Origin of the sequence: Streptomyces sp. NPDC002265 (assembly GCF_040296125.1) — a bacterium.
Classification (GTDB): Bacteria; Actinomycetota; Actinomycetes; order Streptomycetales; family Streptomycetaceae; genus Streptomyces.
In genome coordinates this window covers 1-57,671 of record NZ_JBEOWS010000015.1, presented here as the reverse complement: position 1 = coordinate 57,671, position 57,671 = coordinate 1, and the positions used below count along the sequence as shown (strand labels likewise).

At 72.5% G+C, this 57,671-nt stretch carries 50 protein-coding genes (1 of these 50 running past the window's edge); 33 read left to right on the top strand and 17 right to left on the bottom strand.

Annotation, left to right across the window (positions count from 1 at the left end):
* A protein-coding gene (locus ABT085_RS04840) for an isocitrate lyase/PEP mutase family protein (RefSeq protein ID WP_351602142.1) crosses the window boundary here: on the bottom strand, nt 1–507 show its 5' portion. Its footprint begins 357 nt before the window's first position; the window shows 507 of its 864 coding nt (coding positions 1–507); the start codon lies at nt 505–507; its stop codon lies beyond the left edge, outside the window.
* 301 nt (nt 508–808) lie between these two features.
* On the opposite strand from ABT085_RS04840, the gene ABT085_RS04835 reads away from it, so the two are divergent.
* Together ABT085_RS04835 and ABT085_RS04830 are read left to right on the top strand one after the other, a co-directional pair.
* Entirely contained in the window at nt 809–1,444 is a 636-nt protein-coding gene (locus ABT085_RS04835; RefSeq protein WP_351602140.1) for a VOC family protein, read from the top strand.
* A 100-nt stretch (nt 1,445–1,544) separates the two neighbouring features.
* Complete coding sequence (locus ABT085_RS04830; RefSeq protein WP_351602137.1) at nt 1,545–1,943, top strand: VOC family protein; 399 nt, start codon at nt 1,545–1,547, stop codon at nt 1,941–1,943.
* Between the two features lie 46 nt (nt 1,944–1,989).
* Here ABT085_RS04830 and ABT085_RS04825 read toward each other — a convergent pair whose 3' ends face one another.
* Entirely contained in the window at nt 1,990–2,673 is a 684-nt protein-coding gene (locus tag ABT085_RS04825) for a helix-turn-helix domain-containing protein (RefSeq protein ID WP_351602134.1), read from the bottom strand.
* A gap of 288 nt (nt 2,674–2,961) precedes the next feature.
* Entirely contained in the window at nt 2,962–4,206 is a 1,245-nt protein-coding gene (locus ABT085_RS04820) for a YihY/virulence factor BrkB family protein (protein WP_351602131.1), read from the bottom strand.
* Between the two features lie 892 nt (nt 4,207–5,098).
* Between ABT085_RS04820 and ABT085_RS04815 the strand changes: the two genes are divergently transcribed.
* The 21 genes from ABT085_RS04815 (at nt 5,099) to ABT085_RS04715 (ending at nt 28,307) form a co-directional block, all read left to right on the top strand.
* On the top strand, nt 5,099–5,278 hold the full coding sequence (locus ABT085_RS04815) for a hypothetical protein (RefSeq protein ID WP_351602128.1): 180 nt from the start codon (nt 5,099–5,101) through the stop codon (nt 5,276–5,278).
* 38 nt (nt 5,279–5,316) lie between these two features.
* Nucleotides 5,317–7,776, top strand: a complete 2,460-nt coding sequence (locus tag ABT085_RS04810) for a Pls/PosA family non-ribosomal peptide synthetase (protein ID WP_351602155.1) — start codon at nt 5,317–5,319, stop codon at nt 7,774–7,776.
* 23 nt (nt 7,777–7,799) lie between these two features.
* The gene (locus ABT085_RS04805; RefSeq protein WP_351602125.1) at nt 7,800–10,136 is read left to right on the top strand and encodes a non-ribosomal peptide synthetase; all 2,337 of its coding nucleotides are present in this window, start codon (nt 7,800–7,802) and stop codon (nt 10,134–10,136) included.
* A 78-nt stretch (nt 10,137–10,214) separates the two neighbouring features.
* Entirely contained in the window at nt 10,215–11,228 is a 1,014-nt protein-coding gene (locus tag ABT085_RS04800) for a TauD/TfdA family dioxygenase (RefSeq protein ID WP_351602122.1), read from the top strand.
* A complete protein-coding gene (sbnB, locus tag ABT085_RS04795) occupies nt 11,225–12,268 on the top strand; it encodes a 2,3-diaminopropionate biosynthesis protein SbnB (RefSeq protein WP_351602119.1) in 1,044 nt (347 codons plus the stop codon). The genes ABT085_RS04800 and sbnB overlap by 4 nt, the downstream gene beginning before the upstream one ends.
* A 34-nt stretch (nt 12,269–12,302) precedes the next feature.
* Entirely contained in the window at nt 12,303–13,277 is a 975-nt protein-coding gene (gene sbnA, locus ABT085_RS04790) for a 2,3-diaminopropionate biosynthesis protein SbnA (RefSeq protein WP_351602116.1), read from the top strand.
* Nucleotides 13,278–13,370: 93 nt separating this feature from the next.
* Nucleotides 13,371–15,005, top strand: coding sequence for an acyl-CoA dehydrogenase family protein (locus ABT085_RS04785; protein WP_351602113.1), 1,635 nt, complete (start codon nt 13,371–13,373; stop codon nt 15,003–15,005).
* A 331-nt stretch (nt 15,006–15,336) separates the two neighbouring features.
* The gene (locus ABT085_RS04780) at nt 15,337–16,605 is read left to right on the top strand and encodes a GAF domain-containing protein (protein ID WP_502982629.1); all 1,269 of its coding nucleotides are present in this window, start codon (nt 15,337–15,339) and stop codon (nt 16,603–16,605) included.
* A 210-nt stretch (nt 16,606–16,815) separates the two neighbouring features.
* Nucleotides 16,816–18,108, top strand: a complete 1,293-nt coding sequence (locus tag ABT085_RS04775; RefSeq protein WP_351602107.1) for a hypothetical protein — start codon at nt 16,816–16,818, stop codon at nt 18,106–18,108.
* A 17-nt stretch (nt 18,109–18,125) separates the two neighbouring features.
* On the top strand, nt 18,126–18,698 hold the full coding sequence (locus ABT085_RS04770; RefSeq protein ID WP_351602104.1) for a GNAT family N-acetyltransferase: 573 nt from the start codon (nt 18,126–18,128) through the stop codon (nt 18,696–18,698).
* Between the two features lie 127 nt (nt 18,699–18,825).
* Nucleotides 18,826–18,909 carry a putative leader peptide gene (locus ABT085_RS04765; protein WP_316248393.1) on the top strand — a complete coding sequence of 28 codons (84 nt, stop codon included), beginning with the start codon at nt 18,826–18,828 and terminating at the stop codon, nt 18,907–18,909.
* A 125-nt stretch (nt 18,910–19,034) separates the two neighbouring features.
* The gene (locus tag ABT085_RS04760; protein WP_351602101.1) at nt 19,035–20,732 is read left to right on the top strand and encodes a nitrite/sulfite reductase; all 1,698 of its coding nucleotides are present in this window, start codon (nt 19,035–19,037) and stop codon (nt 20,730–20,732) included.
* A gap of 28 nt (nt 20,733–20,760) precedes the next feature.
* On the top strand, nt 20,761–20,943 hold the full coding sequence (locus ABT085_RS04755) for a hypothetical protein (RefSeq protein WP_351602098.1): 183 nt from the start codon (nt 20,761–20,763) through the stop codon (nt 20,941–20,943).
* Nucleotides 20,940–21,650: a phosphoadenylyl-sulfate reductase gene (locus tag ABT085_RS04750; RefSeq protein WP_351602095.1), complete on the top strand. Its 711-nt coding sequence runs from the start codon at nt 20,940–20,942 to the stop codon at nt 21,648–21,650. The genes ABT085_RS04755 and ABT085_RS04750 overlap by 4 nt, the downstream gene beginning before the upstream one ends.
* Before the next feature lie 2 nt (nt 21,651–21,652).
* Nucleotides 21,653–22,213, top strand: coding sequence for an adenylyl-sulfate kinase (cysC, locus tag ABT085_RS04745; protein ID WP_351602092.1), 561 nt, complete (start codon nt 21,653–21,655; stop codon nt 22,211–22,213).
* Nucleotides 22,210–23,154: a sulfate adenylyltransferase subunit CysD gene (gene cysD, locus ABT085_RS04740; protein WP_351602089.1), complete on the top strand. Its 945-nt coding sequence runs from the start codon at nt 22,210–22,212 to the stop codon at nt 23,152–23,154. The genes cysC and cysD overlap by 4 nt, the downstream gene beginning before the upstream one ends.
* A gap of 2 nt (nt 23,155–23,156) precedes the next feature.
* Nucleotides 23,157–24,491 carry a sulfate adenylyltransferase subunit 1 gene (locus tag ABT085_RS04735; RefSeq protein WP_351602086.1) on the top strand — a complete coding sequence of 445 codons (1,335 nt, stop codon included), beginning with the start codon at nt 23,157–23,159 and terminating at the stop codon, nt 24,489–24,491.
* Nucleotides 24,492–24,725: 234 nt separating this feature from the next.
* A complete protein-coding gene (locus tag ABT085_RS04730) occupies nt 24,726–25,874 on the top strand; it encodes an aliphatic sulfonate ABC transporter substrate-binding protein (RefSeq protein WP_351602083.1) in 1,149 nt (382 codons plus the stop codon).
* Between the two features lie 36 nt (nt 25,875–25,910).
* Nucleotides 25,911–26,690: an ABC transporter ATP-binding protein gene (locus tag ABT085_RS04725; RefSeq protein WP_351602080.1), complete on the top strand. Its 780-nt coding sequence runs from the start codon at nt 25,911–25,913 to the stop codon at nt 26,688–26,690.
* A complete protein-coding gene (locus ABT085_RS04720) occupies nt 26,677–27,561 on the top strand; it encodes an ABC transporter permease (RefSeq protein WP_351602077.1) in 885 nt (294 codons plus the stop codon). Before ABT085_RS04725 ends, ABT085_RS04720 begins: the two co-directional genes overlap by 14 nt.
* Nucleotides 27,562–27,566: 5 nt before the next feature.
* Complete coding sequence (locus ABT085_RS04715; RefSeq protein ID WP_351602074.1) at nt 27,567–28,307, top strand: sirohydrochlorin chelatase; 741 nt, start codon at nt 27,567–27,569, stop codon at nt 28,305–28,307.
* Nucleotides 28,308–28,461: 154 nt separating this feature from the next.
* Here ABT085_RS04715 and ABT085_RS04710 read toward each other — a convergent pair whose 3' ends face one another.
* Nucleotides 28,462–29,445: an ArsR/SmtB family transcription factor gene (locus ABT085_RS04710; protein WP_351602071.1), complete on the bottom strand. Its 984-nt coding sequence runs from the start codon at nt 29,443–29,445 to the stop codon at nt 28,462–28,464.
* Nucleotides 29,446–29,501: 56 nt separating this feature from the next.
* Here ABT085_RS04710 and ABT085_RS04705 point away from each other — a divergent pair, with 56 nt between their 5' ends.
* Nucleotides 29,502–30,884, top strand: coding sequence for an MFS transporter (locus tag ABT085_RS04705; protein ID WP_351602068.1), 1,383 nt, complete (start codon nt 29,502–29,504; stop codon nt 30,882–30,884).
* 64 nt (nt 30,885–30,948) lie between these two features.
* Here ABT085_RS04705 and ABT085_RS04700 read toward each other — a convergent pair whose 3' ends face one another.
* The gene (locus ABT085_RS04700) at nt 30,949–31,491 is read right to left on the bottom strand and encodes a DUF1697 domain-containing protein (protein WP_351602065.1); all 543 of its coding nucleotides are present in this window, start codon (nt 31,489–31,491) and stop codon (nt 30,949–30,951) included.
* A 229-nt stretch (nt 31,492–31,720) separates the two neighbouring features.
* Between ABT085_RS04700 and ABT085_RS04695 the strand changes: the two genes are divergently transcribed.
* Nucleotides 31,721–33,967, top strand: a complete 2,247-nt coding sequence (locus tag ABT085_RS04695; RefSeq protein ID WP_351602062.1) for an MMPL family transporter — start codon at nt 31,721–31,723, stop codon at nt 33,965–33,967.
* Nucleotides 33,968–34,206: 239 nt separating this feature from the next.
* Nucleotides 34,207–35,070: a phosphotransferase enzyme family protein gene (locus tag ABT085_RS04690; RefSeq protein WP_351602059.1), complete on the top strand. Its 864-nt coding sequence runs from the start codon at nt 34,207–34,209 to the stop codon at nt 35,068–35,070.
* A 140-nt stretch (nt 35,071–35,210) separates the two neighbouring features.
* Here ABT085_RS04690 and ABT085_RS04685 read toward each other — a convergent pair whose 3' ends face one another.
* On the bottom strand, nt 35,211–36,131 hold the full coding sequence (locus ABT085_RS04685) for a LysR family transcriptional regulator (protein ID WP_351602056.1): 921 nt from the start codon (nt 36,129–36,131) through the stop codon (nt 35,211–35,213).
* Between the two features lie 94 nt (nt 36,132–36,225).
* Between ABT085_RS04685 and ABT085_RS04680 the strand changes: the two genes are divergently transcribed.
* Entirely contained in the window at nt 36,226–37,266 is a 1,041-nt protein-coding gene (locus tag ABT085_RS04680) for a DMT family transporter (RefSeq protein ID WP_351602053.1), read from the top strand.
* Entirely contained in the window at nt 37,227–37,727 is a 501-nt protein-coding gene (locus ABT085_RS04675; protein ID WP_351602050.1) for a YbaK/EbsC family protein, read from the top strand. The genes ABT085_RS04680 and ABT085_RS04675 overlap by 40 nt, the downstream gene beginning before the upstream one ends.
* A 13-nt stretch (nt 37,728–37,740) precedes the next feature.
* On the opposite strand, the gene ABT085_RS04670 is transcribed toward ABT085_RS04675, so the two are convergent.
* The 4 genes from ABT085_RS04670 to ABT085_RS04655 form a co-directional block, all read right to left on the bottom strand.
* Nucleotides 37,741–38,463 carry a 3'-5' exonuclease gene (locus ABT085_RS04670; RefSeq protein WP_351602047.1) on the bottom strand — a complete coding sequence of 241 codons (723 nt, stop codon included), beginning with the start codon at nt 38,461–38,463 and terminating at the stop codon, nt 37,741–37,743.
* A 121-nt stretch (nt 38,464–38,584) separates the two neighbouring features.
* On the bottom strand, nt 38,585–39,853 hold the full coding sequence (locus ABT085_RS04665; RefSeq protein ID WP_351602151.1) for a DUF5919 domain-containing protein: 1,269 nt from the start codon (nt 39,851–39,853) through the stop codon (nt 38,585–38,587).
* 72 nt (nt 39,854–39,925) lie between these two features.
* The gene (locus ABT085_RS04660; protein ID WP_351602044.1) at nt 39,926–41,245 is read right to left on the bottom strand and encodes a copper amine oxidase; all 1,320 of its coding nucleotides are present in this window, start codon (nt 41,243–41,245) and stop codon (nt 39,926–39,928) included.
* Nucleotides 41,246–41,297: 52 nt separating this feature from the next.
* A complete protein-coding gene (locus ABT085_RS04655; RefSeq protein WP_351602041.1) occupies nt 41,298–42,110 on the bottom strand; it encodes a Tat pathway signal sequence domain protein in 813 nt (270 codons plus the stop codon).
* 180 nt (nt 42,111–42,290) lie between these two features.
* On the opposite strand from ABT085_RS04655, the gene glgX reads away from it, so the two are divergent.
* From glgX to ABT085_RS04640, 3 genes are all read left to right on the top strand, one after another.
* Entirely contained in the window at nt 42,291–44,426 is a 2,136-nt protein-coding gene (gene glgX / locus ABT085_RS04650) for a glycogen debranching protein GlgX (protein ID WP_351602038.1), read from the top strand.
* A gap of 91 nt (nt 44,427–44,517) precedes the next feature.
* Nucleotides 44,518–47,067 carry a malto-oligosyltrehalose synthase gene (treY, locus tag ABT085_RS04645; protein ID WP_351602035.1) on the top strand — a complete coding sequence of 850 codons (2,550 nt, stop codon included), beginning with the start codon at nt 44,518–44,520 and terminating at the stop codon, nt 47,065–47,067.
* Nucleotides 47,068–47,268: 201 nt separating this feature from the next.
* A complete protein-coding gene (locus tag ABT085_RS04640; protein WP_351602029.1) occupies nt 47,269–48,519 on the top strand; it encodes a M14 family zinc carboxypeptidase in 1,251 nt (416 codons plus the stop codon).
* 41 nt (nt 48,520–48,560) lie between these two features.
* Here the strand turns inward: ABT085_RS04640 and ABT085_RS04635 are convergent, their stop codons facing one another.
* The 3 genes from ABT085_RS04635 to ABT085_RS04625 all read right to left on the bottom strand — a co-directional run bounded on the left by ABT085_RS04635 (nt 48,561) and on the right by ABT085_RS04625 (nt 51,106).
* Nucleotides 48,561–49,007, bottom strand: a complete 447-nt coding sequence (locus ABT085_RS04635; RefSeq protein WP_351602148.1) for an SSI family serine proteinase inhibitor — start codon at nt 49,005–49,007, stop codon at nt 48,561–48,563.
* 50 nt (nt 49,008–49,057) lie between these two features.
* The gene (locus ABT085_RS04630; protein WP_502982626.1) at nt 49,058–50,377 is read right to left on the bottom strand and encodes a M14 family zinc carboxypeptidase; all 1,320 of its coding nucleotides are present in this window, start codon (nt 50,375–50,377) and stop codon (nt 49,058–49,060) included.
* A gap of 177 nt (nt 50,378–50,554) precedes the next feature.
* Nucleotides 50,555–51,106 (bottom strand): FHA domain-containing protein, encoded by a 552-nt coding sequence (locus ABT085_RS04625; RefSeq protein ID WP_351602023.1) that lies wholly within the window; start codon nt 51,104–51,106, stop codon nt 50,555–50,557.
* Nucleotides 51,107–51,280: 174 nt separating this feature from the next.
* Here ABT085_RS04625 and treZ point away from each other — a divergent pair, with 174 nt between their 5' ends.
* Complete coding sequence (gene treZ, locus ABT085_RS04620; RefSeq protein WP_351602020.1) at nt 51,281–53,026, top strand: malto-oligosyltrehalose trehalohydrolase; 1,746 nt, start codon at nt 51,281–51,283, stop codon at nt 53,024–53,026.
* Nucleotides 53,027–53,194: 168 nt separating this feature from the next.
* Here the strand turns inward: treZ and ABT085_RS04615 are convergent, their stop codons facing one another.
* From ABT085_RS04615 to ABT085_RS04600, 4 genes are all read right to left on the bottom strand, one after another.
* Nucleotides 53,195–54,175, bottom strand: a complete 981-nt coding sequence (locus tag ABT085_RS04615) for an aminoglycoside phosphotransferase family protein (RefSeq protein ID WP_351602017.1) — start codon at nt 54,173–54,175, stop codon at nt 53,195–53,197.
* Between the two features lie 64 nt (nt 54,176–54,239).
* Nucleotides 54,240–55,367 carry an aminopeptidase P family protein gene (locus ABT085_RS04610; RefSeq protein ID WP_351602008.1) on the bottom strand — a complete coding sequence of 376 codons (1,128 nt, stop codon included), beginning with the start codon at nt 55,365–55,367 and terminating at the stop codon, nt 54,240–54,242.
* Between the two features lie 350 nt (nt 55,368–55,717).
* Nucleotides 55,718–56,323: a PDZ domain-containing protein gene (locus tag ABT085_RS04605; protein ID WP_351602005.1), complete on the bottom strand. Its 606-nt coding sequence runs from the start codon at nt 56,321–56,323 to the stop codon at nt 55,718–55,720.
* Between the two features lie 137 nt (nt 56,324–56,460).
* Complete coding sequence (locus tag ABT085_RS04600) at nt 56,461–56,871, bottom strand: Fur family transcriptional regulator (RefSeq protein WP_351602002.1); 411 nt, start codon at nt 56,869–56,871, stop codon at nt 56,461–56,463.
* Nucleotides 56,872–57,164: 293 nt separating this feature from the next.
* Between ABT085_RS04600 and ABT085_RS04595 the strand changes: the two genes are divergently transcribed.
* The coding region (locus ABT085_RS04595; RefSeq protein ID WP_351601999.1) for a peroxidase family protein at nt 57,165–57,671 on the top strand (507 nt) is incomplete at its 3' end.

The following is a 57,671-nucleotide window of genomic DNA, read 5'->3' as shown; positions in this document are numbered from 1 at the left end:
CGCCAGGGTCTTGGCCCGGTTCAGGATGTCGTGCTCGTCCGTGGCGTCGGTACGGGCCACCACGACCAGGTCGCGGCGGGTCGCCAGCACCATCTCCAGCTTGGCGAGGTACTCGTGCAGCGGCAGGACCTGCTTGCCGTCGGCGTGTCCGCAGCGGCGCGGCCGCTTCTGGTCCTCCAGGATCACCCCCGAGGCGCCGATCCGCTCCAGACCCTCCACCACATGGCAGGCGACCTCGGGATCGACGTACCCGTCGTCGATATCCACCAGGAGGTGGTGCCGCGGGAACGCGCCGCGCAGCCGCTGGACGAACGCCATCATGTCCGGCCAGGCGATGAATCCGATGTCGGGCAGCCCGTAGTGCGAGGCCGCGAAGCCGAAGCCCGAGACGAACATCCCGTCGTAGTGGTCGGCGGCGATCGACGCCGAGTACATGTCGTACACGCCGATCAGCGGAGTTGTTCCGGGCCCGGCGATCTGTTCGCGCAACTTCTTGCCGTACGTCAAGGTCCGATTCCTCTCGGGAGTTGGGCACGCTGCCGCGTGCGGGCCGTCGCCGACACGACGCCCTTTGCCAGGACGAGAGGATCTCTAGGGCGGTCCCGAACTCTTCCCTTGGACGGGCTTTACTCACTCCATCGGCGCAGACGGTTCACCGGAGAAACGTCACTCGTACGCCGACTCGCCGACGCCGGCCGGGAGCGGAGCGGACGGCCGCGCCCGGCGCGGTGCGTGAGGCCCGCCCGGCCGCACGGGCCTCGCGCCTACGGGGTTGCCGGGCGGAACGGGAAGCGTAGTCTCGGGCGGGATGAACGCCGACGCCCTCGTACCGCTGCTGGACCATCTCGTCCTCGCGACCCCCGATCTGGCGGCGACCGTGGCCGACTTCACCCGGCGCACCGGTGTGACGCCCGCGCCCGGCGGTGTCCATGTCGGGCTCGGCACCCGCAACCACCTCGTCGGGCTGGGCGGCACGAGCTATCTGGAGATCATCGGGCCGGACCCGGAGCAGCCCGACGTCCCGGGTCCGCGCCCGTTCGGCGTGGACGCTCTGGCCGCCCCGCGGACGGTCACCTGGGCGATCAGCCCGCCCGACCTGGACGCGACGGTCGCGGCCGCGCGGGCCCATGGCCACGACCCCGGCCCGGTACGGGCGATGAGCCGCCGCCGTCCCGACGGGGCGCTGCTGGAGTGGCGCCTGACCGACGGGACCGCACACCCCTCGGGCCTGGTGCCGTTCCTCATCGACTGGGGCGCCTCGGCCCACCCCTCGGCGTCGGGTCTGCCGGTGACCCCCTTGCTCGCCCTGTCCGCGACCGCCCCCGAGCCGGACGCGATCAGACCGCTGCTGGCCCTCCTCGGCACGGAACTCGCCGTCGCGCAGGGCCCGGTGGGGATCTCGTTCACGGTGGGGACACCCAGGGGGCCGGTCACCTTCGGCTGAGGCGGTGAGCCGACGGGACGGACGGGGTGCGGGTGTCCGAGGCGTGCGGGTGTCCGATTCGTTCAAGACCGGCGTCCGGGCCGCCGCCTACGGTTGCCCCATGAGTCCACGATTCGATGCCATCGGGCTGGTCGTCTCCGACATGGCCGCCTCCGTCGCCTTCTACCGCCGGCTCGGCTTCACCATCCCCGAGGGGGCCGAGCGTGAACCGCACGTCGAGATCGGACTGCCCGGCGGGCTGCGGCTGTTGCTGGACACGGAGGACACCGTCCGGTCCTTCCGTCCGCAGTGGCGGGCGCCGTCCGGCGAGGGCCGGGCCGCGCTGGCCCTGCGGTGCGAGGGGCCGGACGAGGTCGACTCCGTGTACGAGGAGCTGGTGGACGCCGGGTACCACGGCGAGCTGAAGCCGTGGAACGCCTTCTGGGGACAGCGGTACGCCGTGGTGCTCGACCCCGACGGCAACGGCGTCGACCTGTTCGCTCCGCTGGAGGCGGGGTGAGCGGGGTGAGCGGGGTGAGCGGGCCGGACGGGCCACGGGGACGCGCTCAGCGCAGCAGTGCGCCCAGCGTCGTACCGGTCAGCTGCCGCACGTCGCGGGCCAGGTGGGCCTGGTCGGCGTAGCCCGCCCGGACCGCCGTCTCGGCTCCGGGGACGCCGTCGCGGGCCAGGGCGAGGGCGCGTTGCAGCCGCAGGATGCGCGCCAGCGTCTTGGGGCCGTAGCCGAAGGCGGCCAGCGAGCGGCGGTGCAGCAGCCGGACCCCCAGACCCAGTTCGTCGGCGGTCGCGGCGACCGCACGGCCCGCGGCCAGGGCGGCCACCAGACTCGCCGTGACGGGGTCGGGCGGGTCCGTGGCCTCGGCCCGCTCCCGCGCGATCTCCTCCAGCGCGGCCCCGGGGTCGGCCGCCGCGTCGACCCGCTCGCACAGTCGCCGTACCGGCGCGGTGGGCCACAGGTCGTCGAGCGCCACCCGCCGGTCGCGCAGTTCGTACGCCGGTACGCCGAGGAGCGCGGGCGCGGTGCCGGGGAAGAAGCGGATGCCCGCCCAGCGCGCGGGCGCGCCCCCGGGGCGGTGAGGCCGGGTGTCGGGACCGGCCACCAGCAGCCGGCCCTCGGTCCACAGCAGGTCCATGCAGCCGTCGGGCAGCACCGGGCGGGCTTCCGCCGCCGAGGGGGTGAGGGTCCACACCACCGCGCCGCTCAGCGAGGAGGACCGCCGCTCCACGTACACGGGGGTCAGGCTACGCCGCTCGGTGGGCGCGGGGCGGGAGTCGGGCGCGGCGGGCGCACCGACCAGACACTTGTGCGCGCCGGGCGCACAAACGGTCGTACAGAGCGCACCAGGCACGCCGGGCGCACACTTGTACGCGCGAGGCGCTGCCGCCGCGCCCGAATCGGTGGGCCGCGCCAGGCGCGCGGGGTATGCGGCCGGGCGTACGGGCGCGTGCGAACAGCGCGCGATCAGGTCCGCGCCCCGGCTCACCCGGTCTTCTGCGCCGATCCGGGCCCGCCCCGGCCGTCACTGCGGCGTCGGCGGTTCCTCCGCGTTCCCGTTGCCACCGTTCGTACCGTTGCCACCGGTGCCGTTGCCGGCATTGGTGCCGTTGACGCCGTTGCCCTTCGGGGAGCTCTTCGTGTGGGTGCGCAGGCGTCCCGTGACGTCGTCCGGCGGCAGGAAGCGGGACCAGCGCTCGGGGAACTCGGACGGCATGTCGGCGTCGTAGAGATCGTCGTCGTCGGGGTCGTCCGGGTCGTGCGTCCACGCGGCCGACCTGCGGGCGACGTACTCCGCGGCCACCTCCTCCCGGTGCCGCTCGTTGGCCGCGCGGGCCGCGGCGGTCGCGGCGGCCGGCCAGACGCGGTCGATGGCGGCGTTGACCGCGGCCCCGACCAGCACGGCGAACGCGGACACACCGATCCACAGCAGGACGGCGACGGCCGCGGCGAGGGATCCGTAGATCGTCGCGCCCTCGATGGTGTGCTGGAGGTAGATCCGCAGCAGGAAGCTGCCGAGCACCCACATGGCGAGCGCCACCAGGGCCCCGGGCACGTCCTCGATCCAGGGCGAGCGCACGGGTACGGACACGTGGTAGAGCGTCGTCAGGAAGGCGACGGACAGCACGATCACCACCGGCCAGTACAGGACCTGCACCACCGTCGCCGACCAGGGCACGACCCGTACCACCGCGTCGGGACCCGCGACCATCAGCGGCAGCGCGACCGAGCCGATCAGCAGCGCCACGATGAAGAGCAGGAAGGCCATCAGCCGGGTCTTGACGATCCCGCGGACGCCGTCGAGGCCGTACATCACGGTGATGGTGTCGACGAAGACGTTCACCGCCCGGGAGCCGGACCAGAGCGCGAACAGGAAGCCGATGGAGATGACGTCGGGGCGGCCGCCCTTCATCACGTCGTCCAGGATCGGCTGCGCGATCTCCCTGACGCCCCGGTCCGACAGGACGGTGCGCGAGGCTTCCAGGAGATTGCTCTCCAGGCTGCTGATGCTGTCGGTGCCGGTCCAGTCGTCGACGTAGCCGAGCAGTCCGATGAGGCTCAGCAGCAGCGGCGGTACGGACAGCAGCGAGAAGAACGCCGCCTCGGCCGCGAGACCGAGGATGCGGTACTCGATGCAGGAGTTGACGGTGTCCTTCAGAAGCAGCCAGGCGGTCCTGCGCTTGGAGACGTTCCGGTAGAGGGCACGGGCCCGGTGGAGACGCCCGGACGGGCTCTCGGGTTGCTCGGGAGACTGACTTGCTGGCTGCACCCCCTAACGGTATCCGCCGCACGCGCATGAGATCACCCCTGGTGTGACGGGCGGACCGGCCGGACCACGACGCCGCTTGGCCCCCTCGTGCCGCGCAACCGGGCAGCAATTCATGAGCAACCCAGAAGAAACCACCGGTAAAATCGAACCATTTTTCTGTCATGTCCGCGTTGGCCGGTTTTATACGTCCGAAAGAACCGGAATCCTTCGGAGCAGTTGCACTGTCCGTTCGGTGAGTTCCCCGGTGGGACGGGTGATCGAGAGAACGCCGGGGTTCGTACGGCGAATGGATGGCCGTTGCGAACGGGTCAATGACCGAAATGCCCTTGACCCGTTCCTGAGTGGCTCGAAAGAATTCTGATTGCATTCGTTGCGCGCTCCGAGGAGGGCTCGGCGCACACGACACGGGGGACAACAGGGGTCTCTGACCAAGACCCGATCCAGCCGCGTTACCCGTGATCCGCGTGGTTCCACGTGGGTCATGCCGTGCTGCACCACGCCATTTTCTGCACGCCAAACATTCACGCGGCCACTCATACATTCTTTCGAACGAATTCCACTCGAACATCTCGGGTCACTTCTGCGCCCAAACACCGGAACCCAGCGCCGCCGCATGCCGGCGCCATTCCGCCCTTCGTCATTCCACCCTTCGCCATGGCGCCCTTCATTCCGTCCGCCGTTCCGTCCTTCTGTCCTCACGCCCGTCCCGACGTCCGTCATTCCTGTCCGGAGAACCGACATGCCGGTATCGCGCTCATTGACGCCCGCGCCGTCACCGCCCCTGGTCGACGGCCGGGATCCCGCCGCGCCGCGGCCGCCCCGGGTCGGGCCGGCCGCCGCGGTCCGGCAGCGGTCGGACGTCACAGGCGTATCGGGGAGCTCCCCCGCTTCGTTGTACGCAGTACTGGCCGCGGCCTCACCGCTCCTCGCCGTCGTGTGGCGCCGCTCCCGGGACCGGGGGCCGCTGGCACGCGTGGTCACCGCCGCGATCCGGCGGGCGCGCACCGCGACCACTCCTCCCGTCGTCCACCCGCACCACCAGTCAAACCGCAACAAGGAGCGCACGTGGTGAGCAAGCCCACCGTCAAGGGCACCGTCACCGTCCCGGGCATCGGCCCGGACCCAGGCCTCGCCGTCACCGGCACCAGCACCAGCTTGGAGAGCGCTCTCGCAGAGGTCCTCGCGGGCGTCGTCCGCCGCGACGACGTCCCCGCCGACAGCAACTTCTTCGACGATCTCGGCGCAAACTCCCTGGTCATGGCGCAGTTCTGCGCCCGGGTCCGCAAGCACCCCGACCTGCCCGCGGTGTCCATGAAGGACGTCTACGGCCATCCGACGATCCGCGGCCTGGCCGCCGCACTGGCCGAGGAGCCCGCCGACGTCCCCGCCCCGGTCGAGGTCCCCGCGCCCCCGCCCGGCAGCACCGCCCGCTACGTCCTGTGCGGCGCCCTCCAGCTCCTGGTCTTCGTCGGGTACTGCCTGCTGACCGGGCTCGTCACCGCCCGCGGCTACTCCTGGATCTCCGACGCCGGCTCCGTGGCCGAGGTCTATCTGCGCTCGGCGGTCTTCGGCGGCGCGGTGTTCACCGGGGTCTGCACCGTGCCGGTGGTGGCCAAGTGGGTGCTCGTCGGCCGCTGGAAGGAGACCGAGTTCCCGGTCTGGAGCCTCGCCTACGTCCGGTTCTGGCTCGTCAAGGCGCTGCTGCACGCCAACCCGATGGTCCTGTTCGCCGGCAGCCCGCTGTACGTCCTGTACCTGCGGGCCCTGGGCGCCCGGATCGGCCGGGGCGTCACGATCCTGTCGCACTCCGTCCCGGTCTGCACCGACCTGCTGACCATCGGCTCCGGCACGGTGATCCGCAAGGAGAGCTTCTTCCTCTGCTACCGGGCCCACGCGGGGCTGATCCGGACCGGCCCGGTCACCCTCGGCAAGGACGTGTACGTCGGCGAGAAGACCGTGCTCGACATCGGCGTCTCGATGGGCGACGGCGCCCAGCTCGGCCACGCCTCCGCGCTCTACGACGGGATCGCGGTCCCGGCCGGCGAGCACCGGCACGGCTCGCCCGCCCAGCCCACCGACGTCGACTACGTCCGGGTGCCGTCCGCGCCCTGCGGGACCCTGCGCCGCGCCGTCTACGGCCTGGGCGGACTCCTGCAGGTGCTCCTGGTGTACGTACCCGTCGCCGTGGGCGGTACCTATCTGGTGCTCCCCCTGGTGCCCGCGCTCGACCGGCTGACCGACCCGAACAGCCAGGACCTGGACAACCCCCGCTTCTACGTCGAGGCGCTCGGCCTGTCCCTGGTGCTCTTCACGGCCTTCGTCGTGCTCGGCCTCGCCGCCGTGTGCCTGGTGCCGAGGCTGCTGCGCCCGCTGGTGCGCCCGGACCGGACCTATCCGCTCTACGGCCTGCACCACTCGGTCCAGCGAGCGATCGCCCGGCTGTCCAACATCCACTTCTTCACCTGGCTGTTCGGCGACAGCTCGTACATCACCGGCTATCTGCGGGCCATCGGCTACGACCTGGGCGAGGTGGAGCAGACCGGCTCCAACTTCGGTTCGGCGGTCGCGCACGAGTCGCCCCATCTGGCCACCGTGGGAAGCGGCACGATGGTCGCCGACGGGCTGTCGATCGTCAACGCCGACTTCTCCGCCACGTCCTTCCGTCTGTCGAGCACCGTCATCGGGGCGCACAACTTCCTCGGCAACCACATCGCCTACCCGGCCGGCGGCCGCACCGGCGACAACTGCCTGCTCGCGACGAAGGTGATGGTCCCGCTCGACGGCGAGATCCGCGAGGGCGTGGGGCTGCTCGGCTCGCCGCCCTTCGAGATCCCGCGCACCGTGGAGCGCGACACCCGCTTCGACCACCTCCGCGAGGGCGACGAGCTGCACCGTCGGCTGACCGCGAAGAACCGGCACAACCTGCGCACGATGGGGCTGTTCCTGTTCCTGCGCTGGCTGCACTGGTGCCTGCTCACCGTGCTCGGCTTCGGCGCCGTCGACCTGTCCGGGTCCCAGGGCACGGCGGGCGGTCTGCTGATCGGGGCCGCCATGATCGTGGCGCTGCCGTTCAGCACCGGCTACTGGGCACTGGTGGAACGCGTGATCGGCCGGTTCCGGCCGCTGCAGCCGAAGCTGTGCTCGATCTACGACCCGTACTTCTGGTGGCACGAGCGGCTGTGGAAGGTGCCGGACCACCACCTCGCGGTGTTCAACGGAACGCCGTTCAAGAACGTCGTCTGGCGGCTGCTGGGCGTCCGGATCGGCCGCCGCGTCTTCGACGACGGCTGCTACATCACCGAGCGCACCCTGACCGCGATCGGCGACGACTGCACGCTCGGCGCCCACACCAAGGTGCAGTCGCACTCGCAGGAGGACGGCACCTTCAAGTCCGAGCACATCACGATCGGCGCCGGCTGCACGCTCGGCACCGGCGCACTCGTGCACTACGGCGTCTCGCTCGGCGACGGCGCCGTGCTCGCCCCCGACTCCTTCCTGATGAAGGGCGAGGAAGTACCGCCGCGGGCGCACTGGGGCGGCAATCCCGCGACGGCCCTGCGCCGCGCGTGACGGAGACGGAGAAGGAAGCAACGATGGAGACGATCCCCAGGTGGACCACCGCCCCGGTGCCGGGCATGGCGACCTACGAAGTGCCGCTGCCCCGGCCGGTGCCGCGGTCCGAGCAGGTGCCGCCGTCCGCGCACGTGCTGCCGTCCGAGCAGGTGCCGCCGTCGGAGCACGTGCCGTCCGAGCACGTGCTGCTGGCCGCGCACGCCAAGGTGCTCGCCGCGCTGTCCGGCGAGCACGAGGTGACGATCCGGTTCGTCCCGGCGAAGGGCGAGGAGCCGGTCGCCCACCGGCTGTCCGCCGGTCCCGGCTCGTGGCGGGCGCTGATGGAGAGCGCGGCCCCGGGCGGCGACCCGGCGGCCGAGACGGTGCTCGACCCGTACGGCGTCCACGACGGCGCCGACGACGCCGTACTGCATGTGAGCGTGCACGACGGCCGGCTGCGGCTGCGCTATCGCACCGACGTGCTGGACGCCCGGGCGGCCGAGCGCATCGCCGGCTACCACCTCACCGCGCTCGCCCTGATCGACGCCGACCCCGAGGCCGACCACACCACGCGGAGCCTGCTGTCCGACGCCGAAGTCCGCCACCAGCTCACCGAGTTGGCGGGCCCGTCGCGCGAGCTGCCGGACCGCCGGGTGCACGAGCTGTTCGAGGAGCGGGTGGCGCTGCACCCGGACGCGATCGCCGCCGTCGAGGGCGACCGGCAGTGGACGTACCGGGAGCTGGACTCCCGCGCCAACCGGATCGGCCGGGCGCTGCTGGCCCGGGGCCTGCGCCGGGAGGGCGTGGTCGCCGTCGTCATGGAGCGCGACCTGGAATGGATGGCGGCCGTCCTCGGGGTGCTCAAGGCGGGCGGCGTCTACCTGCCCGTCGAGCCGCACTTCCCGGCCGAGCGGATCGCGGCCGTCCTGTCCCGGGCCGGCTGCGAACTCGTCGTCGGCGAGCGGGGCAGCACGGACACGCTCGACCGGGCGGCGGTGGACGCCCGGACCGTGCTGGTCGACACCGTGTGGGCCGAGGTCCACGACGACAGCGCCCTCGGGGTCGAGGTCGAGGCCGGCCAACTCGCCTACATCTACTTCACGTCCGGCTCCACCGGCGAGCCCAAGGGCGCCATGTGCGAGCACGCGGGCTTCCTGAACCATCTCCTCGCCAAGATCGACGACCTGGGGATCGAGGCCGGGCAGACGGTCGCGCAGACCGCGCCGCAGTGCTTCGACATCTCGCTGTGGCAGCTGCTGGCGGGGCCGGTGGCCGGCGGGCGGACGCTGCTGGTCGGCCAGGAGACGATCCTGGACGTGCCGCTGTTCGTGGACACCGTCCAGCGGGCCGGGGTCCATGTGCTCCAGGTCGTGCCGTCGTATCTCGACGCGGTGCTGGCCGAGTTGGAGCAGCGGCCGCGCGAACTGCCTGACCTGCACTGTGTGTCGGTCACCGGGGAGGCGGTCAAGAAGGAGCTGGTGCAGCGCTGGTTCGCGGCGCGGCCGGGCATCCGGCTGGTCAACGCGTACGGGCTGACGGAGACCTCGGACGACACCAACCACGAGGTCATGCGCGCGGTGCCGGAGCAGGCGCGGGTCCCGCTCGGGCGGCCGATCGCGAACGTGCGCGCGTACGTCGTCGACGCCGGGCTGGCGCCGGTGCCGCTCGGGGCGCCCGGCGAGATCGTGTTCTCCGGTGTGTGCGTGGGACGGGGTTACGTCAACGATCCCGAGCGCACCGCCGCCGCGTTCACCGCGGACCCGTACCGCCCGGGCGAGCGGCTGTACCGCAGCGGCGACCACGGGCGCTGGCTGCCCGACGGGAAGCTGGAGTTCCTCGGGCGGCGCGACAGCCAGGTGAAGGTGCGCGGCTTCCGGATCGAGCTCGGCGAGGTCGAGAGCGCGCTGCTGCGGGTGCCCGGGATCCGCGACGGCGCGGTGGTGGTCGTCCGGGGTACCCGCCTGGTGGCGTTCTGCACCGGTGCGTCTCCGGTCGAGGCGCGGGCCGTCCGGGAGCGGCTGGCCGCGTCGCTGCCCGCCTACATGGTCCCCTCGGCCGTCCACTGGCGGGACCGGCTGCCGCTGACGGCGAACGGCAAGATCGACCGCCGGACGCTGGGCGTGCTCGCCGAGCAGCTCGGCGCGGTCGAGGGCGGCCCCGACACACCGGACGAGCACCGGATGGCCGCGGCCTGGTCGCAGGTGCTCGGCATCCCCGCCGACCGGATCGGCCGCCTGGACGACTTCTTCGACCGCGGCGGCACCTCGCTGGCCGCGGTACGGCTGGTGATCGCGCTGGACCGGGCGGTCACCCTCAAGGACGTGACCCGCCATCCGGTCCTCGCGGATCTGGCGGTCCTGCTCGGCCCCACGGCCTGAGCGGCGGCGACCGCCCGCCGCACCCTCTGTCCACCCCCCGCACTACCGCTCATCCGCACCACCGAAAGGAACCACGAGATGACGTCCTCATCTCCCCTCGTCCTGCCGGGCCTGTCGCTGGCCCCGGGCAGTCCGCCGCTGCTGCACGCCGACCCCGGCGGCGACCCTGTCGCCTGGGCGGAGGCGCACCGTGACGCGCTGCGGGCGGTCGTCGCCGGGCAGGGACGCGTGCTGGTGCGCGGTCTCGGCCTGGGCGACCCGGACACCTGCGCGGCCGTCTTCCGGCGGCTGACCGACACGTTGATGCAGGACCGGGAGCCGTTCGCGCCGCGCCGGACGTACGGGGACGGCGTGTACTCCTCCACCAAGTGGCCGCCGAACCAGCAGATGTGCCTGCACCACGAGTTGAGCTACGCCGACGAGTTCCCGGGCCTGCTGCTGTTCGCGTGCCTGGAGGCGCCGGCCGAGGGCGGCGCGACCCCGCTGGCCGACGCCGCGGCGGTTCTCCAGGCGCTGCCCGCCGAGCTGACCGAGCGGTTCGAGAAGGAGGGCTGGACACTGGCCCGGACCTACCACGACGAGCTGGGGGCGTCGGTCGCCGAGGCGTTCGGCACCGACGACCGGGCCACGGTCGAGCGCTACTGCCGGGCGCACGGCATCGAGTTCGCCTGGCAGGACGACGGCGCGCTGCGCACCCGGCAACGGCGGGGTGCCGTGCTCACGCATCCGGCCGACGGCAGACGCTGCTGGTTCAACCAGATCTCGTTCCTGAGCGAGTGGACGATGGAGCCCGAGGTACGCGAGTACCTGACCGACGTCTACGGCCCCGAGGGGCTGCCCTTCAGCACCCGGTTCGGCGGCGGGGACCCGATCGGCGAGGACGTCGTGGCCTGCATCAACGAGGTGTACGAGGCCCACACCGTGCGCGAGCCGTGGCAGTCCGGCGATCTGCTGCTGGTCGACAACATCCGTACGGCGCACGGCAGGGAGCCCTTCACCGGACCGCGCGAGGTGCTCGCCGCGCTCGGCGACCCGGTCCGGCCGGTCGGCCACGCGCCGACAGCAATGGAGAACGAGGTGGGAACGGTATGACGACGACACCGGACCGGATCGACGCGCCCGCGTTCGCGGTCATCTCCGGAGAGCAGGTCCAACGGGCCCTGCACGGAAGGGAGCCCGAGGTCGGGCGGCTCGTCGAGGAGGTGTACCGGCTGCACGGGGAGGGCGAGTCGGTGAACCCGCCCTCGTACTTCCTGCGCTTCGAGGACCGCCCGTCGGCGCGGATCATCGCGCTGCCCGCCTCGCTCGGCGGGCCACAGCGGGTCGACGGACTGAAGTGGATCTCCAGTTTCCCGGAGAACACCCGCTCGGGGCTGCCGCGCGCGTCCGCGGTGCTGATCCTCAACGACCCCGTGACCGGCTATCCGTACGCCTGCCTGGAGAGTTCGGTCATCAGCGCCACGCGCACGGCGGCCTCGGCGGCGCTGGCCGCGGACCGGCTGAGCAGGTCCCGGCCGCGTCCGGCGCGGGTCGGCTTCATCGGCACCGGGCTGATCGCCCGCTATGTGCACACCCATCTCACCGCGACGGGCTGGGAGTTCGAGGAGACGGGGGTGCACGACCTGTCCGCGGACAGCGCGGCGGGCTTCCGCGGCTATCTGGAGCGGTCGGGGACGAAGGGCCGGATCACCGTGCACGACAGCGCGGAGTCCCTGGTCCGGTCGAGCGATCTGCTGGTCTTCGCCACCGTGGCGGCTCAGCCGCACGTCCACGACCTGGCCTGGTTCGCGCACCATCCGCTGGTGCTGCATGTGTCGCTGCGCGATCTGGATCCGCGGATCCTGCTCGCCTCGGCCAACTTCGTCGACGACGTCGAGCACTGCCTGAAGGCCGACACCTCGCCGCATCTCGTCGAACGCCTCACGGGGAGCCGTGAGTTCCTCGACGGCACACTGCACGACGTGCTGACCGGGCGGGCGGAGGTCCCGGCGGACCGGACGGTGGTCTTCTCGCCGTTCGGGCTGGGCGTGCTCGACCTCGCGGTCGGCCGGTTCGTCCACGACGAGATGGTCCGGCTGGGCGAACTGCGCGTCGTCGACGGTTTCTTCCACGAACTGCGCCGGCACGGATGACCGGCGGGGCATGCAGCGGGAACAGGGGGACAACATGCCCGTCATCTCCGATCCCTCGGAGTTCAACGAGGAGGAGCTCTACGTCGACCTGCGGGCCGCGCTGGAGCTTCCGCTCTACCTCAAGTGCGAGGGCTTCAACTTCGCCGGGTCCGTCAAGCTGAAGGCCGCGCGCGAGATGGTGGACGCCGCCGAGCGCGCCGGCGTCCTGCGGCCGGGCTCGGTCCTGGTCGAGTCGTCGTCCGGGAACCTGGGCGTGGCACTGAGCGTGATCGCCGCGAGCCGGGGCTACGGGTTCCTGTGCGTGACCGACGCGCGGTGCAACCAGCCGACCATCCGGCTGATGGAGACGCTCGGCAGCCGGGTCCATGTGATCCGGGAGCCCGACCCGGTGAACGGCCTGCTGGGCGCCCGGATCGCGTACGTGCGGGCGCTGTGCGCCTCGGACGAGCGGTATGTGTGGCTCAACCAGTACACCAACCCGGGCAACTGGCGGGCGCACTACCGCACCACCGCGCCCGCCATCGCCCGTCGCTTCCCCGACCTGGACGTGCTGTTCGTCGGCGCCGGCACCACCGGCACGCTGATGGGCTGTGCGCGCTGGTTCTGGCAGTGGCGGCGGCGGGTGCGGGTGGTCGCCGTGGACAGTGTCGGTTCGGTGACCTTCGGCGGCGCCCCGGCCCGCCGGATGATTCCGGGCCTGGGCTCGAGCGTAGAGCCGCCGTTGCTCGACACGTCGTACGTCGACGACGTGGTCCGGGTCGAGGAGCGGGACACCGTGCGCACCTGCCGTCGGCTGGCCGCGCGGGGTTTCCTGTTCGGCGGCTCCACCGGCACGGTCGTCAGTGGCGCCGGACAGTGGCTGGCGCAGCACGGCCGCCCCGGTCTCACGGCCGTCGGTATCGCCCCCGACCTCGGTGAGCGCTATCTGGACACGGTGTACTGCCCTGGCTGGCCGGAGGAGGCGCTGACGGAGGACCCGTTGGAGACCGCGCTGTCCCGGCTGGGCTGACCGGTACCGGACCGCCGCCTGCCCTGCCTGCCCGGCCCGGACCTCCGTGTCTCGGCGGTCCGGGCCGGCGGGGCGGGCGGTAGGTTCCGGGGTATGGCAGGCAGGACGCACTCCGTGACCAATCAGCCCCCGCCCCTGACCGGGTACGACGTCTACTCGGCCGACCGGGCACTGGCCGAGGCGGTCGATCGGCATGTCGACCCGGCGGTGCTCGACGAGGCGCGCGACGAACTCGAGTCGCTGGGGCGGGCCGCCGGGTCGGCCCAGGTGCAGGAGTGGGGGGTGCAGGCCGACACCAACCCGCCGCGGCTGCGCACCCACGACCGCTACGGCAACCGGATCGACGAGGTCGACTTCCACCCGGCCTGGCACCGGCTGCTCGGCAAGGGTGTCGCGGCGGGCCTGACCGGGGCGTGGACGCGGCCGGGCGGGCATGTGCGACGGGCGGCCGGGTTCCTGGTGTGGACGCAGGTCGACGCCGGGACCGGCTGCCCGCTGTCGATGACGCACGCGGCCGTCCCGGCCCTGCGCCACGATCCGGCGCTCGCCGCCGAGTGGGAGCCGCGGCTGACGTCCGCGCTGTACGACCGGACGCTGCGGCCCGCCGGACAGAAGGCGGGCGCGCTGTTCGGGATGGGCATGACCGAGAAGCAGGGCGGCAGTGACGTCCGGGCCAACACGACGGCCGCGGTGCCGCTCGCCGAGGCCGGCACCTATGCGCTGACCGGGCACAAGTGGTTCTGCTCGGCGCCGATGTCGGACGGGTTCCTGGTCCTGGCGCAGGCTCCCGAGGGTCTGACCTGCTTTCTCGTGCCGCGGGTGCTGGCGGACGGCTCCCGCAACGTGTTCCTGCTCCAGCGGCTCAAGGACAAACTGGGCAACCGGTCGAACGCCTCGTCCGAGGTCGAGTTCGACGGGACCTGGGCGCGCCGGGTGGGTGCGGAGGGACAGGGGGTGCGCACCATCATCGAGATGGTCGCGGCCACCCGGCTGGACTGTGTGCTGGGTTCGGCGGGGCTGATGCGGCAGGCCGTGGCGCAGGCGGTGCACCACTGCACCTACCGGGAGGCGTTCGGCGGGCGGCTTCTGGACAAACCGCTGATGCGCAATGTTCTGGCCGATCTCGCGCTGGAGTCGGAGGCGGCGACCGCGCTGGCGCTGCGGCTGGCGGCCGCCTGCGACGACGGGGGCGAGCAGGAGCGGGCGCTGTTGCGGATCGCGGTGCCGGCGGCGAAGTTCTGGGTGACCAAGCGGTGTGCGCCGGTGGCGGTGGAGGCCGCCGAGTGCCTGGGCGGCAACGGGTACGTCGAGGAGTCGGGCCTGCCCCGACTGGTGCGCGAATCGCCGCTGAACTCGGTGTGGGAGGGCGCGGGCAACGTCCAGGCGCTGGACGTGCTGCGGGCGTTGCAGCGGGAGCCGCAGGCGCTGCACGCCTACCTCCAGGAGGTCGGGCGGGCGCGTGGCGCGGACCACCGGCTGGACCGGGCGATCAAGGACCTGCTGACCGAACTCGCCGATCTGGAGGGCATCGAGGGCCGGGCCCGGCGGCTCGCCGAACGGCTGGCGCTGGTGCTCCAGGGGGCGCTGCTCGTGCAGTACGCGCCGACCGAGGTCGCGGACCTGTTCTGTGCCTCCCGGCTGGGCGGCGACTGGGGCGCGGCCTTCGGGACCCTGCCGTCCACCCTGGACCTGGCGGCGGTGGTGGAACGCGCGCGGCCGCTCGGCTGACCTGCGGGTCCGGCAGCGTATGACCGCGGGGGTGGTGCTGCGCCGACACGGCACCACCCCCGCGAGGTTGGCCCTGCGAGGCCAGAAACGCCGCTCGGGACGGCGTGCGTCAAGTTTCGAACAAAGCGTGGAGGTGCACCAGGGTTGCAGGGGGTTGCAACTTGCGGGCCGGTGTGTCCGGAGTCAGCCCCTCCGTCGCCTTCGGGCGGCATGATGTGACGCACCGCCCGAACCGGCGGAACAGGACCGGAAACCGTCGGCCGCGGGGCTTGACTTTTCCGGTGGTCGCAGGAGTTTCCCGGGGGGCCCAGTGGCGTACTCGCCGAAGAACATGACGCAACTCGCCTCCGTCGACGCGCATCGTGCCGCGCGGATGCTCAGCGACATGCGCGAGGCCGCTCTCGCCGGGAAGCGCGCGCCGATCGCTCCCCGGCCGGTGATCGAGCAGTCCTGGCGGCGCATGGCGCGCAGCGGGGTCGACCCCGAGCACGACTTCAGATCCGGTCTGCTCGGCGCCGACGAGGTGCAGCGGCGGCGCGAGGAGTCACCGCTGCGGCACGTCCTGCCGGTGCTGCGCGAGGGACTGCTGCAGTTCGCGGACGTCACCCGGCACATTATGGTGATCGCCGACGCGGAGGGCCGGGTGCTGTGGCGCGAGGGCTGCTCACCGGTGCTGCGCAAGGCCGACGAACTCGGGTTCGAACTGGGCGCGGACTGGCGCGAGGACGTGGTCGGCACCAACGGGGTGGGCACCCCGGCGGTGGTACGCCGTCCCGTGCAGGTGTTCGCCGGTGAGCACTTCGTCCGCAGTCAGACCAGCTGGACCTGCACGGGGGCGCCGATCTCCGATCCGCGCGACGGCCGGCTGCTCGGGGTGGTGGACCTCAGCGGCCCGCTGGAGACGATGCATCCGGCCACGCTCTCCTGGGTCGACACGGTGGCCAAGCTCGCCGAGTCCCGGCTGCGCGAGCTGCACCAGAACTCGCTGGAGCAGTTGCGCGCGGTGGCGGCACCGGTGCTGGCGCGGCTGGGCGACCGGGCGGTGGTGGTGGACCGGGACGGCTGGACCGCGGCCGTGACGGGAATGCCGTACACGAACCGGATCGCCCTGCCCAAGTCCTTGGCGGCGGGCCGCCGGTGGTTCCCGGCGCTCGGGCTGAGCGCGGTGGAGCCGCTGGCCGGCGGCTGGCTGGTGCGGCCGGCCGCGGAGCCGGGGCCGCGGGCGGCCACCCGGATCGTGCTGGATCTGGGGCGGCCGCGCGGCTGGACGGTGACGGTGTCCGGCAGCGCGGGTTCCTGGACCCATGAACTGAGTCCCCGCCATGCCGAGTTGCTCTATCTGCTGGCCGTGCACCGCTCGGGGCGCAGTGCGGCGGGCCTGGCGGCCGACATGTTCGGCGACCCGGCGCGCACGGTGACCGTCCGGGCCGAGATGTCACGGGTGCGGAGGTACTTCGGGGGGTTTCTGGAGCACCGGCCGTATCGTTTCTGTGAGGACGCGTCCGTGGAGGTCCTGCTGCCCGGCGACCCGCGTGACCTGCTGCCGCACTCCACCGCACCGGCGGTGACGAAGGCCCGGGAGTCGGCCGCCCTGGCCTGATGCCCCCGGTGGCAACGCCCCGGCGTGCGCGGGCGTGCGTCGACCAGCCATACCGCATATGCCGCGTCCGCAGGTGTCTTCCGCATATTTGCGAGGTCTTCGTCCCCGGCAGTGTCCGGCTGTCGTAGCATCCCTTGCACGGGCCACCCCACCTGCTCCTCGCTCAACGTACCGGTCGACAGGCGCAGTTGGTCCGCCTCGGGAGGTCTGATGAAGCAACGTGGCAGGCACCGCCGACGCAGGCGAGGGCGGGCGCTGCGCGCGTTCCTGTCCGGAGCGGCCCTCGCGCTCACCGCCGCGGCCACCATGATCAGCGCCTCGCAGGCCACGGTCGCCGACGACCCCGGGGCGCTCAAGCCGCTCACCTCGACCGCCGAGACGGCCCGGCTGCGCCTGACGGAGAACCTGGTGCCGTCCGCCGATCTGCGCCGGCTCGCCGGCGGGATGGGGCAGCCGGTCGGCGTCACCGCCGTCCTCGCCGGGGCCGACCACACCCTGCGCGGCGCGGCCGACTGCACGTCCGACGAGAAGCAGGCACTGCCCGTCGCACCGGCGGCCACCCGCGCGTACTGCTGGAACCCGGCGGACACCGACGGCTGGCGGCCCGGCGCGGTCACCACCTCCGGCGACGCCGACGACGACGGCCGCTGGGGTGCGCACCGCGTGATCCTCTCCGGCTGGACGGGTCCCGGTGGCGCGGTCGGCGAGCGCGGGCTCGCCCGGGTCGCCTTCGTGGACGCCGACGACCTGGACCATCTCAGCTACACCTGGGTCCTTCTCGCCGTCCCGGTCGACGGCGGCCGTGACTACCGGGGGCTCGCCTCCCATGTCTCGGGCATGGTCTGGTACGAGGACAAACTGCTGGTCACCGCCGACGACGGCGACCGGACCGCGCTGTACGTCTACGACATGAACCGCGTCCAGCGCGCCACGGTCGAGGCGGAGGCGATCGGCCGGGTGCCGGGCGGCTGGTCGGCGCACGGCTGCCGGTACGTGCTGCCGGCGGTCGGCTCCTACCGGCTCGGCGGCGCCGGCGGCACCCCGCGCCCCGGCGCGATCTCGCTGGACCGCAGCACGGTGCCGGACAGTCTGGTGGCCGGCGAGTGGACCTCCGGCGACAGCCCCGGACAGGCCCGTCTGTGGCGCTACTCCTTCAGCACGACCCTCGGGCGCTCGGGGCTGCTCGCCGCCGACGCCACGGGCCGGGTGCCCGCGACCGAGGCCTACCGGACGAAGATCTCCGAGGTCCGGGGCGTGCTGTCACTGGGCGCGCACTGGTATCTCAGCCGTGCGGCCGACGACGGCGACGGACCCGGCGGCCTGTGGCGGCAGGACACCGACGGCGCGCGGGCCACGCGGTGCGGGTCCGAGGGCGGACGCACCTGCTGGAGCCCGCGGACGGAGTCGCTGTCCTACTGGCAGGAGACCGGCGAGGTCTGGTCCCAGTCCGGGCGGACGCTGTTCGCACTGCCCCTGACCTCGATCGACAGATCCCTGGACTAGATGATTCCCTGTCCGGTATGACGAACATCCCCGTGACCACCTGGTCCCTGGAGCAGACCGCGCCGACCGACGTCCTGCCCGCCTCCGCGCCCGAGGGCGACGTGCGGATCGTGCGCGCGGAGGTTCCCTCGCCGGAGTTCAGCCGCTTTCTGTACGCCTCGGTGGGCGGGGACATCCGCTGGATCGACCGGCTCGGCTGGCCGTACGCGCGCTGGCGCGAGCACCTGGACCGGCCGGGCGTGGAGACCTGGGTCGCCTACGACCACGGCACACCGGCCGGTTACGTGGAGCTGGAGCCGCAGGACGACGGGGTCGTGGAGATCGTCTACTTCGGGCTGATCCAGGCCTTCCGCGGCCGCCGGATCGGCGGACACCTGCTGGCGTACGGCGCCGCCCGCGCCTGGGACCTCGGCGAGCGCTGGCCGGGGCTGCCGGAGACCAAGCGGGTGTGGCTGCACACCTGCAGCCTGGACGGCGAACACGCCATGGACAACTATCTGCGCCGGGGCTTCAAGCTGTTCGACACCAAGGTCGAGGAGCAGCCCGAGGTGACCACGCCGGGGCCCTGGCCGGACGCCCGTCCCGCCTGACCTGCGCTGACAAGACAGCGCACACAGCATGTGACCGACGACACCCTGGTTCCACGATGTGGGACCAGGGTGTCCGCATGACGGACGAAGCTGGACTGTGTCCAGAACGCCGTGACACGCTTCCGTCATGCCTGGAACTGGAATTGCCTTGGTGAGTCGGCGGCACGTCGACCTCGGCCGCATGTCCAGCGCCATCTGTCCGGCGGGCTGACGAGCCGCAGCGCCGCAGTTTCCCGCTTTGGTCTTTCCCTGCGCAGAGCCGCGCATTAAATGCTTCCGTGCGCCCGAACGCACTGGTCAGAGCCGCTTTCCGCCTGTCTTGAAGGACGTAGAACCATGGCCGCCACCCCGCAGAACCCTGCTGCCGCCGCGCCCCGCCGCAAGGTGAGCCGTCACCGCGGCGAGGGTCAGTGGGCCGCGGGGCACTTCACCCCGCTCAACGGCAACGAGCAGTTCAAGAAGGACGACGACGGTCTCAATGTGCGGACACGCATTGAGACGATCTACTCCAAGCGCGGGTTCGACTCCATCGACCCCAACGACCTGCGGGGCCGGATGCGCTGGTGGGGGCTGTACACCCAGCGCAAGCCCGGGATCGACGGCGGCAAGACCGCGGTCCTGGCGCCGGAGGAGCTGGACGACTCGTACTTCATGCTGCGCGTGCGCATCGACGGAGGCCGGCTGACCACGCAGCAGCTGCGGGTGATCGGTGAGATCTCGCAGGAGTTCGCCCGCGGTACCGCGGACATCACCGACCGGCAGAACATCCAGTACCACTGGATCCGGATCGAGGACGTGCCGGAGATCTGGAACCGCCTGGAGGCGGTCGGCCTGTCCACCACCGAGGCCTGTGGTGACACCCCCCGCGTCATCCTCGGCTCACCCGTGGCCGGCATCGCCGAAGACGAGATCATCGACGGCACCCCGGCCATCGACGAGATCCACCGCCGGATCATCGGCAACAAGGACTTCTCCAACCTGCCCCGCAAGTTCAAGTCCGCCGTCTCCGGCTCGCCGCTGCTGGACGTGGCGCACGAGATCAACGACATCGCCTTCGTCGGCGTGCACCACCCCGAGCACGGCCCCGGCTTCGACCTGTGGGTCGGCGGCGGCCTGTCGACCAACCCGAAGATCGGTGTCCGGCTCGGCGCGTGGGTGCCGCTGGACGAGGTCCCGGACGTCTACGAGGGCGTCATCTCGATCTTCCGCGACTACGGCTACCGCCGGCTGCGCAACCGCGCCCGGCTGAAGTTCCTGGTCGCCGACTGGGGCGCGGAGAAGTTCCGCCAGGTGCTGGAGGACGAGTACCTCGGGCGCAAGCTGACCGACGGCCCCGCCCCCGAGCAGCCGGTGGCCCGCTGGCGCGACCACGTCGGAGTGCACCGCCAGCAGGACGGCCGCTTCTACGTCGGCTTCGCCCCGCGCGTCGGCCGGGTGGACGGCGCGACCCTGACGAAGATCGCCGAGCTCGCCGAGGCGCACGGCTCGGGCCGGGTGCGTACCACCGTCGAGCAGAAGATGATCATCCTCGATGTCGAGGGCGACCGGGTCGACTCGCTGGTCGAGGGCCTCCAGGCGCTGGACCTGACCGCCAAGCCCTCCCCGTTCCGGCGCGGCACCATGGCCTGCACCGGCATCGAGTACTGCAAGCTCGCCATCGTCGAGACCAAGGCCCGCGGCGCCTCGCTCATCGACGAACTGGAGCGCCGCATCCCGGAGTTCGACGAGCCGATCACCATCAACCTCAACGGCTGCCCGAACGCCTGCGCCCGTATCCAGGTGGCGGACATCGGTCTCAAGGGCCAGCTCGTCGTCGACGCCGACGGCGAACAGGTCGAGGGCTACCAGGTGCACCTCGGCGGCGCCCTCGGTCTGGAGTCCGGCTTCGGCCGCAAGGTCCGCGGCCTGAAGGTCACCGCACAGGAACTGCCCGACTACGTCGAGCGCGTGCTGAAGCGTTTCCAGGCCGAGCGCAAGGACGGCGAACGGTTCGCCGCCTGGGCCGCCCGCGCCGACGAGACCTCGCTGTCATGAGCGCGGCGAGTGAGACGGAGGACGTCCGATGAGCGAGCGCGCGGCCCCCTTCTACTGCCCCTACTGCGGCGACGAGGACCTGCGCCCGAACGAGGCCGGACACGGCGCCTGGGAGTGCGCGTCGTGCAACCGCGCATTCCAGCTGAAGTTCCTCGGGCTGCTGGCCCGGGGCTTTCACGACTCCAACGCCGAAGGGGACGACCGGACATGACGACCACTCGGCAGACGCGCACGGCGGCCGAGCTCAGGGCCCTCGCCGAGCAGGCGGGCCGCGACCTGGAGGACGCCTCCGCCCTGGAGGTCCTCCGGTGGGCGGTGGACACCTTCGGCGACCGGTTCTGCGTCACCTCCTCGATGGAGGACGCGGTGGTCGCGCACCTCGCGTCCCGTGTGAAGAAGGGCGTGGCCGTGGTCTTCCTCGACACCGGCTACCACTTCCCGGAGACCATCGGCACCCGCGACGCGGTCGAGGCGGTGATGGACGTCGACGTCATCACCCTCACCCCGCGCCGGACGGTCGCCGAGCAGGACGCGCAGTACGGGCCGAAGCTGCACGACCGCGACCCCGACCTGTGCTGCAGGCTGCGCAAAGTCCAGCCGCTGGAAGAGGGCCTGACGGAATATCAGGCCTGGGCGACCGGCCTGCGCCGCGACGAGTCCCCGACCCGGGCGAACACCCCGGTCGTCGGCTGGGACGAGAAGCGGCAGAAGGTCAAGATCTCCCCCATCGCCCGCTGGACCCAGGACGACGTCGACGCCTACGTCGCCGAACACGGCGTACTGACCAACCCGTTGCTGATGGACGGCTATGCCTCCGTCGGCTGCGCCCCCTGTACCCGTCGCGTCCTGGAGGGCGAGGACGCACGCGCCGGCCGCTGGGCCGGACGCGCCAAGACCGAGTGCGGGCTGCACGGCTGACCATGACACAGATTCAGGAGACACACGTGACGACCGGAGCCACCGTCTGGCTCACGGGTCTGCCGAGCGCCGGCAAGACCACCATCGCGTACGAACTCGCCGGCCGGCTGCGGGCGGAGGGCCACCTCGTCGAGGTCCTCGACGGCGACGAGATCCGGGAGTTCATCTCGGCGGGCCTCGGCTTCAGCCGCGAGGACCGGCACACCAATGTGCAGCGCATCGGCTTCCTCGCCGAACTGCTCGCCCGTAACGGTGTCAAGACGCTGGTTCCGGTGATCGCGCCGTACGCGGACAGCCGGGACGCGGTGCGCAAGCGTCACCAGCAGAGCGGGGCGGCGTACCTGGAGGTGCATGTCGCGACCCCGGTCGAGGTGTGCTCGGTCCGCGACGTGAAGGGCCTGTACGCCAAGCAGGCCGCGGGCGAGCTCTCCGGGCTCACCGGTGTCGACGACCCGTACGAGGCGCCCGAGTCGCCCGATCTCCGGATCGAGTCCCAGAACCAGACCGTGCAGGAGTCCGCGGCGTCGGTGTACGCCCTGCTCAGCGAGAGGGGACTGGCATGACGACCGCTGCCGAGCTCAAGGGGGGCGAGGAGGGCACCGCAGGCCCGTACGCCCTCAGCCATCTGGACGCGCTGGAGTCCGAGGCGGTGCACATCTTCCGCGAGGTGGCGGGCGAGTTCGAGCGGCCGGTGATCCTCTTCTCCGGCGGCAAGGACTCCATCGTCATGCTGCACCTGGCGCTGAAAGCGTTCGCCCCGGCCGGGGTGCCGTTCTCCCTGCTGCACGTCGACACCGGCCACAACTTCCCCGAGGTGCTGGAGTACCGCGACCGCGCGGTGGCCCGGCACGGGCTGCGGCTGCACGTGGCCTCGGTGCAGGACTACATCGACCGCGGAGTGCTCAAGGAGCGCCCCGACGGCACCCGCAACCCCCTGCAGACCCTCCCGCTCACCGAGAAGATCCAGAGCGAGCGGTTCGACGCGGTCTTCGGTGGCGGCCGCCGCGACGAGGAGAAGGCCCGCGCCAAGGAACGCGTGTTCTCCCTGCGCGACGAGTTCTCCCAGTGGGACCCCCGCCGCCAGCGCCCCGAGCTGTGGAACCTCTACAACGGCCGTCACGCACCCGGCGAGCACGTCCGCGTCTTCCCGCTGTCCAACTGGACCGAGCTGGACGTGTGGCAGTACATCGCCCGGGAGGGCATCGAACTCCCGCAGATCTACTTCGCGCACGAGCGCGAGGTGTTCAGCCGCAGCGGGATGTGGCTGACCGCCGGCGAGTGGGGCGGCCCGAAGGACGGCGAGACGGTGGAGAAGCGCCAGGTGCGCTACCGCACCGTCGGTGACATGTCCTGCACCGGCGCGGTCGACTCCGCCGCCGTCACGCTGGAGCAGGTCATCACCGAGATCGCCGCGTCCCGGCTCACCGAACGCGGCGCCACCCGCGCCGACGACAAGCTCTCCGAGGCCGCGATGGAAGACCGCAAGCGCGAGGGGTACTTCTAGACATGAGCACCACCACGACCGAGGAGCTCTCGGCCACCACCCTGCTGCGGTTCGCCACCGCCGGCTCCGTCGACGACGGCAAGTCCACCCTCGTCGGCCGGCTCCTGCACGACTCGAAGTCGGTCCTCACCGACCAGCTGGAGGCCGTGGAGCGCGCCTCGGCCGGCCGCGGCCAGGAGGGCCCGGACCTCGCCCTGCTCACCGACGGGCTGCGCGCCGAACGCGAGCAGGGCATCACCATCGACGTGGCCTACCGCTACTTCGCCACGCCCCGGCGCCGCTTCATCCTCGCCGACACCCCCGGCCATGTGCAGTACACCCGCAACATGGTCACCGGCGCCTCCACCGCGGAGCTGACCGTCATCCTCGTCGACGCCCGCAACGGCGTCGTCGAGCAGACCCGCCGGCACGCCGCGATCGCCGCCCTGCTCCGCGTCCCGCACGCGGTCCTCGCGGTGAACAAGATGGACCTCGTCGGCTACGAGGAGTCCGTGTTCGCCGCGATCGCCGAGGAGTTCACGGCGTACGCGACCGAGCTGGGCGTCCCCGAGGTCACCGCGATCCCGATCTCGGCGCTCGCCGGGGACAACGTGGTCGAGCCGTCCGCGAACATGGACTGGTACGGCGGCCCGACGGTGCTGGAGCACCTGGAGACCGTCCCGGTCAGCCACGACCTGGCGCACTGCCACGCACGCCTTCCCGTCCAGTACGTGATCCGGCCGCAGACCGCCGAGCACCCCGACTACCGGGGATACGCGGGCCAGATCGCGGCCGGTTCGTTCCGCGTCGGCGAGGCGGTGACGGTGCTGCCGTCCGGCCGCTCGACCAGGATCTCCGGCATCGACCTGCTCGGTGTGCCGGTGGACGTGGCCTGGACGACGCAGTCGGTGACCGTCCTGCTGGTGGACGACATCGACATCTCGCGCGGCGACCTGCTCGTGCCGAGCAAGGACGCGCCGCCCACCACCCAGGACATCGAGGCGACCGTCTGCCACGTGGCCGACCAGCCGCTGACCGTCGGGCACCGGGTCCTGCTCAAGCACGGCACCCGCACGGTCAAGGCCCTGGTGAAGGACATACCGTCCCGGCTCACGCTCGACGACCTGTCCCTGCACCCGCACCCGGGACAGCTGCTCGCCAACGACATCGGCCGGGTGAAGATCCGTACCGCCGAGCCGCTGCCGGTCGACTCCTACGCGGACTCGCGCCGCACCGGCTCGTTCATCCTGATCGACCCCAGCGACGGCACGACGCTCACCGCGGGCATGGTCGGCGAGTCGTTCGCCGCCCCGGACCCGGTCAAGGACGCGTCGGAAGACGACGGTTGGGACTTCTGACCATGAACGCCCCGGACTACTATGCGACGTTCGCGAAGGAGGGCGGCCGTGTCGGCAGCGGCGCCCTCGGCAGCGGCGAGGGCGGAGTAGCGCGATGTGCGCGCTGACGTACGCGCACCGCCTGCGCGCCCAGTCGCCCCACCCTCCGTCCCGGAAGCGACGAAGACCGTCTGCCGACCTCCCGGCCACGACCTGAGTGACGTGACCGCCGGGCCAACAAGAGGACATCCTCCCGTGCCTGCCAAGCTCGCCCTTTCCCGGCTCCGCCCGAAAGCGGGCGCTCGCGCCGCCGCCCTGCGCCGCGGCGCGGCCGTCGCCGCCGTTCTTCCCCTGCTGGCGCTCGCCGCGTGCGGCTACGGCTCGAAGGCAGCGGACCGGCCCGCGGACCAGCAGGTCGCGGCCGGGGCCGAGAAGATCGACGGCCTCGACTCCGTGAAGATCGGCTACTTCGGCAACCTCACCCACGGCACCGCGCTGGTGGGGGTGCGAAAGGGCTACTTCCAGAAGGAGCTCGGCGCCACCGCGGCCAGGTACCAGGTCTTCAACGCGGGCCCGTCCGAGATCGAGGCGCTGAACTCCGGCTCGATCGACATCGGCTGGATCGGCCCGTCCCCGGCGGTCAACGGCTACACCAGGTCCGCGGGCAAGAGCCTGCGCATCATCGGGGGTTCGGCCTCCGGCGGGGTGAAGCTCGTGGTCGACCCGGACAGGATCAAGTCCCTGAAGGACGTCAAGGGCAAGAAGATCGCGACCCCCCAGCTCGGCAACACCCAGGACGTGGCGTTCCTGAACTGGATCGCCGAACAGGGCTGGAAGGTCGACGCGGAGAGCGGCAAGGGCGACGTCTCGGTGGTCCGCACCGACAACAAGATCACCCCGGACGCCTACAGGTCCGGTTCCATCGACGGCGCGTGGGTGCCGGAGCCGACCGCGTCCAAGCTGGTCGCCGAGGGCGCGAAGGTGCTGCTCGACGAGGCCGACCTGTGGCCGGACAAGAAGTTCGTGATCACGAACATCGTCGTGCGGCAGGAGTTCCTCCAGCAGCACCCGAAGGCCGTGGAGGCGGTGCTGCGGGCCTCCGTCGAGGCCAACAAGTGGATCAACGCCAACCCGGACGAGGCGAAGGCCGCGGCGAACGAGCAGCTGGAGGCCGACTCCGGCAAGGCGCTGCCCGCCGCGGTGATCGACCCGGCGTGGAAGTCGATCCGGTTCACCGACGACCCGCTGGCCGCCACCCTCGACACCGAGGCGCGGCACGCGGTCAAGGCCGGTCTGCTGGAGAAGCCCGACCTGAACGGCATCTACGACCTCACGCTCCTCGACAAGGTTCTCGAGGCCGAGGGCGCCGCCGCCGTCGACGACGCCGGCCTCGGCGCGAAGTAAGCCCCGTACCCGACGAGTTCCCAGGAGGTGACGACCATGGCCACGACCTTCGCCAAGGCCGCCGTATCGGTGGAGTACGCGGCACGCATCGAGCATGTCTCGAAGTCCTTCGCCGGTCCGGGCGGACAGCAGCTCGTCCTGGACGACATCAGCCTCGATGTCGCGCCCGGCGAGTTCGTCACCCTTCTGGGGGCCTCGGGCTGCGGCAAGTCCACCCTGCTGAACCTGGTGGCCGGACTCGACCGGCCGACCGCCGGCTCCATCGCGACGGACGGCCGGCCCGCCCTGATGTTCCAGGAGCACGCCCTCTTCCCGTGGCTGACCGCGGGCAAGAACATCGAACTGGCCCTGAAACTCAGGGGAGTCGCCAAGAACGAGCGCCGCGGGAAGACCGAGGAGCTGCTCGAACTGGTCCGGCTGAAGGGCGCGTACGGCAAGCGGGTGCACGAGCTGTCCGGCGGTATGCGCCAGCGGGTGGCACTGGCCCGCGCGCTGGCGCAGGAGAGCAATCTGCTGCTGATGGACGAGCCGTTCGCCGCCCTCGACGCCATCACCCGGGACGTGCTCCACGACGAGCTGACCCGGATCTGGGCGGAGACCGGGCTGTCCGTCCTGTTCGTCACGCACAACGTGCGCGAGGCGGTCCGGCTCGCGCAGCGCGTGGTGCTGCTGTCCTCCCGTCCGGGACGGGTGGCCCGGGAGTGGACGGTCGACATCCCGCAGCCGCGCCGGATCGAGGACGCCCCCGTGGCGGAACTGTCGCTTGAGATCACCGAAGTACTGCGTGGGGAGATCCGCCGTCATGGCCAGCACTGAGACGAGGACGACGGAGGCGGCCGGGAGCGTCGAGGCGGGTCTCGACGCGCTGGAGAGCTCGGTGACCGGCCGGCCGCCGCTGCGGCAGACCCTGCGCGAGAAGGTCCTGCCGCCGGTCGTCGCGATAGCCGTGGTCGTGGTGATCTGGCAGGGCCTGATCACCCTGAAGATCGTCGACGACCCCTCGAAGCTGCCCTCCCCGGGCGCCGTCTGGGCCGAGGTCCAGGACGCCTGGCTCAAGGGCACCCTGCTCGGCTACATCTGGACGAGCGTCTCGCGGGGCCTGTTCGGCTTCGCGCTCGCCCTGCTCATCGGCACCCCGCTCGGCCTGCTCGTGGCACGGGTGAAGTTCGTGCGGGCGGCGATCGGCCCGACCCTGTCCGGCCTGCAGTCGCTGCCCTCGGTCGCCTGGGTGCCGCCCGCGGTGATCTGGCTGGGCCTCCAGCCGTCGATGATGTACGCGGTGATCCTGCTCGGCGCGGTGCCCTCGATCGCCAACGGTCTGGTCTCCGGCGTCGACCAAGTGCCGCCGCTGTTCCTGCGCGCGGGCCGCACGCTGGGGGCGACCGGTCTGCGCGGCACCTGGCACATCGTCATGCCGGCCGCGCTGCCCGGCTACGTCGCGGGCCTGAAGCAGGGGTGGGCGTTCTCCTGGCGCTCGCTGATGGCCGCCGAGATCATCGTGCAGGCGCCCGACCTGGGCGTGGGCCTCGGCCAGCTGCTGGAGGTGGCCCGCACCAACAGCAGCATGGCGCAGGTGTTCCTCGCCATCCTGCTCATCCTGTTCGTCGGCATCGCGATCGACCTGCTGATCTTCAGTCCGCTGGAGCGGTGGGTGCTGCGCAGCCGCGGCCTGCTGGTGAAGGGCTGACGCCCGTGTACGGCAAGCCGGTTCTCCTGGTCATCGCCCACGGCAGCCGCGACCCGCGGCACGCCGCGACGGTGCACGCCCTCGTACGGCAGGTGCGCTCGCTGCGCCCGGACGTCCGGGTGGAGACCGGCTTCCTGGACTTCAACGTGCCCTCCGTGCAGGGCGTGCTGGGGTCCCTGGCGGCCGAGGGCGTCCGTGACGTCGTAGCCCTGCCGCTGCTGCTGACACGCGCGTTCCATGCGAAGGCGGACATCCCCGCCGTGCTCGGCGCCGCGCCGGCGCGGCTGCGGATCCGGCAGGCGGAGGTGCTCGGCCCGTCGCCGCTGCTGCTCTGCGCGCTGGAGCGGCGGCTGTACGAGGCGGGGCTGACGCCCGCCGACAAGTCCTCGACCGGGGTCGTGCTGGCCTCGGCGGGGTCCACCGACCCGGAGGCGATCGCGGTGATCGCAGACATCGCGCGGGAGTGGCGGCACACCGGTTGGTGCGCCGTGCGGCCCGCGTTCGCCTCCGCCTCCCTCCCCCGCACGGAGGACGCGGTACGGGAACTGCGCGAGCTGGGCTGCGAGCGGGTGGCCGTCGCGCCCTACGTCCTGGCGCCCGGCTTCCTGCCGGACCGCATCGCGCGGGGCGCCGCCGAGGCGGACGTCCTCGCCGAGGTGCTCGGCCCGGCTCCGGAGGTGGCGCGGCTGCTGCTGGAGCGCTACGACGCGGCCCGCAGACCCGCCCTGGCGGCCCTGGGGGCGTGAGCGTCCCGGGAGCCGCTGGTCCGTGCGGGTCCGTCCTGACGCTCGCGCACTTCCCCGCGGCCCTGGGGTGCGCCGCCACAACGGGACGGCCGGGCTGGGCGGTCGGCACGGATCCCCGCGACGTCTCCCTCGGCACCGGCCGACCGGCGGGGGTCTACCGGCACAGGTCGTCGCCGAGCCGGGTGCGCGTGTAGCGGACGATCCGGCCGCTGCGGGTGCGGCTGAGGAGACCCGCGTCGTAGAGGACGGCCAGATGCTGGCTGACCGCGCCGGGAGTGACGCCCAGGCGGTGGGCCAGTTCCGTGGTCGAGGCGGGTTCCGCCAGAAGTCGCAGCAGACGCGCGCGGGGGCGGCCCAGCAGACGGACGAGGGCCTCGTCGTTGACCGGGGGCGGTTTCTCGGAGAGAGTGCCGCGGCCGCGTGCGGGATACATGAGCACCGGGGGCCGTGCGGGGTCGATCAGCTGCTGGGCACCGCGGGCGAACATCGTCGGCACCAGGACCAGTCCACGCCCGTCGATGCTGACGTCGCTCCACGCGGTGCGCGCCATGACGTCCCGGGTGGACAGCAGCAGACGGCTGCCCGTCCAGGAGAGCCGCTCGTCGAGTCCCGACAGCAGCGCACCGGCGCCCTGTTCGGCCAGCACCCGCCCCCGGTGGGCGAGGTCGGCCTCCAGGATGCTCTGCACCCGCGGCCACCAGTCGGCGGCGAGGCAGGTGTGCCAGTAGGCGTCGAGGGCGTCCGTGAGCCGGACGAGGAGGGCCCCGGGATCGGTGAGCCCCCGGACGAGAACGGGCGGGAGCGCCTCCGGGGTCCGGTAGGCGGCGTGGAAGCCGGCGACGACCGTCTCCGGCGGGGTGGCACGCAGCAGGTCCAGCTCGTCGGCGAAGACCTGGCGGGCGTGGGCCGGGCGCGGGGTGAGGAAGTCCGGCACCCACAGCCAGGGAGTGACGAGCACGGTGAGCATCTCGCGGTCGAGGCTCTCCAGGCTGGGCCGGATACGGCGCAGCCACGGCCGGTGGTGGGGATAGCGCGCGGGGTCGTGCAGGCAGCGCAGTGAGAACACCGCCTCCTGGAGGGGCGAGTACGCGAAGGAGGTGGTGGCGAGGTCGCCGACGGCGAAGCGAAACTCGATCATTGAGTGCCACGCTAAATCATTGTCGGTGCCGGTTCCCGGCGGGGTTGGCTGTCTTCATGACCACGACATCGGCCTCCGAACCTTCCTCGGAACCCTCCTCCGAGCCCGGCTCCGCCTCCGAGCCCGATTCCGCCTCCGCGCGGGGCGGCGGCTCCTCGCCGGCCGGCCCGGTGTCCGGTGTGCCGCCCCGGCCCGTCACCCGAGCCGCCGGACTGCTGCCCGCCGATCCCGTGCTGCGCCGGGCAACGGTCCTGACCGCCTTCAACTCCCTGGGCAACGGGCTCTACTTCCCGCTCGGCGTTCTGTACTTCACCCGCATCGTGGGTCTGGACGCGACCGCCGTCGGACTCGGCATGACGGTCGCGGGGCTGGTCGGCGTGGCGGCCGGGATCCCCGCCGGGCGGGCCGCCGACCGGTGGGGCGCCCGGCAGGTGGGGTCGCTGCTGTGGGGCGGCACCGGGTGCGCGACGGCCGCCTACGTCCTGGTCCACTCGTACGTCGGCTTCCTCGTCGCGGTGGTCTGCGCGACCGGACTCCAGATGGCCAGCCGCGGTGTGCAGGGCGCGCTGTACGCGGACGTGCTGCCCGCGCCGACCCGGGTGGAGGCGCGGGCGTATCTGCGCATGGTCACGAACGTGGGCATGGGCGTAGGCGGCGTGTTCGGTGCGATCGCCCTTCAACTGGACACACGCAGCGCATACATGACGGTCATTCTGGTGAACGCGCTGTCGTTCGCGGCACCCGCGCTGATGGTCCGCCGGCTGCCGCTCGCCCCGCACGCGATCGACCGCGTTCCGGTCCCGGCCGACGCTCCGGCCGCCGACCGCTGGCGTGCGGTGCGGGACCTGCCGTTCCTGGCCGTGACCGTGCTCAACTCCGTGCTGGTCGTGCAGTACACGCTCTCCGAGGTCGGTCTGCCCCTGTGGATCGTGCAGCGGACCGAGGCACCGCGCTGGACGGCCGCGCTGCTGATGATCCTGAACTGCGCCCTGGTCGCGCTGTTGCAGGTGCGGATCGCCCGCCGCGTCTCGCGGGTCCCCTCCGCGGTCCGGGCGATGGGCCGGGCCGGACTGCTGCTCGCCGTGGCCTGCGCGGTGTACGCGCTCTCCGCGGGTCTCTCCCCCGTGTGGGCGGTGCTCGCGCTGACCGTCGGCGCGGTGGTGCAGGTCTTCGCCGAGGTGCTGTCCGCGGCGGGCGGCTGGACCCTCGGCTACGCGCTCGCCGACGCCCGCGCACACGGCGTGTACCAGGGTGTCTTCGGCGCGGGCATGTCCGCCGGGATGATGGCGGGACCGGCTCTGGTGACGGTGACCGCGATCCGGTACGGCAGTGCGGGCTGGGCGGCGCTGGGCGTGCTGTTCGCGGTGGTGGGCCTGGCGGTGGCTCCCGCGGTGCGCTGGGCCCAACGGGACGGGGCCTGGCGGGGCGAGGGCACCTGACCGGCATCCTTCGCGGGCTGCACGGGACGGGGTCGACGGCCCCGGGCACTTCCGTGACGGGCGGTCAGCCGGTGAGCTCGATGAGCTTGAGGACGGTGTTCCAGTTGCGGGTGGTGGCGATCAGTCCCTTGGTGATCCGCGGTCTGGCGAGCTGTTCGGCGAGCTTGGACCGGCCCAGGCCGTCGGGGGCGTACAGGTACAGGGCGCGGTCGCCGAGGCGGAACTCCTCGGGGAGATGGGCGGCCCGGTCGACCGCGGCGAAGCGTTCCTCGTCGACCGGCGCGGAGAAGTACGTGATGTGCAGCTGCTTCGCCTCGAGTTCCGCGGCCGGGAACGGGCAGGCGTCGGCGACCGCCCGCAGATAGGCGTGGTCGCGCACGATGACGTCGACCGGGAAGCCGCACCGCTTCTCGATCGCCTGCGTGAGCTCGGCGGCGAGGGACGTCTCGTCGCCGTCGCCGGGGGTGAACACGGCCTGGCCGCTCTGGAGATGGGTGCGGACCCCGGCGTACCCGAGGCCCTCCATGAGGACGCGCAGCTCGGCCATCGGGACCTTCTTGTTGCCGCCCACGTTGATTCCGCGCAGCAGCGCCGCATAAGTCGTCATGCCGCCAGCCTAGAGCGGTCCGTACCCCCCGATCCGCACCCCCGAGAGACGGGGATACGTGTAGGGGGCCATCGTCCTCCCCAGTGCGGAGCCGGCGCGGTCCACCGGGATGAGCCGGGGCCGCCCCACCTCACCGGGCAGTACGACGAGATGTCTTTATCGGACCCATACCGTCGAGGGGAAAGGTGGCGGCAGGGGCTGCCACCGCGGACGAGGGGGCAGGCCCGTCATGGGGACTGGAGATGCACGGGTGCGGGGGATCGCCGCACGGGCCGGCGGCTGGAGCGCCCGGCACCGATGGGCGGCCGTCGGGATCTGGGTCCTGTTCGTCGTCCTGGCGATGGGGCTCGGCTCGGCGGCGGGCCGGGTCGACGTCGACGAGAGCGACCAGCTCAAGGGCGAGACCCACACCGCCGCGACGATCGTGAAGGACGCGGGGATCGAGGAGCCGGCCGGGGAGACGGTTCTGATCCAGGGGCGGGACGCCGGGGTCAAGGCCACCGACGCCGAGTTCCGCGCGACGGTCGCCGAGGTCGTCGAGGCCGTGCGGGCCACCGGCCGAGTCAGCGACGTGACCTCGCCGTACGACACGCAGACGATCTCGAAGGACGGCCGCAGCGCGCTCGTGCAGTTCGACATGCGCGGCGACGCCGAGACCGCCGGGGACCGGGTGGAGCCCGTCGTCAAGGCCGTCGAGGGCGTCGCCAGGAAGCACACGTCGCTGCGGGTCGAGGAGATCGGCAGCGCCAGCATGAACAAGACGTTCTCCGACGCGTTCGGGGACGACTTCCAGCAGGCCGAGTACTCCGCGGTGCCGGTGGCCCTCGGCATTCTGCTCATCGCCTTCGGCGCGCTGGTGGCCGCGCTGCTGCCGGTGGCCCTGGCGATCACCGCGATCATGGCGACGATGGGCCTGATGGGCGTCGTCAGCCATGTGATGCCGATGAGCGACACCGCCAACTCCGTGATGCTGCTGGTCGGTCTGGCCGTCGGCGTCGACTACTGCCTGTTCTACCTGCGCCGCGAGCGCGAGGAGCGCGAGGCGGGCCGGGACGCGCAGACGGCTCTGCGGGTCGCCGCCGCCACCAGTGGCCGGGCGATCGTGGTCTCCGGTGTCACGGTGTGCGTGGCGATGGCGGGCATGCTGTTCACCGGGCTCGCCGGGTTCGAGGCGATGGGCCTGGCCTCGCTGATGGTCGTGGCCGTCGCCATGGTCGGTTCGGTGACCGTGCTGCCCGCGCTGCTGTCCCTGCTGGGCGAGCGGGTCGAGGCGGGCCGGATCCCGTTCCTGAACCGCCGCCGCCGGTCCGGCAGCGGGGACAGCCGGTTCTGGAGCGCGGTCCTCAAGGGCGTACTGGCCAGGCCGGTCCTCTCCGTCGTGGTCGCGGCCGGCGCGCTGCTGGCGATCGCGGCCCCCGCGGTCGGCATGAAGACCCAGAACCTCACCCTGGACCAGGAGTTCGGCGACTCGCTGTCCATCGTGCAGACCTACAACCGCGTCAACGAGGCCTTCCCCGGCGGCTCCGAGCCGGCCGAGGTCGTCGTCAAGGCCCGGGACATCAACGCCCCGGACGTGAAGGACGCGCTCGCGCAGTTCAAGGAGCGGGCGATCACCTCGGGCGCCTCGCGCGGCCCGGTCGAGATCAAGCTGCACGACGCGCAGAACATCGCCTTCGTCTACGTGCCGCTGGTCGGCGGCTCCGACCAGGACAGGGCGAGCGCCAGCCTGGAGAAGCTGCGCGACGAGGTACGGCCCGCCACGCTCGGCAAGGTCGACGGCCTCCAGGCGCCGATCACCGGGAACGTCGCGGGCAACCACGACTTCAACGACCAGCTGCTCGGTTCGGTCGCCCCGGTCTTCGGGTTCGTGGTCGTCTTCGCCTTCCTGCTGATGCTGGTGTCGTTCCGCTCCCTGACCGTCGCGATCACCTCGATCGCGCTGAACCTGCTCTCGGTGGGCGCGGCGTACGGCATCCTCGTGGCCGTCTTCCAGCACGGCTGGGGCGCCTCGCTGGTGGGCGCGGAGGGCGTCGGTGCCATCGTCACCTGGCTGCCGCTGTTCCTCTTCGTGATCCTGTTCGGCCTGTCGATGGACTACCACGTGTTCGTGGTCTCGCGGATCCGCGAGGCGCGGCTGCGCGGCCGTACGACGACGGACGCGATCCGGCACGGCGTGGTCACCACGGCCGGCGTGGTGACCAGCGCCGCCGTCATCATGGTCGCCGTGTTCGCGATCTTCGGAACGCTGTCCATGCAGTCCATGAAGCAGATGGGCGTCGGCCTCGCGGCCGCGGTTCTCATCGACGCGACCGTCATCCGTGGTGTGCTGCTGCCCGCGGTCATGGCGCTGCTGGGCGAGCGCAACTGGTACCTGCCCAAGTGGCTGGACCGGATGCCCGACTTCACCCACGACGAGGCACCCGAGGCCGTGACCGCTCCGTCGGTCACCGACGGGGGTGAGCCGATCCGGGTGTGAGCCGATCCGGTACGACGCACGGCGGGGCGGGTCCGCCGGTCTCCTCGGGGAGATCGGCGGGCCCGCCGCGCTGTTCGGCCCACGGGCCCGCGGCACCGGTCCGACCTGTGCGGATGCGAGACTGGCCGACGATCGGCCGGAGCCCTGCGCAGGTCGCGCCGCCGGGCCGGGCAGCCGGTTCCGGCCCGCCCGGACGGCAGGTACGGACACACCGGCGAAGACGAGAGCGGAGGCGGACGATGGACGAGGCACGGGCCCGCGAGGTACTGGCGGCGGCGGGGGTGTCGCCGCGACCGGCCGGGGACGCAGAGCTGCTCGCCCTGGGCGAGAACGCGGTGTTCGCCGTCGGCGGCCTGGTGGTCAAGGTGGGACGCGACGCCGAACTCCTCGAGCGGGCCCGGCGCGAACTGGCCGTCGCGGCCTGGCTCGCCGAGGCGGACGTCCCGGCGGTGCGCGCGGCCGAGCCCCGGGCCGAGCTGGTGTCGGGGCACCCGGTGACCGTGTGGCACCGGCTGCCCGACCCGGTGCGGCCCGCCGAGCCGCGTGATCTGGCCGAGCTGCTCCGGGTCGTCCACGCCCTGCCCTCCCCCGGCTTCGCCCTGCCGCCGCGCGAACTGCTGGGCGGGGTGGAGCGCTGGCTGCGGCTGGCCGGTGACGCGATCGACCCGGCGGACGCGGCGTATCTGCGCGCCCGCCGCGACGGCTTCGCGTCCGCCGCGGCGGCGCTCGTGCCGCAGCTGCCGTCCGGCCCGATCCACGGCGACGCGCTGCCGCGCAACGTGCACATCGGGCCGCAGGGTCCGGTCCTGGTCGACCTGGAGACGTTCTCCGCCGATCTGCGCGAGCACGACCTGGTGGTGATGGCTCTCTCCCGGGACCGCTACGGGCTGCCGGCCGAGGCGTACGACTCCTTCACCGCGGCCTACGGCTGGGACGTGCGCACCTGGGCGGGCTGCTCGGTGCTGCGCGGCGCCCGGGAGACCGCGAGCTGCGCCTGGGTCGCGCAGCACGCGCCGAGCAACCCCAAGGCGCTCGCCGAGTTCCGCCGCCGGGTGACGTCGCTGCGGGACGGGGACGAGTCGGTGCGCTGGTATCCCTTCTGAGACGCTCTGAGGCGTGGGCCTGAGACACGGGCCTGAGGCGTGGGCCTGAGACGTCGGGCCAAGGGCGTGGGGCCCGGGGCGGGAGATCCGCCGGCGCCGGGGCGGGGATGACCCGGTGACCGGGGACGGGAACGGGGACGTCAACCGTCGGACGGCCGGGCGTCGCGGTCCTGGATCGTGCGGGCGGCGCGGCGCAGTTCGGCCAGGACCGTGCGGACCGCCGTACGGGCCGTGCGCTCGGGCCGGCACAGGACGTCGATGTGCCGGCTGGCCTGGACACCGCTGAGCGGGCGCAGCACCAGGGCCGGGTGCGGGCGCATGGTCAGGCGGGGCAGCAGCGCGATGCCGCCCCCGGCGGCGACGGCCTCGGCGACCACCGTGAACTCGTTGATGCGGTGCACCAGCCGGAGCCTGCGGCCGGCCGCCGCGGCGATCGCCTCCACGGTCGCCAGGACGGGGAAGCCGTCGTGCGCGGTGATCCACGGTTCGCCGGCCACGTCGAGCGGTGTCACCCGCTGTTTCGCCGCGAGCGGATGGCCGACGGGCATCGCCACGTCGAGCGGCTCGCGCAGCAACGGGGTCACCGTCACCGTGCGCGGCCACGGCGGGGCGTGGTCGAGCCGGTGGGCGACTACGAGGTCGTACTCGCGGGTCAGCCGCGGGAAGTCCTCCTGCGGCACGTCCGCGTCCGCGCAGGCGAGTGCGGGTCCGCCGGGACCGGCACAGGCCCTGAGCAGCATCGGGAACAGGGCCAGGCCCGCGCTGTGGAACGCCGCCACCGACACCTCGCCGTCCGGTCGGCCGACGAACTCCGCCACCGTGTGCCGGGCCCGGGCCAGCGCGGTCTCCACCTCGACGGCCGCGCCCGCCAGCGCCTGGCCCGCGTCGGTGAGAGCCAGCCGCCGGCCCTGGCGCTCGGTGAGCGGCACCGGGACCGAGCGCTGGAGCAGTCGCAACTGCTGCGAGATCGCCGAGGGGGTCACCAGCAGCGCCTCGGCGACCGCGGTGACGCTGCCCAGCTCGCCGAGCTCCCGCAGGATCCGCAACTGCCGTTCGTCCATTTTCCCAGTCTAGAGCCATAGTGAAGGACTCCTAAAAGATCATTTTAGAAACTGGTTCTGGGCTTCAGGGATGTCCGCGGTGCACGGTGGGCGGGTGTCCGAAGCCCGCCGTACCGATGCGGTACTCCTCCTGGTCGCGCTCGTCTGGGGATCCAGTTATCTGTCCGCCCAGACCGCCGTCTCCGCGCTGCCCGTGCTCACCGTCCTGTTCGCGCGGTACGCGCTGTCCTCGGTGGCCTGTCTGGGGGTGATGGGGGCCGGCCGCCGCGGACCGCGCCGGTGGACCCGCGACGAGGTCCGGGCGGGGGTGCCGCTGGGGCTGACCCAGGCCATGGTGCTGGTGGTGGAGACGTACGGGGTCGCCCACACCAGCGCCGCCAACGCGGGCCTGATCATCAGCCTGGCCATCGTCCTCACCCCGCTGCTCGACCGGTCGGGTCACCCCGGCGGGCTGCCGCCCGCCTTCTACGCCGCCGCCGGTGTCTGTGTCCTGGCCGTCGGTCTGCTGATGTCGGACAACGGCTTCCAGGCGCCGCGCCTCGGTGATCTGCTGATGCTGGCCGCGGCCGGGCTGCGGGCGGTGCATGTGGCGCTCGTCGGCCGGTTCACCGCGCGCCGGGCCGTCCGGCCCCTGCAGCTGACCACGCTCCAGACGCTGGTCGGCACGGCGCTGTTCCTGCCCGCTGCCGCCGTCACCGGGCTGTCCGGGCTGGTCCGGGCCGACGGCGCGACCTGGACGCAGCTGCTGTATCTCGCGCTGTTCTGCAGTGTGTTCGCGTTCCTCGCGCAGACCTGGGCGGTGCAGCGCACCTCCGCCAGCCGGGCCAGCCTGCTGCTGGGCACGGAGCCGGTCTGGGCCGCGCTGGTCGGTGTCGTCCTGGGCGGCGAGCACCTCGGCCCGCTCACCGGTCTGGGCGCGGCCCTGATGGTGGCCGGCACCTACTGGGGCCAGTCGGTGGAACGCGCCCACCGCGCGCCGACTCCGGCACCGGACCGGGAATCCGGCCCCGACCCCGCTCCTCTCCGTGTCCCCGGCCACGGTCCCGACCCCGTTCCCGCCCACGACGCCCAAGCCCGCGCCCAGGAGGACCCCTCGTGCCGAACCACGACAGCCACGACACCTACGACCGTCTGATCGCCCTGCTCGACACCGCCCGGGTCGGCTACCGGCTCATCGACCACGAACCCGAGGGCGGCACCGACGCCGTGTGCGCGCTGCGCGGCCACTCGGCGTCCGAGGCGGCGAAGTGCATCGTCCTGCGGGTGAAGGTGGACCGGCGCACCACACGGCACGTGCTCGCGGTGGTCCCCGGGGACCGGCGGGTGGACCTGGACGCCGTACGGGAGCTGTTCGGTGCGCGCTATGTCGGCTTCAGCGACGCGGAGACCGCCGAGCGGCTGGCCCGCTCCGTGCCCGGCACGGTGCTGCCGTTCGCCTTCGACCCCGGGCTCGAACTCGTCGCCGACCCGGATGTCGTCACCCAGTCGCAGCTGTACTTCAACGCCGCCCGGCTGGACCGCTCGCTGGTGATCTCCGGCGAGGACTACGCGAGGCTCGCCGAGCCGCGTGTGGAGCGCATCGCGAGCCCCGCCTGACCCGGGCGGCCGCTCAGACCCGGTGCTCCGCCGGTTCCCGCAGCGGCCAGGTGCCGTCCACGACCGCCTCCGCGTCGCCCTTGCGGCGCAGGAAGCTCTGGAAGTCGGCCGCCCATTCGGCGTACCACTCGATCTGGCGGCGGTGCAGCTCCGCCGGACCGAGCGCCGCCACCTTGGGGTGCCGCTCCGCTATCGCGCAGGCCAGCCGGGCCGCGGCGAGGGCGTCGGCGGCGGCGTCGTGCGCGGCGTCGAGGACGACGCCGTACTCCGCGCAGACCGCCTCCAGGTTGCGCTTGCCGCGGCGGTAGCGGTCGACCCGTCGGTCGATGGTGTACGGGTCGATCACCGGGGCGGGGTCGAGGCCGCCGAGCCGGTCGCGCAGGGACGGCAGCCCGTGCCGGCGCAGTTCGGCGGAGAGCAGGCTCAGATCGAAGGCCGCGTTGTACGCGACGACCGGGACGCCGGTCTTCCAGTAGGTCGTCAGGACGTCCGCGATCGCGTCGGCGACCTGGTCGGCCGGCCGGCCCTCGGCGCTCGCGCGTTCGTTGCTTATGCCGTGCACGGCGACCGCGTCCGCCGGGATCTCCACGCCCGGGTCCGCCAGCCACTCGCGCCGCCCCAGGAGCTGTCCGCCCCTGACCTCGATCACGGCCCCCGTGACGATACGTGCCTCCCGGGGATCCGTCCCCGTGGTCTCCAGGTCGAAGCCGATCAACAGCTCGCGGTGCCAGGCCATGATGGCCCCCCTTCTCGGTGGTGCTTTCCCCCTGTGCTCCACACGATCGCACGCGCCACTGACAATCCGAGGACCGCGTTCCGCCTCCCCGCCCGGGCCGGCCGCCCCCACAACGGACAGTTCAGGACACTGGCCGTGAATCGGTCCAAGCGAGCTCGAACTCCTCGCGGTACGCCGAGAAGAGGCCGCCTTCGTCCACTTCGCCCGACTTGACCACCCGGTTGCCGTTGCGCAGCACCAGCACCGGCGCCTCCATGCCCCGGGTGCGCCGCAGATAGGACTGCACGACCGCGACGCCGTCCGAGCCGTCACCGTCGACGAGGTAGGCGGTGAAGCGCGGGGTCTCGTCGTAGACCTGGATCTGGAAGGCGTCCGGGTCGCGCAGCCGGGAGCGGACCCGGCGCATGTGCAGGATGTTCATCTCCACGGCCCGGCTGAGCTCGCTGCGTTTCAGGCCGAGCTCGCGCTCGCGGCGCTTGACCGCGCTGGAGGCCGGGTTCAGGAACAGCAGCCGCACCCGGGCGCCCGCCTCGGCCAGCCGCACCAGGCGCCGCCCGGAGAAGTTCTGCACGAGCAGGTTGAGGCCGATGCCGATGGCGTCGAGCCTGCGGGCACCGCCGAAGATGTCCTCGGCAGGGAACCGGCGCAGCAGCCGCACCCGGTCGGAGTGGACGGCGACCACGTCCGCGTAGCGGTCGCCGACCAGGTCCTCGACCGCGTCGACGGGCAGCCGCCGGGCGGAGGGCACGTCGCCGCCGGGGGCGAGCATCTCCAGGAGCCGGGCGGAGGCCCGCTCGGCCTGGTTCAGGACGGCCTCGGACAGGGCCCGGTTGCGGGAGACGACGTTGCGGGTGACTTCCAGTTCGTCCAGGGCGAGTTCGACGTCCCGGCGCTCGTCGAAGTAGGGCTCGAAGCACGGCCAGTGCTGCACCATCAGCTCGCGCAGCTGGGGCAGCGTGAGGAAGCTGATCACGTTGTCGTCGGCCGGGTCGAGGAGATAGCCCTTGCGGCGGCTGACCTCGCGCACGGCGACCGCGCGCTGCACCCACTCCTGGCCGGCGGGCCCGGCCGCGGCGACCACCCACTCGTCGCCGTGGACGGGTTCGTAGACGGGACGCAGGACGGCCGCCACGACCGCGCGCAGTCGCTGTTCGACGAGGTTCAGCCAGATGTAGGCCCGGCCGGCCCGCTGGGCGCGCGTACGCACCTCCCGCCAGGCGTCGGCGTCCCAGTCCAGCTCCGGCCCGATGGAACCGGTGCCCATGGGCCGCGCCAGCGACACCGTGCCGGGCGGGACTTCTGCCGAGTTCCCCTCGTGACCCTCGTCACCAGGGGGCAACTCAAGCCCTCCCGAGCCCACCCGCGCACCGCCTTCCGCTCCCCCGAGCATCCCCGTCCCAACGATCAAGGAAGGGTACTCCGGGAGCGGTCGGCGGTGCAGCCGGATGGCCATGGTCGTTTCTCAACTACGGGGTTCCACTTGACCGTTCTGCCCCGCGAGGGCGGCCGGAGTGAGCGGATTCATAGCGGTCACGTCCCTGGGTGCGATGGAGAAGCCCTGCCAGTGGACGGGCATGGGCTGCTGGTCCTCGTCCCGGGCAATGTGGTGGAAGCCCACGTTCACCCATACGACGGGGTGGGTGAGGGTCTGTCCGTTGACCCAGGTGTCGACCGACTTCCCGTGCCCGGCGCCGCAGTTGAGCGGATTGTTGCTCGCGTACTGCTCGCACTTGTTGTACTCGGTGAAGTACACGTCGTGCTTGGTGAAGGCGCGGCCCGGGTACTTGGCGGTGGGCCCGGGGACGAGCTCGTAGGAACGCGCGTGGCCGTCCTTGTTCTTGCCGGTCGCGCTGACGACCCGCCACCAGCGCATGTCCTTGGCGTCGCCCGCGAGTTCCTTGGTGACGTTGGTGCGGGTGGTCTTGTTGGTCGGGCCCTGTCCGCCCGCGGCGGGCGGACTGACGACCGAGTCGTACTGCTCGACGCGGCCCTTGGAGGAGCCGTCGAGGCCGAAGTCGAGCCGCCAGAACACGTTGTGGCTGTGGCTGGTGGCGTAGGCCCTGGCGCCCTTGCCGAGCGGCCAGCCGCGGCCGTCGCCGGCGTCGTAGTCGTAGGGCGAGAGACTGCCGGTGGCGCCGACGTTCATGTTGACGGTGCCGTCGTCCTGGAACCGCCATTCCGTCATGTACTCGTACCAGCCGACCTTGTTGACCGTGTAGACGAGCAGGTCCTTGCCCTGCGCCTGGTACACCTTGTTGCCGGTGTCGGCCTGCATGCGGTAGGCGTGTCCGCGCGAACGGGTCGTGGTGCACAGGCCCTTGACGTTCGGGTGCGCGGGGTCCATGCCGTCGGGCACCTTGACCGACCGGATGGTGCCGCCGGGGCACTCGGCGGGGGCCAGGTTCACCAGTCCTGAGCCGAAGTTGTAGTCGGTGACGTCGTTGAACTCGTTCTTGCCGTCGTCGTAGGGCACATGGATCTGGGCGAGCTTGGCGCTGTTGAGGACCTTGATCGGAGCGGCCTCGCCGGGCGGCTGGTAGGAGACGTCCTCCAGGACCAGCCCGGACCTGCTCTCGAAGCGCCAGCACATGCGCCAGGTCGTGCCGCTGGCGAGCTTCTGTTCGATCCGGAAGGCGGTGCTGCAGGCCGGCGCCGGCGCCGTGGGGGCCGTCTTCGGCCGGGCGGCCGCCGGTCCCGCGGCGGTCGTCACTCCGGCGGCCAGCGCCACCAGGGACAGTCCCACCGCCGCGGTGCGGGCACGGCCGATTCTGTTCACGCGCATGAGGAAATGACTCCCTTGAGGAGGTGGTTTTGCGGGCTGGACGCGGCGTGCCTCAGCGGGCGAGCGAGGCGACCTTGCGGGCGCTCAGGTCGATGACGAGCGACCTGGCGTCGATCCACGGCCCGTTCTTGACCTTCGGGAACAGCCGCACACAGCGGTGCTCGCCGCACTTGCCGAGCACGGCGGACCGGGCACCCGGCGTGGCCCGGTAGACCATGCCGGTGATCAGCAGCTGGTCCGGCGAGGTCAGCTCCTGGCCCGTGGCGTCCTTGTAGTCCGCCTTCAGGCCCGCGCCCGCCGGATCGGCGATCAGCAGCCGGGCGGCCTCGGTCTGTTCGTCCCGGCTCAGCGGCGGCTGGACACCGTGCTGGGTGCCGGTCCGCTCCACCTTCCCGGTGTCCAGGTTCACGGTCCGGGTGACGAGCGTGTCGTCGCGGTAGTCGTAGAACGTGACGTCCGCGCGGCGCGGCGCGTCCGGGTCGTCGAGTTCCGCGGTCTCCGGCTCGGCGAGGTCGACGCCGATGCGCTGCGGGCCGCGTCCGCCCGTCACGTTCTCCCCCGCGGCGAGCGACTGTCCGCCCAGCGCGATCCGCTCGACCCGCTTCGTCTCGTCGTCGGTCAGCGGGTCCCGGCCCGTGCCCTTGGCCCCCTCGGCCGGTGCCGGTGCCACGACCCCCGGCGCGACCGTGGCGCCGCCCTGGCCGGCGGCCGCCTGCCGGGCCGACTGCCCGCCCTTGCCCGCTCCCGTCTCGTCCGCCCCCGCCGTGCCCGGCAGGGTGATCGCGGCCGCGACGGCGGTCCCCACCACCGCCATGGCCGCACCGGCCACCACCTTTCCCAGGTGGCGGTGCACTATTTCGCGCACGTGTTCCCCCTACTCCCCCAAAGCACCGGGAGTAACTGTTTGCCCCGATTGTTCGGCATACGTCGTATGCACTGGTCGGACGGTAAGAGGGGCGTAAGTCACAGGTGGTTCCATCACTTTCGGGCAGACTCGGGACCAAGGCGCCCCCAGCGCCGCCGTCCACCTGAAAGAGTCGTGTCCATGCAGGTCTGGCCTGGAGAGGCGTACCCACTCGGTGCCACGTACGACGGCGCCGGCACCAATTTCGCGGTCTTCACGGAGGCCGCCGACCGAGTCGAGCTGTGTCTGCTGCACGACGACGGCTCGGAGACGGCGGTCGAACTGCGCGAGAGCGACGCGTTCGTACGGCACGCGTACGTGCCCGGCGTCATGCCGGGCCAGCGGTACGGCTTCCGGGCGCACGGCCCGCACGCCCCCGAGCGCGGACTGCGCTGCAACTCGGCGAAGCTGCTGCTCGACCCCTACGCGAAGGCGGTCAGCGGCTCGGTCCGGTGGGGTGAGGAGGTGTACGGCTACCACTTCGGCAGCCCCGACCGGCGCAACGACCTGGACTCCGCGCCGCACACGATGACCTCGGTCGTGGTCAACCCGTACTTCGACTGGGGCGACGACCGGCGGCCGCGCACCGAGTACCACCACACGGTGATCTACGAGGCCCATGTCAAGGGCCTCACGATGCGTCACCCGGCGCTGCCCGAGGAACTGCGCGGCACCTACGCGGCGCTCGCCCATCCCGCCGTCATCGACCACCTCACCTCGCTCGGGGTCACCGCGCTGGAGCTGATGCCGGTCCATCAGTTCGTCAACGACCACCGCCTGGTGGACATGGGCCTGAACAACTACTGGGGCTACAACACGATCGGCTTCTTCGCCCCGCACAACGCCTACGCCTCCTGGGGCGACCGCGGGCAGCAGGTCCTGGAGTTCAAGTCGGCGGTACGGGCACTGCACGAGGCCGGCATCGAGGTGATCCTCGACGTGGTCTACAACCACACCGCCGAGGGCAACCATCTGGGTCCGACGCTGTCCTTCCGGGGTCTGGACAACCCGTCGTACTACCGGCTGGCCGACGATCCCCGCTACTACATGGACACGACGGGCACGGGGAACTCGCTGCTGATGCGGTCCCCGCACGTGCTCCAGCTGATCATGGACTCGCTGCGCTACTGGGTCACCGAGATGCACGTCGACGGCTTCCGCTTCGATCTGGCGGCGACGCTGGCGCGGCAGTTCCACGAGGTGGACCGGCTGTCCTCGTTCTTCGACCTGGTGCAGCAGGACCCGGTGGTCTCCCAGGTCAAGCTGATCGCCGAGCCCTGGGACGTCGGCGAGGGCGGCTACCAGGTGGGCAACTTCCCGCCGCTGTGGACCGAGTGGAACGGCAAGTACCGCGACACCGTGCGGGACCTGTGGCGCGGCGAGCCCCGCGCGGTCGCGGAGTTCGCCTCGCGGCTGACCGGCTCGTCCGACCTGTACCAGGACGACGGACGGCGCCCGCTGGCCTCGATCAACTTCGTGACCTGCCACGACGGCTTCACCCTGCACGACCTGGTGTCGTACGACGACAAGCACAACCACGCCAACGGCGAGGACAACCGGGACGGCGAGAGCCACAACCGGTCCTGGAACTGCGGGGTGGAGGGCGAGACGGACGACCCCGCCGTGCTGGCGCTGCGGGAACGCCAGATGCGCAACTTCGTCGCCACGCTGATGCTCTCCCAGGGCGTGCCGATGATCAGCCACGGCGACGAGGTCGCGCGCACCCAGCGCGGCAACAACAACGCCTACTGCCAGGACAGCGAGCTGGCCTGGGTGAAGTGGCCCGGCACCGACACCGACACCGACACCGACGCCGGGGACGGCGGGCTGCTGGACTTCACCCGGGCGCTGGTGCGGCTGCGCAAGGACCATCCGGTCTTCCGCAGGCGGCGCTTCTTCCACGGCCGGCCGGTGGAGGGCACCCACGACGAGCTGTCGGACATCGCCTGGTTCACCCCGGAGGGCAAGGAGATGACCCAGCGGGACTGGGACTCGGCGCAGGCGTCGGCGCTCACCGTGTTCCTCAACGGCAACGCGATCTCCGAGCCGGGCCCGCGCGGGGAGCGCATCGCCGACGACTCCTTCCTGCTGATGTTCAATGCCTCGGCCAAGCAGCTGGAGTTCGTGGTTCCGGTCGACCACGGGCAGCAGTGGCAGGTCGTGGTCGACACGGCCCTCCCGGAGGGGGTGGCGCCGCAGACGGGCGAGAAGGTGCGGGCCGGGGACCGGCTGCCCCTGCTCGACCGCAGCCTGACGGTCCTGCGGCGGCCCACCTAGACGGACCGCGGGCGGCGCTCCGGCGGGGGCGTACGGGCGGAGCCGGGTGCGGCGATGACACGAAAGGCCGCGGGGCGGGTACGTAGGTGCCATGACACCTGAGCGACCCGACCCGACGGTGCCCACCGCCACCTACCGGTTGCAGCTGCAGCCCGAGTTCCCGTTCGGGGCAGCGGCGGAGGTCGTGCCGTACCTGGCCTCGCTCGGCGTCTCGCATGTGCACCTGTCGCCCGTCCTGGAGGCCGTGCCGGGCTCGACGCACGGCTACGACGTCGTCGACCACGCGCGCGTACGGGACGAACTGGGCGGCGAGGACGGGCTGCGCGCGCTGTCGCGCACCGCGCGCGAGCACGGTCTCGGCCTGGTGGTGGACATCGTGCCCAACCACATGGCCATGGCTCCCCGGTACAACCGGGCCTTGTGGGAGGTGCTGCGGGAGGGACCGAAGTCGCCGTACGCGCGCTGGTTCGACATCGACTGGGAGGCACAGGACGGGCAGGTGCTGCTGCCCGTGCTCGGCGGACCGCTCGGCGCGGAGATCGGGCACCTGGAGGTCGACGGCGACGTCCTGCGCTACCACGACCAGGTGCTGCCGCTGCGGGAGGGCACCGAGGAGCTGCCTCTGCCGCAGCTCCTGGACGCCCAGTGGTACCGCCCCGCGTGGTGGCGGCTGGCCCGTACCGAGCTCAACTACCGGCGTTTCTTCAGCATCTCCGAGCTCGTCGGGGTACGGGTGGAGGACCCGGAGGTCTTCGAGGCCACCCACGCCAAGATCCTCCAGCTGCTCCACGAGGAGGTGGTCGACGGCCTGCGGGTGGACCACCCCGACGGGCTCGCCGACCCCGACGGCTATCTGGCGCGGCTGCACGAGGCGACCGGCGGCCGCTGGACGGTCGTGGAGAAGATCCTGGCGGACGGGGAGCAACTGCCCGCCTCCTGGCCCGTGGCCGGCACCACCGGCTACGACGCCCTGCGGCACGTCGACGGCCTCTTCACGGATCCGGCGGGGACCGGGGAACTCCTGGCCCACTACCGACGGTTCGCGGCCCCGCAGACCGACCGGGGCGGCGACTGGGCGGCGACGGTACGGCGGGCCGCCTACCGGGTGCTGTCGCACGAGCTGGCCGCCGAGGTCGACCGGCTGACCCGGGTCGCGGTCCGGGTGTGCGCGACGGCACCGGACCCCGCGCTGCGCGACCGGGCGCCCTGGGCCCTGCGGACCGCGCTGCGGGAACTGCTCGTCCGGCTGGAGGTCTACCGGCCCTACGCCTCGGGCGACGCGGCGGCCGTCGTCACCGAGACGGCCGCGGCCGAGGCCCTGCGCGCCTTCGTCGTGCCCGAGGAGGGCGGTGCGGTCGATGTCGTACGGGATCTCGTACTCGGACGGCACGGGGACGGGCCGGGTCAGGCCGAGTTCCGTACGCGCTTCGCGCAGACGGCGTCCGCGCTGCGCGCCAAGTCCGTCGAGGACACCGCGTTCTACCGCTATGTGCCGCTGCTGTCGGGGACCGAGGTCGGTGCCAACCCCGGGCGTCCGGCCGTGTCCCCGGCGGACTTCCACGCCCACTGCGCACGCGTGCAGCGCGACTGGCCGGTCGGCGGCAGCGTGGTGACGACCCATGACACCAAGCGCAGCGCCGATGTCCGGGCGGCCCTCGCCGTGCTGACCGAGTGCCCCGGGCCCTGGGCCGACCTGCTGGCCGAGTTGACCCCCGACAGCGACGGCGGCCCGGACCCCCAGCTGGCGTGGGCGGCCTGGCAGACGGTGTTCGGGCTCGGGCCCGCAGCTCCGGAACGTGTCGACCAGGCGCTGCTGAAGCAGGTGCGGGAGGCCGGCCTGTACACGAGCTGGACCGAGCAGGACCCCTCGTACGAGGAACGCGTGGCACGGTTCGTCGCGGTGGGGCCCTGCGGGGCGCCGGGCGAGCGGGTGGCCGCCTTCCGGGACGCCCTGGAGCCGCATCTGCGCGCGAACGTGCTGGGTACGGCCCTGGTCCATCTGACGATGCCCGGCGTCCCCGATCTGTACCAGGGCACGGAGGCCGAGTACCGGGCGCTGGTCGATCCGGACAACCGGCGGCCGGTGCGGTTCCCGCCCGCGGATCCCGGGGAGAAGGGCGCGCTGACCGTGGCCGCGCTGCGGCTGCGCAGGCGGCGGCCCGAGCTGTTCGGGGACGCGGCGACGTACGCCCCGCTGGCCGCGCGGGGCTCGGCGGCGGCGCACTGTGTGGCGTTCGTCCGCTCGGCGACGGTCGTGACGGCGGCGACCCGGCTGTCGCTGCGGCTCACCGAGGCGGGCGGCTGGCGGGACACCCTGCTGTCCCTGCCGCCCGGGCGGTGGGCCGATCTGCTGGCGCCCGGCCGGGAGTTCGCGGGGCACACGCGCGTGGCGGACCTCTTCGCCGAACGGCCGGTGGCGCTGCTGGAACGGATCGACACGGAGCAACCGGCCGGAGCGGCGGGCACGACGGAACCGGCAGAGACGGCGGAGACGGGGGCGGCGGCAGAGACGGCGGAGACGGGGGCGGCGGAGGAGGCGGCAGAGACGCCGGCGACGGCAGGCACGGCAGAAGCGGCAGGGACGGCCGAGGGGGCCGCCGGCGAGGGCGGCGCGGGCGAGGGCGGCGCGGGCGAGGTGTGACGGTCGGCGCGGACGGGCTGCGGCGGGCCGGGGAGCGCCGGGGCCGGGTCGGACCCCGGCCGGCGGAGCGCGGGGATCCGGCGGAGATCCGGGAGATCCGGCGGGGAAGCGGACGATCCGAGGAGGGCCCGCCGCGCGTCCTTGACAGTCCACAGAGTCCATGGGGTACTGCGGATGCGAAGCAGGGCGGACCTATCGGGGGTGAGTCTCCTGCCGGAGCAGCGTTACCCCAGCGTTCCCGAACTGGTCGAGTCCGCGGCGGCGTTGGCCGCCCACCGGCCCGGCCTGTGCACGCTGCGGCAGGTGGGCGTCTCGCGTGGTGGCCGACCGCTGCATCTGCTGTCCATGGGCCACGCCCGGCGCGCCGTCCTCGTCGTCGCGGGGGCCCACGCGAACGAACCGGTCGGCGGTTCCACGCTGCTGGCCCTCGCCGCACGGGTGCTGCACGACCAGGAGCTGCGGGCCGACACCTCCTGGCACTTCCTGCTGTGCGCGGACCCCGACGGGGCGAGCCTGCACGTGACGCCGACGCCACGCAGTCTGTTCGACTACCACCTCGGCTTCTTCCGGCCCGCCGGACCGGAGCAGCCGGAGTGGTCGCCGTCCGTGCTGCCGCCCGACCGGCTGCCGCCCGAGACCCGCACCCTGACCAGGGTCATCGACGAGCTGCGGCCCTATCTCCAGATCTCCCTGCACGGCACCGACCTGGGCGGCAGCTGGATACAGCTGACGAAGGACATCCCCGGCCTGGCGGAGCCGTTCGCCAAGTCCGCGGCCGAGCTGCACATCCCGGTGGAGACGGGCGCCTCCGACGCCGCGGGCTGGCCGGCCAGCGGGCCCGGGGTGCATGTGATGCCCGCGCCCGGCGCGGGCGCCGCGTACCCGAGCATGCCGGACGACGCACGGCACAGCACCTGGTACCACGCCCACCAGTACGGCGGTCTGACGGCCGTCGTCGAGGTGCCGATGTGGGCGAGCGACCTGGTGGACGACCGTGCGCCGCACCCGGCTCCCGCGGCCGCGATCCGGCGCCTGGCGGCCCGGCTGCGGCGCGACGCCGCGGAGGTGGATCAGGTGCTCGCCGAGGCCCTGCCTCGTCTGCCCGGTGTGGACGGGCCGCTGCTGCGGGCCGCGCGCTGGGTGCTGGAGCTGGTGCCGGGCCTGGTCGAGGACTGGATCCACACGCCGCCGGCCGACACCACGATGGCGTACGTCGGCAGCGTCGACGCGTTCGCCCGCCGGCTGCCGATGCGTTCGGCGGCGATGCTGCTGCGGGTCCTCCAGGAGAACGACGACCGTGCGGCGCCGCGTCTCGAACAGCTCGTGGCGGCCTGGAGCGAGGCCTTCGCGGTACGGTTCCGCGCCCGCTGGGTGCCTTTGGAGCACCAGGTCGAGCACCAGTCCCGTACCGTCGTCGCGGCCGCGCTGCACGCGCGCGACCGCGACGGGTGAGACGGCCCGCGCCACGCACCCCGGTCACTGGTGCCGCGGCACTAGTCCAGCGCGAACACCGGGCCGGTCCACGCGGCCAGCACGCAGGAGTTGGCGAAGGTCCGCGTGAACTCGACCGGCCGCCCGCCCCACTCCCCGCGCGCGTGAGCGGTCACCGGGGCGTACACCATCGTGCAGAAGCCGTCCGCCGGCGTGAGGGCGCCGATGTCGCCCTTCGCCGAGGCGAGCCGCGCGCAGGCCTGTGCGGCGTGCGCGTGCCCCCGGGGCGGGTCGCACAGCAGCAGGGCGCCGCGGGTGTCACCCGGGCGGGCGCCGTCGCCCCGGGTGACGGTGAGCACGAGCCAGTCGCCCGAGCGGACGTCCCGGGCGGCCGCCGGAGCCGACGCGCCGACCGCGAGCAGGGCGGTGGCCGTCAGGAGGGCGCCGCGCGCCGCGTACGCCGTACGTGCCCTGTTCCCCTGGTACGGCGCGTGCCGGTCGTGACTCATGCGGTCCGCGTGCCGGTCGTGCTTCGTGTGCGTCGCGTGGTTCGTGTGCGTCATTCAAGAGGCATCGGCACGGCCGTCTCCTGACACCAGTCCCGCTCACCCGAACGGGACTCCTCGCGCGCGTGCGCCGCGGCCAGCTCGAACGTGGCGAGCACCACGCGCGACTGGTACTCCACCTGGCGGGCGACCGGGATCCAGCGGGCCCCGCAGCCGTCGCGGTAGTCGGCGCACCACTCGTCGATGACCCGGTCCAGCTCCTCCAGCGCGTCGTCCGGATCGCCGTCGGCGCCCCGCACCAGCTGGTGCAGCAGCCCCGCCGTACGCAGGGCGAGCCGCCGTCCGGCGATCCGCAGGGCGGCGAGATGGGCGGCGCGCAGGACCGGCAGGGGGCGTCCCTCACGGATGTCGGGGTCCCACGCGTCGGCCAGGCCGGGACAGACCAGTAAATAGTCGTCGACCGGTGCGAGCAGGCGCGCCACGTCCGGTGAGTCCCCGAGCCGGGGCCGGACCCGGGCGAGGATCAGGTCCAGGAGCCCGGCGTCGTGGCGCAGCGTGCGGCTGACCGTGCGCAGCGCCTCGTCCGGGTCGGCGGGCCGGGAGCCGTCCTCGACGCCGGCCACGCCCCACATGGGGGCCTCGATCACGGCGGTGACCGTGCCGTGCCGGTGCGGGTGGAACCAGGTGGACTCGACGGCGGCCTCGGTGATGGCCGCGGCCAGGTCGCCCCGGCTCGGCGGCGGGATCCGGTAGACGGCGGGACCGAGTCCGGGCCAGTACAGGGTGTCGTAGGGACCGAGTTCGCGCGGGATGCCGAGCCGGGCCGCGGTGTGCGCGAGGCGCCGGTCCAGGCCCGGCAGGTCGCGGGTCAGCTCGACGAAGCCGCCGCCGACGTCGACACCGTGCAGGGAGCACTGGAAGAAAGGTTTCAGTTCGTCCTGGACGCTCAGCAGCGCACGCGTCTCGGGGAGCGTGGCGGCCTCCGCGCCGTCGGGCAGCCACTCGGGCTGTTCGAGGAAGCCGGGACGGAAGAAATTCCGGAAATAGTTGCCCAGGGTGTAAGGGCCGGACAGCCAGCCCTCGTTGCGGCGTAGACCGTCGGGGTCCAGGCACAGCAGCAGGTTCCAGGTGGTGTCCGCGCCGTCGGCGAGGCGGGGTTCGGCCAGGACGCGTTCGGCCACGCGCAGCGCGGTCGCGCCGCCCACCGGCTCGTTTGCGTGCGGTCCGGCGACCACCAGGGCCTGGCGGGTGCCGTGCCCGACGGACAGCAGCCACAGGGGTGTTCCCGCGCGGGACGTCCCGATCCGGCGCAGCCGGGCGTCCTGGGGGCGTCGGGCGACGAGTGCGGCGGCCCGGGTGCCCAGTTCGTCCACGGTCGGGTAGCGGAGGAGTGGCGGCAGGGCACACCTCCACAATGTGGTGCCGTCGGTTCACCTGGTGTACATGGTGTAAGCACAGTCAGTCATGGCTCGCCGGGTACGTCAACACCGCGGTACGCAAGGGAATGCACGATCTGACGGCAGGGCGGCGCCCGCGTCGGTCCGGGGCCCTCAGTCGGCCGCGAGCCGGAACGCGATGCTCCCGAAGCCGATCTGGTCGCCCTCGCGGACGACGGCCGCGCCGATCACCCGGCGCCCGTTCACCGTCGTGCCGTTGGTCGAGCCGAGGTCGCGCAGCACCCACATGCCGCCCTGGCGGCTGAGTTCGGCGTGCACGCGCGAGACCGTCTCATGGGTGAGCCGCAGTCCGCTGGCGGGGTCCCGGCCTATCCGCAGCGCGTGCGAGGCTCCCGGGTGCGGCAGCAGCAGCTTGGGCAGCTTCTCGGCCTGCCAGGCCCGGCGCAGTCGTACGGTGAAGCCCGAGACCGCCTCGACGGTGCCGAACACCGCGCGCGCGAAACGGCTCTCCGTGGGCAGGTCGGCGGTGAGCGCGGCGAGTTCGTCGGAGCGGCGCGCGGCCAGCGCCAGTTCCATGCGCCGGACGAAGGTGTCGTGCGAGAGCCGCCCCTTGGCGGCGCCGTCGCGCAACACCTCCAGCGCCCGGTCGCGCTCCGCGTCGGACAGCCGCGCGGGGTACGTGTGGAACTCGAAGGACGACGTCACGCTCGTGATTGTCGGTCAGTGAACCCCGGGTGTCCAGAAAACACAGAAACGGCTCTCCCGTGTGTGCACCTGGACGACACCCCCCGCAAAAGGGAGCATTCAAAGGCGGATTGATCGTGTTTGAAGGACCATGGACGGGCTACATCACGGTGAGCAGACGAAGGGGAACCGTCCGTGCAGTTCGAGGTGTGGGCACCGCAGGCCGACCGGGTGACGCTCCATTGCGGCGGAGTCACGCGCGCGTTGGAACGCGATCCGGCGCGCGGCGGCTGGTGGAGCGGCGAGGCGAAGGCGGCCGACGGCACGCGGTACGGGTTTGCGCTGGACGACGGCCCCGTGCTGCCCGATCCGCGCTCCCGCCGCCAGCCCGACGGCCCGGACGGGCTGAGCGCCGTCGTCGATCACGGGCGGTACGCCTGGCACACCGAGTGGGCCGGCCGTCCGCTGCCGGGGGCCGTGCTGTACGAGCTGCACGTGGGCACGTACACGCCGGAGGGCACCCTCGACGCGGCCGCCGAGCGGCTCGGCCATCTGGTGGAACTGGGGATCACCCACGTCGAGTTGATGCCCCTGTGCCCCTTCCCCGGCCGGCACGGCTGGGGGTACGAGGGGGTGTCGCTGTGGGCGGTGCACGAGCCGTACGGCGGCCCCGAGGCGCTGCGCAGGTTCGTGGACCGGGCCCATGGGCTCGGGCTCGGGGTGATCCTGGACGTGGTGCACAACCATCTGGGCCCGTCGGGCAATCACCTGCCCGCGTTCGGCCCGTACTTCACCGACCGGCACCACACCCCCTGGGGTGCCGCGGTCAACCTCGACGGGCCCGGCTCGGACGAGGTGCGCGCCTTCCTGCTCGGCAGCGCGCTGGCGTGGCTGCGGGACTACCGGATCGACGGGCTGCGGCTGGACGCGGTGCACGCGCTGGCGGACACGCGCGCGTGCCACTTCCTGGAGGAGCTGTCGCGGGCGGTGGACCATCTCGGCGCCGACACGGGCCGGCCGCTGTTCCTGATCGCCGAGTCGGACCTGAACGACCCGCGCGTGGTCACCGCGCGCGCGGAGGGCGGCCTCGGCCTGCACGCGCAGTGGAGCGACGACTTCCACCACGCCCTGCACACCGCGCTGACCGGCGAGTCCCAGGGCTACTACGCGGACTTCGCGCGCGCCCCGCTCGCGGCCCTGGCCAAGACGCTCACCGGCGGCTTCTTCCACGACGGCACGTACTCCAGCTTCCGGGGCAGGCACCACGGCCGCGCCCTGGACCGCGGCCGGGTGGCCGCGCACCGGCTCGTCGGCTACAGCCAGACCCACGACCAGGTCGGCAACCGCGCCCAGGGCGACCGGCTGGCGGCCGTGCTCTCCCCCGGGCTGCTGGCCTGCGCCGCGGCGCTGACCCTGACGGCCCCCTTCACGCCGATGCTGTTCATGGGCGAGGAGTGGGCGGCGGGCACGCCCTGGCAGTTCTTCACCGACCACACCGATCCCGAACTCGCCGAGGCGGTACGCCGGGGCAGGCGCCGGGAGTTCACGGCGCACGGCTGGGCCGAGGAGGACGTGCCCGATCCGCAGGACCCGGCGACCCGCGACCGCTCCTGTCTGGACTGGTCCGAGCCGGAGCGCCCGCCGCACGCGCGGGTACTGGACTGGTACCGCCGTCTCGTCGCCCTGCGGCACACCCATCCGGACCTCACCGACCCCGACCTCGCGGACACGAAGGTGGCGTACGACGAGGAGGGCCGCTGGCTCGCCTTCCGCCGCGGTGACGTACGCGTGGCGGTGAACCTCGGCAAGGAGCCGGCGGCGATCCCGCTGGGCACCCGCCCGGCCCGGGTGCTCGCCGCGTGGGAACCGGTGGAGCAGCCGGGGACGGACGGGGTCCTGCTGGTGCCCGGGGAGTCGTGCGTGGTGCTGGAACAGAGCTGAGTGCTGCCGGAACAGAGCTGACGGAGCGGGCGGGGCAGCCGCCCGGGAGCCGGGACACGGCCCCGGAGGTCCGGTCTCGCGGAGACCCCGTCTCGCGGAGGCCCGGTCGCGCGGAGGCCCGGTCGCCGCCTGGGGGTCTTGTCCGCGACTTCGGGGCTCGGCGGCGCGTCAGGGCTGTTCCGTGTCGTCCGGACCCTCCTCGCGGAACTCCGTCACGCGCTCCAGCAGGATCGCCTCCCAGGCGCGGCGCAGCTGCGTGCGCAGCAGCGGCAGCGGACTGTCGCTGCGGCCGTCCAGCCGTTCGGCCAGCGCGAGGACCGTGTCGCAGCGGGCCAGCCACAGGCCGCGCAGGCAGCTGCGGGCGCCGTAGCCGGCGAGGGTCGCGGCCCGCACGGCGGCGGGGGAGCCGACGGCGAGCGCGAGTCCGGCGATGTCCTCCGCGGGGTCGCCGACGACCGCGTGGGTCCAGTCCAGGACCCCGCGCACCCGGCCGTCGGCACTGACCACGAGGTGCTCGCCGCGCAGACCGTGGTGGACGAGGACGGCCGTGCCGGGCTGGGCGGCGAGCTGGGCCGCCCCCTGCGGGGTGAGCTGGTGCAGCAGAGCGGCGTCGAACTCGTCGGTGGCGCGCAGGAGTTCTGCGGCCGGTACGGCCATCCGGCGCAGCGCCTCCAGCGAGCGGGCCGGGGCGTGCGGTACGCCGAGGATCTCGATCTGCCGGGCCGGCACCTCGCGCATCCCGGTGAGCAGCCCGGCCAGGTCGGCCTCGCCGACGGCCGACACCTCGTGCTCCTCGGCGGTACCGCCGGGCACCTTGGTGTCCAGCGTGTAGGCGAGTCCGGGCGCCCAGTCGCCGTGCGCCGCGCTGACGGGTACGGCGACCGGGACATGGGGGCGGACGAGATCGCGCAGGCGCAGTTCACGACGGCGCCGGGCGGTCGCCTCACGGTCGGTGGCGAGCCGCAGCACATGGCGGGAGCCGACCCACCACGTGGTGGACCCGGTCTCGGCGACGGGCCGGACGTCGGGTCCGGCGGCGTCCCGCGCGCCGGTGCCCGCCTCGGCCGTCGTGCCCTCCTCGCCCTCCTTCGTCAGGGAACGGACCAGTCGGCGGACGGTGTCCGCGGTCGGTGTCGGTGCCTGGGTCATGGGCCGCGCCGTCGCTCGGGGGTGTCGTCTCACGGGTTTCCTGGAGGTCCTGCGGACCGGGCCGTCAGTCCACGACGACCATCTCCCGGGTCGTGTCGTTGAGGCGGCGGCCGCCGTCCTCGGTCACCGTCACGATGTCCTCGATGCGCACCCCGAAGCGGCCGGGCAGGTAGATGCCGGGTTCGACGGAGAAGCACATGCCGGGGACCAGGGGCTGTTCCTCGCCCTCGATCATGTACGGCGGCTCATGGGTGGTGACGCCGATGCCGTGGCCGGTGCGGTGGATGAAGTACGGGCCGTACCCGGCGTCCTCGATGACCTTGCGGGCGGCCCGGTCGACCTCCTGGCAGGCGACACCCGGCCGCACGGCCCGGACGCCCGCCTCCTGGGCCGCGCGCACGAGGTCGTGGACCGTCCGTTCCTCGTCGGTGGGCTCGCCCACGTGGACCGTGCGGCTGGTGTCGGAGCCGTAGCCGTCCTTGAGGCCGCCGAAGTCGAGGACGACCATGTCGCCGCGCTCGATGACCCGGTCGCCCACCTCGTGGTGCGGGTTGGCGCCGTTCGGTCCCGAGGCGACGATGGTGAAGTCGACCTGGGAGTGACCGTGGCGGCGCAGCAGGCCCGCGAGGTCGGCGGCGACGTCGGACTCCCGGCGGCCGGCGAAGCGGACGTCGCGGATCTCCTCGAACGTCGCGTCCGCGGCCGCGCCCGCGGCGGCCAGCAGCTCCAGCTCCGCCGGGTCCTTGACGGCGCGCAGCATCGGCAGGTCGTCGGTGAGGGAGACGTACGAGGTGCCGGGCAGCGCTCTTTGCAGGGCGAGCAGATGCAGCGCCCAGGCGTTGTCGCTGATCCCGAAGGTTCCGGTGGAGTCGAGGAGGCCCGCGGTGAGCGCGTAGGGGTCCTTGCCGTCGGTCCAGTCGCGCAGCGCCAGGACGGGCGCCCCCGTGGCCTTGGCGGCGTCGGGGGCCTCCAGGGTGGGGACGACGAGGACGGGATCCTGACCGGCGGCGAGGACGAGCAGGGTGAGCCGCTCGGTGGCCGCGGGCGGCGCGTACCCGGTGAGCCAGACGAGGTCGGGGCCCGGTGCCACCAGGAGCCCGGCCAGCCCGGCTTCCGCCGCGGCGCCGGCGGCCCGGTCCATCCGGGCTCTGTAGTCGTCGGCGGTGAAGCGCGCGGCCGTGCTGCCGGTCATCCGGGCCTCCCTGGGCGGACGAAGAGGGACTACGGGCAGCATCCTGCCCGGCCGGAGGGGCCCGCGCGAGCCGGTCGGCCCACACTCGTCCACCGTGTTCCGGCGGGAGCCACCGCTCGACCTTCCCCCACCCACCGCCGACCCGGCGCGCGCCCGAGGCCGCACCCGGTCCGGTCCTGCCCGCGCCGACCGTGCCGCGTCGACCTGACCGTGTCCGCCGGTCGGCTCGTACGGCGAGATCCGGTCGGCTCGTACGGCGAAATGCCGAGGCAGCGACGTCGGACAGCACGTCGTCGGACAGCACGTCGTCGGACAGCGCGTCATCAGACAACACGTCGTCGGACAGCGCGTCAGGTGACGACACCCGGGACGGCCCTCAGCCGCTGGTGGCCACCGTTGTGGTGCCGGACGGTCAGGGTGACCTCCCGGCCGGGGCGGGCGCGGGCGACGGCGTGCGCGAGGTCGGCCGCCGAGCCGATCCGGGTCCGGCCGAAGGCGAGCAGCACGTCTCCGCGGACCAGCCCCGCCCGGTACCCGGGGCCTGGGACGTGGACGCCGACGACCAGCGCCCCGGGCCGGCCGGCGTCGACCGCCTCGACGCCGAGGGTCGCCGTGGGAGCGGTGGGCGGCAGGGATGCCGGTGCCACCGGCGACACGGCGGCACCGGAGCGGCCCGCGGCGGGCTCGGGGCCGGCTGTTCCCGGGCCGTGGGAGCCCGCCGCCCTGCGCTGGAGCTCGGCGAGCTTGCCCATGCTGATCACCGTGGCCCCCACCGTCCCGAGTCCCACCCCGGACAGCACCAGCGCCGTCCCCAGGAGCAGGCCGGACAGCAGGGTCGTGAGCCGTCGGCCGCGACGGCGCGCGGTACGCGGGCGCCGGGTGCCGTCCTCGGGCCCGGCAGCGCCCGGCGGCTTCCGCCCGGGCATCGGTTTGGGACGCAACGCGGTCTCTTCCATGGATCGCCTCCGCCTGGTGCTCTACCCGGAGCACCGGCGTGGGACGAGACACGAACGAGTGAGACTGACCGGGGCCCGGGGACGGGCATCATCCGGTCGACGTGCCCCGCACCCCGCTCACCCCACTCGGACAGACCCTAGGCGCAGGCGGGGCACAGTCCCCGGTAGGTGACCTCGACCTCGGAGACCGTGAAGCCGAACCGTTCCACCGCCGGAAGGTCGGCCAGCGGGTCGCCGGTGGGATGGACGTCGCGGATGGTGCCGCAGTTGGAGCACACGAGGTGATGGTGCGGCCGGTGCGCGTTGGGGTCGTACCGCTTGGCGCGGCCGTCGGTCGAGACCTCTATGACCTCGCCGAGGGTGACCATCTCGCCGAGCGTGTTGTAGACGGTCGCGCGGGAGATCTCGGGCAGCCGCTGGGCAGCACGGGCGTGCACCTCGTCAGCGGTGAGGTGCACGTGGTCGCCGTCGAGGACCTCCGCAACGACACGCCGCTGGGAGGTCATCCGCCAGCCACGGCCTCGCAGTCGCTCCAGCAGGTCACTCATATCGGTTCACCTATTCACGTTCGGTGGGACACCCGGGATTTTACCAGTGGACATCCGGGTTCCTATCGGATATGGGTTTAGTGTGCTTCTTGACTAAGACTCTGTCCATTGTAGGATCGGATCAGGCGCTGGCCAAGGGACAGAAGGACACCAGCACGACAGGAGCGGAGGCAGTGACTGTGCGAGGCTTTTCTCGCGCTCACCGCAGCTCTACGGGAGTCGGTGTCCCGTACGTCCCTCCTCCCGCGGCCCCTGAGCACAGTGATCCGCCCATCCGGAAGGATTCCCATCCCATGTCCGAGAACCACGACGCAATCGTCACCGACGCGAAGTCCGGGGGCGCAGGTGGTTGCCCGGTTGCGCACGAGCGCGCCGCGCACCCGACGCAGGGCGGTGGAAACCGCCAGTGGTGGCCGGAACGGCTCAATCTGAAGATCCTTGCCAAGAACCCCGCCGTGGCGAACCCGCTCGGCGAGGACTTCGACTACGCCGAGGCGTTCGAGAGCCTCGACCTCGCCGCCGTGAAGCGGGACATCGCCGAGGTGCTCACGGACTCGCAGGACTGGTGGCCGGCCGACTTCGGCAACTACGGCCCGCTCATGATCCGGATGGCCTGGCACAGCGCGGGCACCTACCGGATCAGCGACGGCCGTGGCGGCGCGGGCGCCGGGCAGCAGCGCTTCGCCCCGCTCAACAGCTGGCCGGACAACGGCAACCTCGACAAGGCCCGCCGTCTGCTGTGGCCGGTCAAGAAGAAGTACGGCCAGAGCATCTCGTGGGCCGACCTCATGATCCTCACC

Coding starts and splice junctions, on each gene's coding strand:
- ABT085_RS04725 (WP_351602080.1), top strand. CDS start 25,911: ATGGCCACGACCTTCGCCAAGGCCGCCGTATCGGTGGAGTACGCGGCA.
- ABT085_RS04660 (WP_351602044.1), bottom strand. CDS start 41,245: ATGCGCGTGAACAGAATCGGCCGTGCCCGCACCGCGGCGGTGGGACTG.
- cysC (WP_351602092.1), top strand. CDS start 21,653: ATGACACAGATTCAGGAGACACACGTGACGACCGGAGCCACCGTCTGG.
- ABT085_RS04760 (WP_351602101.1), top strand. CDS start 19,035: ATGGCCGCCACCCCGCAGAACCCTGCTGCCGCCGCGCCCCGCCGCAAG.
- ABT085_RS04835 (WP_351602140.1), top strand. CDS start 809: ATGAACGCCGACGCCCTCGTACCGCTGCTGGACCATCTCGTCCTCGCG.
- ABT085_RS04770 (WP_351602104.1), top strand. CDS start 18,126: ATGACGAACATCCCCGTGACCACCTGGTCCCTGGAGCAGACCGCGCCG.
- ABT085_RS04705 (WP_351602068.1), top strand. CDS start 29,502: ATGACCACGACATCGGCCTCCGAACCTTCCTCGGAACCCTCCTCCGAG.
- ABT085_RS04750 (WP_351602095.1), top strand. CDS start 20,940: ATGACGACCACTCGGCAGACGCGCACGGCGGCCGAGCTCAGGGCCCTC.
- ABT085_RS04765 (WP_316248393.1), top strand. CDS start 18,826: ATGCCTGGAACTGGAATTGCCTTGGTGAGTCGGCGGCACGTCGACCTC.
- ABT085_RS04670 (WP_351602047.1), bottom strand. CDS start 38,463: ATGGCCTGGCACCGCGAGCTGTTGATCGGCTTCGACCTGGAGACCACG.
- ABT085_RS04830 (WP_351602137.1), top strand. CDS start 1,545: ATGAGTCCACGATTCGATGCCATCGGGCTGGTCGTCTCCGACATGGCC.
- ABT085_RS04755 (WP_351602098.1), top strand. CDS start 20,761: ATGAGCGAGCGCGCGGCCCCCTTCTACTGCCCCTACTGCGGCGACGAG.
- ABT085_RS04700 (WP_351602065.1), bottom strand. CDS start 31,491: ATGACGACTTATGCGGCGCTGCTGCGCGGAATCAACGTGGGCGGCAAC.
- cysD (WP_351602089.1), top strand. CDS start 22,210: ATGACGACCGCTGCCGAGCTCAAGGGGGGCGAGGAGGGCACCGCAGGC.
- ABT085_RS04610 (WP_351602008.1), bottom strand. CDS start 55,367: ATGACCGGCAGCACGGCCGCGCGCTTCACCGCCGACGACTACAGAGCC.
- treY (WP_351602035.1), top strand. CDS start 44,518: ATGACACCTGAGCGACCCGACCCGACGGTGCCCACCGCCACCTACCGG.
- ABT085_RS04805 (WP_351602125.1), top strand. CDS start 7,800: ATGGAGACGATCCCCAGGTGGACCACCGCCCCGGTGCCGGGCATGGCG.
- ABT085_RS04780 (WP_502982629.1), top strand. CDS start 15,337: ATGACGCAACTCGCCTCCGTCGACGCGCATCGTGCCGCGCGGATGCTC.
- ABT085_RS04785 (WP_351602113.1), top strand. CDS start 13,371: ATGGCAGGCAGGACGCACTCCGTGACCAATCAGCCCCCGCCCCTGACC.
- ABT085_RS04775 (WP_351602107.1), top strand. CDS start 16,816: ATGAAGCAACGTGGCAGGCACCGCCGACGCAGGCGAGGGCGGGCGCTG.
- ABT085_RS04685 (WP_351602056.1), bottom strand. CDS start 36,131: ATGGACGAACGGCAGTTGCGGATCCTGCGGGAGCTCGGCGAGCTGGGC.
- ABT085_RS04605 (WP_351602005.1), bottom strand. CDS start 56,323: ATGGAAGAGACCGCGTTGCGTCCCAAACCGATGCCCGGGCGGAAGCCG.
- ABT085_RS04695 (WP_351602062.1), top strand. CDS start 31,721: ATGGGGACTGGAGATGCACGGGTGCGGGGGATCGCCGCACGGGCCGGC.
- sbnA (WP_351602116.1), top strand. CDS start 12,303: ATGCCCGTCATCTCCGATCCCTCGGAGTTCAACGAGGAGGAGCTCTAC.
- ABT085_RS04600 (WP_351602002.1), bottom strand. CDS start 56,871: ATGAGTGACCTGCTGGAGCGACTGCGAGGCCGTGGCTGGCGGATGACC.
- ABT085_RS04635 (WP_351602148.1), bottom strand. CDS start 49,007: ATGAGTCACGACCGGCACGCGCCGTACCAGGGGAACAGGGCACGTACG.
- ABT085_RS04720 (WP_351602077.1), top strand. CDS start 26,677: ATGGCCAGCACTGAGACGAGGACGACGGAGGCGGCCGGGAGCGTCGAG.
- ABT085_RS04800 (WP_351602122.1), top strand. CDS start 10,215: ATGACGTCCTCATCTCCCCTCGTCCTGCCGGGCCTGTCGCTGGCCCCG.
- ABT085_RS04665 (WP_351602151.1), bottom strand. CDS start 39,853: ATGCTCGGGGGAGCGGAAGGCGGTGCGCGGGTGGGCTCGGGAGGGCTT.
- ABT085_RS04710 (WP_351602071.1), bottom strand. CDS start 29,445: ATGATCGAGTTTCGCTTCGCCGTCGGCGACCTCGCCACCACCTCCTTC.
- ABT085_RS04690 (WP_351602059.1), top strand. CDS start 34,207: ATGGACGAGGCACGGGCCCGCGAGGTACTGGCGGCGGCGGGGGTGTCG.
- ABT085_RS04615 (WP_351602017.1), bottom strand. CDS start 54,175: ATGACCCAGGCACCGACACCGACCGCGGACACCGTCCGCCGACTGGTC.
- glgX (WP_351602038.1), top strand. CDS start 42,291: ATGCAGGTCTGGCCTGGAGAGGCGTACCCACTCGGTGCCACGTACGAC.
- ABT085_RS04735 (WP_351602086.1), top strand. CDS start 23,157: ATGAGCACCACCACGACCGAGGAGCTCTCGGCCACCACCCTGCTGCGG.
- sbnB (WP_351602119.1), top strand. CDS start 11,225: ATGACGACGACACCGGACCGGATCGACGCGCCCGCGTTCGCGGTCATC.